The sequence below is a fragment of the Micromonospora sp. NBC_00898 genome (genome assembly GCF_045207895.1).
In the GTDB taxonomy this organism is placed as follows: Bacteria; Actinomycetota; Actinomycetes; order Mycobacteriales; family Micromonosporaceae; genus Micromonospora.
Genome location: NZ_CP108775.1, coordinates 681700 through 738140, shown reverse-complemented (window position 1 = coordinate 738140; position 56441 = coordinate 681700). Strand labels below are relative to the sequence as shown.

At 72.2% G+C, this 56441-nt stretch carries 53 protein-coding genes (2 of these 53 only partly in view); 19 read left to right on the top strand and 34 right to left on the bottom strand.

The annotated features are described in order from the left end of the window. Positions 1-1034 carry the 5' portion of an asparagine synthase (glutamine-hydrolyzing) gene (asnB, locus tag OG799_RS03480; protein WP_406043010.1) on the bottom strand. Its footprint begins 928 nt before the window's first position, so 1034 of the gene's 1962 nt are visible here — the first part of the coding sequence; it begins with the start codon at positions 1032-1034; its stop codon lies off the left edge, out of view. Positions 1035-1145: 111 nt separating this feature from the next. Between asnB and OG799_RS03475 the strand changes: the two genes are divergently transcribed. The 3 genes from OG799_RS03475 (at position 1146) to OG799_RS03465 (ending at position 7014) form a co-directional block, all read left to right on the top strand. Continuing rightward, on the top strand, positions 1146-2630 hold the full coding sequence (locus OG799_RS03475) for an aminopeptidase P family protein (protein ID WP_406043008.1): 1485 nt from the start codon (positions 1146-1148) through the stop codon (positions 2628-2630). 338 nt (positions 2631-2968) lie between these two features. Then, positions 2969-4762 carry a hypothetical protein gene (locus tag OG799_RS03470; protein ID WP_406043006.1) on the top strand — a complete coding sequence of 598 codons (1794 nt, stop codon included), beginning with the start codon at positions 2969-2971 and terminating at the stop codon, positions 4760-4762. 359 nt (positions 4763-5121) lie between these two features. Further along, positions 5122-7014, top strand: coding sequence for a hypothetical protein (locus OG799_RS03465; protein ID WP_406043004.1), 1893 nt, complete (start codon positions 5122-5124; stop codon positions 7012-7014). Positions 7015-7092: 78 nt separating this feature from the next. Here the strand turns inward: OG799_RS03465 and pulA are convergent, their stop codons facing one another. The 3 genes from pulA to OG799_RS03450 all read right to left on the bottom strand — a co-directional run bounded on the left by pulA (position 7093) and on the right by OG799_RS03450 (position 13679). Further along, positions 7093-12594 (bottom strand): pullulanase-type alpha-1,6-glucosidase, encoded by a 5502-nt coding sequence (pulA, locus tag OG799_RS03460; RefSeq protein ID WP_406043002.1) that lies wholly within the window; start codon positions 12592-12594, stop codon positions 7093-7095. A 177-nt stretch (positions 12595-12771) separates the two neighbouring features. Then, positions 12772-12972, bottom strand: coding sequence for a hypothetical protein (locus OG799_RS03455; protein ID WP_406043000.1), 201 nt, complete (start codon positions 12970-12972; stop codon positions 12772-12774). 32 nt (positions 12973-13004) lie between these two features. Further along, complete coding sequence (locus OG799_RS03450; protein WP_406042998.1) at positions 13005-13679, bottom strand: hypothetical protein; 675 nt, start codon at positions 13677-13679, stop codon at positions 13005-13007. A gap of 145 nt (positions 13680-13824) precedes the next feature. Between OG799_RS03450 and OG799_RS03445 the strand changes: the two genes are divergently transcribed. Next, entirely contained in the window at positions 13825-14370 is a 546-nt protein-coding gene (locus OG799_RS03445) for a GNAT family N-acetyltransferase (protein ID WP_406042996.1), read from the top strand. Between the two features lie 21 nt (positions 14371-14391). Here the strand turns inward: OG799_RS03445 and OG799_RS03440 are convergent, their stop codons facing one another. Then, positions 14392-14781 carry a hypothetical protein gene (locus OG799_RS03440; RefSeq protein WP_406042994.1) on the bottom strand — a complete coding sequence of 130 codons (390 nt, stop codon included), beginning with the start codon at positions 14779-14781 and terminating at the stop codon, positions 14392-14394. 40 nt (positions 14782-14821) lie between these two features. After that, on the bottom strand, positions 14822-15484 hold the full coding sequence (locus OG799_RS03435) for a hypothetical protein (protein ID WP_406042992.1): 663 nt from the start codon (positions 15482-15484) through the stop codon (positions 14822-14824). Between OG799_RS03435 and OG799_RS03430 the strand changes: the two genes are divergently transcribed. Beyond that, positions 15483-15695 (top strand): hypothetical protein, encoded by a 213-nt coding sequence (locus tag OG799_RS03430; RefSeq protein ID WP_406042990.1) that lies wholly within the window; start codon positions 15483-15485, stop codon positions 15693-15695. The genes OG799_RS03435 and OG799_RS03430 overlap by 2 nt on opposite strands. A gap of 16 nt (positions 15696-15711) precedes the next feature. Here OG799_RS03430 and OG799_RS03425 read toward each other — a convergent pair whose 3' ends face one another. Continuing rightward, entirely contained in the window at positions 15712-16089 is a 378-nt protein-coding gene (locus tag OG799_RS03425; protein ID WP_406042988.1) for an ArsC/Spx/MgsR family protein, read from the bottom strand. 563 nt (positions 16090-16652) lie between these two features. On the opposite strand from OG799_RS03425, the gene OG799_RS03420 reads away from it, so the two are divergent. Continuing rightward, the gene (locus OG799_RS03420; protein WP_406042986.1) at positions 16653-17309 is read left to right on the top strand and encodes a C39 family peptidase; all 657 of its coding nucleotides are present in this window, start codon (positions 16653-16655) and stop codon (positions 17307-17309) included. Between the two features lie 79 nt (positions 17310-17388). Here OG799_RS03420 and OG799_RS03415 read toward each other — a convergent pair whose 3' ends face one another. Next, entirely contained in the window at positions 17389-18045 is a 657-nt protein-coding gene (locus tag OG799_RS03415; protein WP_406042984.1) for a DedA family protein, read from the bottom strand. Positions 18046-18265: 220 nt separating this feature from the next. After that, positions 18266-18625 (bottom strand): VOC family protein, encoded by a 360-nt coding sequence (locus tag OG799_RS03410; protein WP_406042982.1) that lies wholly within the window; start codon positions 18623-18625, stop codon positions 18266-18268. A 161-nt stretch (positions 18626-18786) separates the two neighbouring features. Between OG799_RS03410 and OG799_RS03405 the strand changes: the two genes are divergently transcribed. After that, positions 18787-21639, top strand: a complete 2853-nt coding sequence (locus tag OG799_RS03405; RefSeq protein WP_406042980.1) for an aconitate hydratase — start codon at positions 18787-18789, stop codon at positions 21637-21639. Between the two features lie 62 nt (positions 21640-21701). Here the strand turns inward: OG799_RS03405 and OG799_RS03400 are convergent, their stop codons facing one another. From OG799_RS03400 to OG799_RS03365, 8 genes are all read right to left on the bottom strand, one after another. Then, positions 21702-22307 carry a GTP-binding protein gene (locus tag OG799_RS03400; protein ID WP_406042978.1) on the bottom strand — a complete coding sequence of 202 codons (606 nt, stop codon included), beginning with the start codon at positions 22305-22307 and terminating at the stop codon, positions 21702-21704. Next, positions 22288-22677 carry a DUF742 domain-containing protein gene (locus OG799_RS03395; RefSeq protein ID WP_406042976.1) on the bottom strand — a complete coding sequence of 130 codons (390 nt, stop codon included), beginning with the start codon at positions 22675-22677 and terminating at the stop codon, positions 22288-22290. The genes OG799_RS03400 and OG799_RS03395 overlap by 20 nt, the downstream gene beginning before the upstream one ends. Beyond that, a complete protein-coding gene (locus OG799_RS03390; protein ID WP_406042974.1) occupies positions 22674-23105 on the bottom strand; it encodes a roadblock/LC7 domain-containing protein in 432 nt (143 codons plus the stop codon). The genes OG799_RS03395 and OG799_RS03390 overlap by 4 nt, the downstream gene beginning before the upstream one ends. A gap of 85 nt (positions 23106-23190) precedes the next feature. After that, a complete protein-coding gene (locus tag OG799_RS03385; protein ID WP_406042972.1) occupies positions 23191-25761 on the bottom strand; it encodes a nitrate- and nitrite sensing domain-containing protein in 2571 nt (856 codons plus the stop codon). Positions 25762-25873: 112 nt separating this feature from the next. Further along, on the bottom strand, positions 25874-27514 hold the full coding sequence (locus OG799_RS03380; RefSeq protein WP_406042970.1) for a prenyltransferase/squalene oxidase repeat-containing protein: 1641 nt from the start codon (positions 27512-27514) through the stop codon (positions 25874-25876). Next, a complete protein-coding gene (locus OG799_RS03375) occupies positions 27511-28431 on the bottom strand; it encodes a terpene synthase family protein (RefSeq protein WP_406042968.1) in 921 nt (306 codons plus the stop codon). Before OG799_RS03375 ends, OG799_RS03380 begins: the two co-directional genes overlap by 4 nt. Beyond that, complete coding sequence (locus OG799_RS03370) at positions 28428-29765, bottom strand: cytochrome P450 (protein WP_406046191.1); 1338 nt, start codon at positions 29763-29765, stop codon at positions 28428-28430. Before OG799_RS03370 ends, OG799_RS03375 begins: the two co-directional genes overlap by 4 nt. A gap of 204 nt (positions 29766-29969) precedes the next feature. Beyond that, the gene (locus OG799_RS03365) at positions 29970-30887 is read right to left on the bottom strand and encodes a GNAT family N-acetyltransferase (RefSeq protein ID WP_406042966.1); all 918 of its coding nucleotides are present in this window, start codon (positions 30885-30887) and stop codon (positions 29970-29972) included. A 136-nt stretch (positions 30888-31023) separates the two neighbouring features. Between OG799_RS03365 and OG799_RS03360 the strand changes: the two genes are divergently transcribed. Then, positions 31024-31278 (top strand): DUF2630 family protein, encoded by a 255-nt coding sequence (locus OG799_RS03360; protein ID WP_406042964.1) that lies wholly within the window; start codon positions 31024-31026, stop codon positions 31276-31278. 43 nt (positions 31279-31321) lie between these two features. On the opposite strand, the gene OG799_RS03355 is transcribed toward OG799_RS03360, so the two are convergent. The 3 genes from OG799_RS03355 to OG799_RS03345 all read right to left on the bottom strand — a co-directional run bounded on the left by OG799_RS03355 (position 31322) and on the right by OG799_RS03345 (position 34000). Beyond that, the gene (locus OG799_RS03355) at positions 31322-32251 is read right to left on the bottom strand and encodes a serine protein kinase RIO (RefSeq protein ID WP_406042962.1); all 930 of its coding nucleotides are present in this window, start codon (positions 32249-32251) and stop codon (positions 31322-31324) included. Between the two features lie 188 nt (positions 32252-32439). Next, entirely contained in the window at positions 32440-33084 is a 645-nt protein-coding gene (locus OG799_RS03350; protein ID WP_406042960.1) for an HAD family hydrolase, read from the bottom strand. Positions 33085-33145: 61 nt separating this feature from the next. Continuing rightward, on the bottom strand, positions 33146-34000 hold the full coding sequence (locus tag OG799_RS03345) for a carbon-nitrogen hydrolase family protein (RefSeq protein WP_406042958.1): 855 nt from the start codon (positions 33998-34000) through the stop codon (positions 33146-33148). Positions 34001-34105: 105 nt separating this feature from the next. Between OG799_RS03345 and OG799_RS03340 the strand changes: the two genes are divergently transcribed. The 3 genes from OG799_RS03340 (at position 34106) to tnpB (ending at position 36781) form a co-directional block, all read left to right on the top strand. Then, a complete protein-coding gene (locus OG799_RS03340) occupies positions 34106-34678 on the top strand; it encodes a TetR/AcrR family transcriptional regulator (protein WP_406042956.1) in 573 nt (190 codons plus the stop codon). Between the two features lie 145 nt (positions 34679-34823). Then, positions 34824-35405 carry an IS607 family transposase gene (locus tag OG799_RS03335; protein ID WP_406042954.1) on the top strand — a complete coding sequence of 194 codons (582 nt, stop codon included), beginning with the start codon at positions 34824-34826 and terminating at the stop codon, positions 35403-35405. Then, positions 35402-36781 carry an IS607 family element RNA-guided endonuclease TnpB gene (gene tnpB / locus OG799_RS03330; protein ID WP_406042952.1) on the top strand — a complete coding sequence of 460 codons (1380 nt, stop codon included), beginning with the start codon at positions 35402-35404 and terminating at the stop codon, positions 36779-36781. The genes OG799_RS03335 and tnpB overlap by 4 nt, the downstream gene beginning before the upstream one ends. 23 nt (positions 36782-36804) lie before the next feature. On the opposite strand, the gene OG799_RS03325 is transcribed toward tnpB, so the two are convergent. Beyond that, the gene (locus OG799_RS03325) at positions 36805-38043 is read right to left on the bottom strand and encodes an IS110 family transposase (protein ID WP_406046190.1); all 1239 of its coding nucleotides are present in this window, start codon (positions 38041-38043) and stop codon (positions 36805-36807) included. A gap of 287 nt (positions 38044-38330) precedes the next feature. Here OG799_RS03325 and OG799_RS03320 point away from each other — a divergent pair, with 287 nt between their 5' ends. From OG799_RS03320 to mug, 5 genes are all read left to right on the top strand, one after another. Then, positions 38331-39257: a TIGR04222 domain-containing membrane protein gene (locus OG799_RS03320; RefSeq protein WP_406042950.1), complete on the top strand. Its 927-nt coding sequence runs from the start codon at positions 38331-38333 to the stop codon at positions 39255-39257. After that, positions 39254-40096 (top strand): DUF692 domain-containing protein, encoded by an 843-nt coding sequence (locus OG799_RS03315; RefSeq protein WP_406042948.1) that lies wholly within the window; start codon positions 39254-39256, stop codon positions 40094-40096. The genes OG799_RS03320 and OG799_RS03315 overlap by 4 nt, the downstream gene beginning before the upstream one ends. 128 nt (positions 40097-40224) lie before the next feature. Then, positions 40225-40659 carry a hypothetical protein gene (locus tag OG799_RS03310; protein ID WP_406046189.1) on the top strand — a complete coding sequence of 145 codons (435 nt, stop codon included), beginning with the start codon at positions 40225-40227 and terminating at the stop codon, positions 40657-40659. Between the two features lie 41 nt (positions 40660-40700). Next, the gene (locus OG799_RS03305; RefSeq protein WP_406042946.1) at positions 40701-41462 is read left to right on the top strand and encodes an SDR family oxidoreductase; all 762 of its coding nucleotides are present in this window, start codon (positions 40701-40703) and stop codon (positions 41460-41462) included. Positions 41463-41472: 10 nt separating this feature from the next. Further along, on the top strand, positions 41473-42057 hold the full coding sequence (gene mug, locus OG799_RS03300) for a G/U mismatch-specific DNA glycosylase (RefSeq protein ID WP_406042944.1): 585 nt from the start codon (positions 41473-41475) through the stop codon (positions 42055-42057). Between the two features lie 23 nt (positions 42058-42080). On the opposite strand, the gene OG799_RS03295 is transcribed toward mug, so the two are convergent. The 3 genes from OG799_RS03295 to OG799_RS03285 all read right to left on the bottom strand — a co-directional run bounded on the left by OG799_RS03295 (position 42081) and on the right by OG799_RS03285 (position 45214). Beyond that, positions 42081-44060, bottom strand: a complete 1980-nt coding sequence (locus OG799_RS03295) for an ABC transporter ATP-binding protein (protein ID WP_406046188.1) — start codon at positions 44058-44060, stop codon at positions 42081-42083. A 112-nt stretch (positions 44061-44172) separates the two neighbouring features. Then, positions 44173-44940 (bottom strand): enoyl-CoA hydratase/isomerase family protein, encoded by a 768-nt coding sequence (locus OG799_RS03290; RefSeq protein ID WP_406042942.1) that lies wholly within the window; start codon positions 44938-44940, stop codon positions 44173-44175. A 46-nt stretch (positions 44941-44986) separates the two neighbouring features. Continuing rightward, positions 44987-45214 carry a helix-turn-helix domain-containing protein gene (locus OG799_RS03285; RefSeq protein ID WP_302763103.1) on the bottom strand — a complete coding sequence of 76 codons (228 nt, stop codon included), beginning with the start codon at positions 45212-45214 and terminating at the stop codon, positions 44987-44989. A gap of 242 nt (positions 45215-45456) precedes the next feature. On the opposite strand from OG799_RS03285, the gene OG799_RS03280 reads away from it, so the two are divergent. Then, positions 45457-46059 (top strand): cadmium resistance transporter, encoded by a 603-nt coding sequence (locus tag OG799_RS03280; protein ID WP_406042939.1) that lies wholly within the window; start codon positions 45457-45459, stop codon positions 46057-46059. 35 nt (positions 46060-46094) lie between these two features. On the opposite strand, the gene OG799_RS03275 is transcribed toward OG799_RS03280, so the two are convergent. After that, positions 46095-47699, bottom strand: coding sequence for an ABC-F family ATP-binding cassette domain-containing protein (locus OG799_RS03275; protein ID WP_406042937.1), 1605 nt, complete (start codon positions 47697-47699; stop codon positions 46095-46097). Between the two features lie 247 nt (positions 47700-47946). On the opposite strand from OG799_RS03275, the gene OG799_RS03270 reads away from it, so the two are divergent. Then, a complete protein-coding gene (locus OG799_RS03270) occupies positions 47947-48861 on the top strand; it encodes a neutral zinc metallopeptidase (RefSeq protein ID WP_406046187.1) in 915 nt (304 codons plus the stop codon). 149 nt (positions 48862-49010) lie between these two features. Beyond that, positions 49011-49466 carry an NUDIX domain-containing protein gene (locus OG799_RS03265; RefSeq protein ID WP_406042935.1) on the top strand — a complete coding sequence of 152 codons (456 nt, stop codon included), beginning with the start codon at positions 49011-49013 and terminating at the stop codon, positions 49464-49466. Positions 49467-49672: 206 nt separating this feature from the next. Here the strand turns inward: OG799_RS03265 and OG799_RS03260 are convergent, their stop codons facing one another. The 9 genes from OG799_RS03260 to sufD form a co-directional block, all read right to left on the bottom strand. Next, complete coding sequence (locus OG799_RS03260) at positions 49673-50335, bottom strand: acVLRF1 family peptidyl-tRNA hydrolase (RefSeq protein WP_406042933.1); 663 nt, start codon at positions 50333-50335, stop codon at positions 49673-49675. 78 nt (positions 50336-50413) lie between these two features. Next, on the bottom strand, positions 50414-51049 hold the full coding sequence (locus OG799_RS03255) for a LysE family transporter (RefSeq protein ID WP_406042931.1): 636 nt from the start codon (positions 51047-51049) through the stop codon (positions 50414-50416). Positions 51050-51412: 363 nt separating this feature from the next. Continuing rightward, on the bottom strand, positions 51413-52012 hold the full coding sequence (locus OG799_RS03250) for a TIGR03086 family metal-binding protein (RefSeq protein ID WP_406042929.1): 600 nt from the start codon (positions 52010-52012) through the stop codon (positions 51413-51415). Positions 52013-52174: 162 nt separating this feature from the next. Continuing rightward, positions 52175-52576: a metal-sulfur cluster assembly factor gene (locus OG799_RS03245; RefSeq protein WP_406042927.1), complete on the bottom strand. Its 402-nt coding sequence runs from the start codon at positions 52574-52576 to the stop codon at positions 52175-52177. After that, entirely contained in the window at positions 52573-53049 is a 477-nt protein-coding gene (gene sufU / locus OG799_RS03240; RefSeq protein ID WP_406042925.1) for a Fe-S cluster assembly sulfur transfer protein SufU, read from the bottom strand. The genes OG799_RS03245 and sufU overlap by 4 nt, the downstream gene beginning before the upstream one ends. After that, on the bottom strand, positions 53049-54353 hold the full coding sequence (locus OG799_RS03235; RefSeq protein WP_406042923.1) for a cysteine desulfurase: 1305 nt from the start codon (positions 54351-54353) through the stop codon (positions 53049-53051). The genes sufU and OG799_RS03235 overlap by 1 nt, the downstream gene beginning before the upstream one ends. A 23-nt stretch (positions 54354-54376) precedes the next feature. After that, positions 54377-55150: a Fe-S cluster assembly ATPase SufC gene (sufC, locus tag OG799_RS03230; RefSeq protein WP_406042921.1), complete on the bottom strand. Its 774-nt coding sequence runs from the start codon at positions 55148-55150 to the stop codon at positions 54377-54379. Further along, on the bottom strand, positions 55150-55476 hold the full coding sequence (locus OG799_RS03225; RefSeq protein ID WP_406042919.1) for a non-heme iron oxygenase ferredoxin subunit: 327 nt from the start codon (positions 55474-55476) through the stop codon (positions 55150-55152). The genes sufC and OG799_RS03225 overlap by 1 nt, the downstream gene beginning before the upstream one ends. Continuing rightward, positions 55476-56441, bottom strand: partial view of a Fe-S cluster assembly protein SufD gene (gene sufD, locus OG799_RS03220; RefSeq protein ID WP_406042917.1) — the 3' portion only. Its footprint extends 177 nt past the window's final position; 966 of the gene's 1143 nt are visible here — the last part of the coding sequence; its start codon lies beyond the right edge, outside the window; its stop codon occupies positions 55476-55478. The genes OG799_RS03225 and sufD overlap by 1 nt, the downstream gene beginning before the upstream one ends.

The window sequence follows — 56441 nt, the reverse complement described above, 5'->3', positions numbered from 1 at the left end:
AGGTGCCAGACGATCTTCGGCAGCGCGTCGATCATGTCCTGCGGCCCGATCTTGGTCGGGATGGTGGTCACGTCGAGGTGCCGGGCCGAGTCCTGGGCGACGTCGATCTCCGAGTAGCCCGGGACGTCGTAGCCGACGGTGAAGGTGAGGATGTTCGGGTTGAACTCGCGGGCCAGCGCGACCACCGCGGTGGAGTCGATGCCGCTGGAGAGGAACGAGCCGACCGGCACGTCGGAGCGCATGTGCATCCGGACGCTCTCCCGCAGCGTCTCCCGGATCTCGTGGTACAGCTTCTGCTCGTCGGAGACCGGCGCCGGCCGGAACACCGGCCGGTACCACCGGCGCACCTCGATCCGGCCGCCCGGCGTCCAGGTGAGGTACTCCCCCGACCCGATCCGGTTGATCCCCTGGTGCAGGGTGCCCGGCTCGGGGACGTACTGCAGGGTCAGGTAGTGGCTCAGGTTGGCCGCGTCGATCCCGGCGTCCCCGGCGTACGCCGACTGCGCGAACGGCAGCAGCGCCTTCTTCTCGGAGGCCAGGTAGAGGCCGTCGGCGGTCTCCAGGTAGTGCAGCGGCTTGATGCCGAAGTAGTCCCGGGCGCCGAACGCCCGCCGCTCCTGCCGGTCCCAGATCACGAAGGCGAACATGCCGCGCAGCTTGGTGAGCACCTGCTCGCCCCAGTAGTGGTACCCGGCGACGATCACCTCACCGTCGCCGTTCGTGGCGAACTGGGCGCCGAAGTCCCGGATCAGCTCGTCCCGCAGCTCGATGTAGTTGTAGATCTCGCCGTTGAAGGTGAGCAGGTAGCGGCCGCCCGCGTAGGGCAGCGGCTCGTGGCTGAGTGCCACGTCGATGATCGCCAGGCGCTTGTGCGCGAACACCCCGTCCGCGTACCGGCCGGAGGCGTCGCCGACCACCTCGACCCCGGTCTCGTCCGGGCCGCGGTGGTGCAGGCACTCCAGTGCTCCGGCGATGTTGTCGCGGTGGGCGGCGGCGTCGCCGCGCGCGCTGAAGAAGGCCAGGAGTCCGCACATGGTGGTCATCTTCCCACGCGGCCGGAGCGGACGTCGCGGCACCGCAGGCTCTCCCCACGACGGTCCGCGCGGTACCGTCTGGACCAGCGACGAGGCGCAAGGAGGCGGATCATGGCCGAGGAGCGGGCGCAGCAGGGCAAGCCGGCGGACGGTACGGAGTCACACGACCCGGACTTCCCCGAGGCGTTCCTGGCGTTCATGCGGCAGGGCTGGCGGGACAGCGAGCTGCCGGTGGGTCCCCGGCCGGAGGTGCCCAACTACGCGAAGCGGCGGGCCGCGCTCTCCGCGGCGTTCCCCGGCGAGACGCTGGTCATCCCCACCGGCGGGGAGAAGGTACGCGCCAACGACACCGACCACCCGTTCCGGCCGGGCAGCGACTTCGCGTACCTGACCGGCGACCACGATCCGGACAGCGCGCTGGTGCTCCGCCCGAACGGTTCCGGGCACGACGCCACGCTGTTCATGCGGCCCCGGTCGTCGCGCCGGACCGACGAGTTCTTCCGCAGCCGGCACGGCGAGCTCTGGGTGGGCCGGCGACACACCCTCGGCGAGAAGTCGACCGAGCTGGGGCTGCCGACCGCCGACCTGACCGAGCTGGACGCGGCGCTGGCCGGCTGCGCGCCGGGGCGTACCCGGGTGTTGCGTGGTTTCGACGCCCGGGTGGACGCGGCCGTGCGCCCGTACGACGGCGCCCGCGCGGAGGGCCAGCCGGCCCGCGACCGGGAGCTGGCCATCGCCATCTCCGAGCTGAAGCTGGTCAAGGACGAGTGGGAGATCGCCCAGCTCCAGGAGGCGTGCGACGCCACCGTCCGCGGCTTCGAGGACGTGGCACGGGCGCTGCCGGCGGACCGTGGCGTCTCGGAGCGGCTGCTGGAGGGGATCTTCGCGCTGCGCGCCCGGCACGACGGCAACGAGGTCGGCTACAACTCGATCGTCGGCGCCGGCGAGCACGCCACGATCCTGCACTGGGTGCACAACAACGGCGCCACCCGCCCGGGTGAACTGCTGCTGATGGACATGGGTGTGGAGAACCGCAACCTCTACACGGCCGACGTGACCCGGGTGCTGCCGGTCGACGGCCGGTTCACCCCGCTCCAGCGCCAGGTCTACGACGCGGTGTACGCCGCCCAGCAGGCCGGGATCGACGTCATCAAGCCGGGCGTGGCGTTCCGGGACGTGCACCTGACCGCGATGCGGGTGCTCGCCGAGGCACTGAAGGACCTGGGCCTGCTGCCGGTGAGCGTGGACGAGGCGATGGACCCGGCCTCGACGGTCTACCGGCGGTGGACCCTGCACGGCACCAGCCACATGCTCGGCATCGACGTGCACGACTGCGCCAACGCCCGCAAGGAGGCGTACCGGGACGGTCCGCTCGGTGAGGGCTACGTGCTGACCGTGGAGCCAGGGCTCTACTTCCAGCCCGAGGACGAGCTGGTCCCGGAGGAGCTGCGCGGCATCGGCGTGCGGATCGAGGACGACATCCTGGTCACCGCGACCGGGTCGGTGAACCTGTCGGCCGGCCTGCCGCGCCGCTCCGACGAGGTGGAGACCTGGCTGGCCGAGCAGCGCGAGGCGGGTCCGCGCCTGCCCGGCTGACACCCGAGGTACGACAGCGGCGGGCCCGCCGCCGGCGTCTGCGACGTTTCCCGTCGTTCTGGCGCCGGTGGCGGGCCCGTCGCCGTTTGCGCTACTAGCGGATCGTTTCCGGCCACTCGGCATCGGTCAGGCCGCTCGACCGGATATGAGAGCAATGCGTGATTTTTTCGGATAAGCGCATCTCGCGAGGATCCTTCTCATACGGTGCGTATCAGAGGCTACAAGGCGATTTGTAGCTGGTCGCCCCGGCTCGTGCCGTGCGACCGCTCTGATGAAAACCGAAAGGGCGGAAGGCTCTGATGTCCAACGACGTAACGACTTCCGACGGCGGGGCCCCGATGACCCCACCGACGAGCAGGCGGCGGGCGCTCTGGGTCGCCACCGGCGTGGCCGGGCTGACCGGCGTCGTCGGTCTGGCGGCGCTGGGTGGCCTCGCCACCCGTGACAACAAGCCCGATGACGCGCAGCGCGTATCGAAGAACCACGCGGCCGCGCCGCAGAACATGAGCGACGCGAGCAAGAGCGACGGCCAGGACGCCGGCGCATCCGACCGGGACAACAAGGACCAGGACAACAAGGACAAGGACAAGGACCGGGACAAGGGCGACGAGGTTCGGGAGGTGGCCTGTGACGACGATGATCTGATCGAGGCCCTCGACCATGCCAACCGGGATGAGGGTGGCACGCTGAAGCTGGCTCCTGACTGCCAGTACGAGCTGGACCAGTTCGACAAGAAGTCCGAGGCGGGCCTGCCGACGATCAAGCAGGAGATCACGATCGAGGGCAACGGCGCGACGATCAAGCGGGAAGCCGAGGACGGGTTCCGGATCTTCCGGGTCGCCGACGGCGGTGACCTGACCCTGAAGGACGTCACCGTCAAGAACGGCGCCGCCGGCGAGCGCGAGCGCAAGCCGGTCAAGAAGGCGTCGGCGCCGGCGCAGAAGCGCACCGGCGACGCGACCGGGACCGCCGACGCCGAGGCCCCGGCCGCGAAGCGGCCGACGCTCACGGCGCCGCCCCGGTCGAGCATGGACGGCAGGCACGGCGACGAGCACGAGGGCGACGGCGGTGGTCTGCTGGTCGAGCGGGGCGGCAAGGCCCACGTGGTGAACAGCAAGTTCGTCCTCAACAGCGCCGAGGACAACGGCGGCGCGATCGCCAACTTCGGCCGGACCGAGGTCGAGAACAGCACCCTCGACAACAACCACGCCGGCGAGAACGGCGGCGCCATCTTCAACGCCGGTGTCCTCGAGGTCGAGGGCGCCCGCGACGGCAAGGGCGCCGAGTCCCGCATCACCAACAACACCGCCGGCGAGAACGGCGGCGGCATCGCCAACGGTGAGGGCGAGGACAAGCACAAGCGCCCCATGGGAGACCTCGTCGAGGGCAGCCGCGACGGCCACGACGACGGCAAGGCCGGCACCGTGGAGATCGAGAAGACCCTCATCGAGGGCAACACCGCCAAGAAGAACGGCGGCGGCCTGTTCAGCAACGACGGCTTCGTCGACGTCAGCTGGACCTTCGTCAGGAACAACACCGCCGAGAACGGCGGCGGCATCTACGCCGTCGACACCGTCCTGACGGTCAAGAACAGCACCGTCGAGAAGAACAAGGCCCACAACGACGGCGGCGGCATCTACAACGTCAACAGCGACGAGAAGCACGACAGCACGCAGTACAGCAAGGACAAGGACGAGAAGAAGCGCGGCACGGCCACCGTCACCGACAGCGAGATCCTCGAAAACAGCGCGGGCCGCTTCGGCGGTGGCATCTTCAACGGCGAACCCTTCGAAGAGTACTGGGCTGGCAACACGGCCGCCCCGACCGCCCGGCCCAACCACAAGGACCACGACGACGACTTCGAGGCCACCCTGGTCCTGCGCGACACCAAGATCAAGGAGAACTTCGCCGGTTGGAACGGCGGCGGCATCTACAACAACGAAGGCAAGGTGACCCTGACCAACACCAAGGTCACCAAGAACAAGGCCAACAACGGCAACGACAAGGACCACCACGGGATCGCCGGCGGCATCTTCAACAACGATGGCAAGGTCAAGCTCGACGACGACTCCACCATCACCGACAACGACCCCACCAACTGCGCCAACACCGTCGAGGACTGCTTCGACTGAACCACCACATAACGCCGGAGGTCCCTCTCCCCCACGCGGAGAGGGACCTCCGGCCATCTGTCGAGTGGTACGGGCGGTGGCGGTCCCGACCGTCACCGTTGACCCTCCTCGGCCACCACCGCGAGCTTTCCGCCGCCGGCCACGTCCTCGACACCCCTCGTACCGGCCCGGCAGGCACGTCCACACTCCTGCCGGTCGCGCTGCCCGCATACCGAATGCGGGGCTTTTTCGCATACGCCCACATGGTGAAGAAGATTCCCATACGGTGTTGTTCAGCAGCTACAACCGATTTGTAGCGAAGGCCGCCTCGCCAGGGCGAAGCGACCTTGTCTGGTACGAGGAGAGGGCAGAGACCTCCAATGTCCAACTACCTTCGCGATAACGATGACGCCACCCGCAAGACGAACTCCCCGTTCCGCCGGCGCCGGCTCTGGCTCGTCACCGGCGTTGCGGGCCTCACGGGAGCGGTCAGCCTCGCGGGCGTTGCCTACGCCACCACAGGGGCAACCGGCGGGCACCGGCTGACCGACGTCAAGTGGTCGACCGCCCAACTGGTCAGCGACGACGGCAAGGACCAGGACAACAAGGACCGGGACAAGGACAAGGACCAGGACAACAAGGACCGGGACAACAAGGACCAGGACAACAAGGACCGGGACAAGGACAAGGACCGGGACAACAAGGACCAGGACAACAAGGACAAGGACAAGGACCGGGACAAGGGCGACGAGGTTCGGGAGGTGGCCTGTGACGACGATGATCTGATCGAGGCCCTCGACCATGCCAACCGGGATGAGGGTGGCACGCTGAAGCTGGCTCCTGACTGCCAGTACGAGCTGGACCAGTTCGACAAGAAGTCCGAGGCGGGCCTGCCGACGATCAAGCAGGAGATCACGATCGAGGGCAACGGCGCGACGATCAAGCGGGAAGCCGAGGACGGGTTCCGGATCTTCCGGGTCGCCGACGGCGGTGACCTGACCCTGAAGGACGTCACCGTCAAGAACGGCGCCGCCGGCGAGCGCGAGCGCAAGCCGGTCAAGAAGGCGTCGGCGCCGGCGCAGAAGCGCACCGGCGACGCGACCGGGACCGCCGACGCCGAGGCCCCGGCCGCGAAGCGGCCGACGCTCACGGCGCCGCCCCGGTCGAGCATGGACGGCAGGCACGGCGACGAGCACGAGGGCGACGGCGGTGGTCTGCTGGTCGAGCGGGGCGGCAAGGCCCACGTGGTGAACAGCAAGTTCGTCCTCAACAGCGCCGAGGACAACGGCGGCGCGATCGCCAACTTCGGCCGGACCGAGGTCGAGAACAGCACCCTCGACAACAACCACGCCGGCGAGAACGGCGGCGCCATCTTCAACGCCGGTGTCCTCGAGGTCGAGGGCGCCCGCGACGGCAAGGGCGCCGAGTCCCGCATCACCAACAACACCGCCGGCGAGAACGGCGGCGGCATCGCCAACGGTGAGGGCGAGGACAAGCACAAGCGCCCCATGGGAGACCTCGTCGAGGGCAGCCGCGACGGCCACGACGACGGCAAGGCCGGCACCGTGGAGATCGAGAAGACCCTCATCGAGGGCAACACCGCCAAGAAGAACGGCGGCGGCCTGTTCAGCAACGACGGCTTCGTCGACGTCAGCTGGACCTTCGTCAGGAACAACACCGCCGAGAACGGCGGCGGCATCTACGCCGTCGACACCGTCCTGACGGTCAAGAACAGCACCGTCGAGAAGAACAAGGCCCACAACGACGGCGGCGGCATCTACAACGTCAACAGCGACGAGAAGCACGACAGCACGCAGTACAGCAAGGACAAGGACGAGAAGAAGCGCGGCACGGCCACCGTCACCGACAGCGAGATCCTCGAAAACAGCGCGGGCCGCTTCGGCGGTGGCATCTTCAACGGCGAACCCTTCGAAGAGTACTGGGCTGGCAACACGGCCGCCCCGACCGCCCGGCCCAACCACAAGGACCACGACGACGACTTCGAGGCCACCCTGGTCCTGCGCGACACCAAGATCAAGGAGAACTTCGCCGGTTGGAACGGCGGCGGCATCTACAACAACGAAGGCAAGGTGACCCTGACCAACACCAAGGTCACCAAGAACAAGGCCAACAACGGCAACGACAAGGACCACCACGGGATCGCCGGCGGCATCTTCAACAACGATGGCAAGGTCAAGCTCGACGACGACTCCACCATCACCGACAACGACCCCACCAACTGCGCCAACACCGTCGAGGACTGCTTCGACTGAGCAACTGGACAGCGAACAGCCGGATGGAAAAGGTCGGCCCCCTGCCACCGAAGGTGGCAGGGGGCCGACCCGCGCGAACTACTCCTGGACGAAGACCGCCACGCTGCGGGCCGGCACGGTGAACGTGCCGCTCGCCTTGTCGAACGACGCCGTCCGGAGCACCGGGTCGGCCGAGTTCGCCAGCACCGGGTGCAGCGCCACGTCCGCCCCGCGCAGGTCGGTCACCGTCTGCTCCGCCGCCTCCGGGGTGGCGTTGAAGACCACGGTCACCGACTTCCACTTCCCGTCCAGCCCACGGCCGTCCAGGGTCATGGTGAGCACGCCCGGGGTCTCCTTTTCGCCCGAGAGCGGGAAGGCGACCCGCTTCTGCACCTGGTCGGCGGTGGTCAGCCCGAACACCGGCGAGGACCCGCGGACCTTCAGCAGCTCCGCGTACCGGGCGTCGGCCAGGTTGATCGCCGCGCAGTCCGGGACCAGCTTCTCATCGGCCAGCAGCGGCTTCGCGTACGACCACTTGCTCTCGTTGTCCTGCGCCGGCGGGAGACCGGCGCCGAAGCCGTTGCCCTGCGCGCAGTCCCAGCGGATCTGGTTGAACCAGTCACCGGAGTTGAACGAGTTGCGGTCCAGCGACTTGGAGCGCAGCCGCTCCGAGCCGGCCGTCACGAAGCCCGTCCCCTGCCCGAGGGCGGTGGTCGCCAGAGCGAGCACCTGCATCCGGGCCCGGTCCTGCGCCGAGGTCCCCTGCGGCAGCTTGTACGCCAGCGCGTCGTACAGGATCTCGTTGTCGTGCGCGTCGACGTAGGTGATCGCCTCGCCCGGCGCAGCGGTGTAGCCGGCCGGCGCGCCGTTGTAGTCCACCTGCGCGCCGGTGACCGGGTCACCCGACGAGTTGGTGAACCGGTAGCCGCGCAGGTTGCCGGTCAGCCCGACCTTGATCAGGTCCTGGGAGTGCAGCAGCCGGGCCTTCTGCTCGGCCGCCGACCCGTTCACCGGGTCGCCGTTCGGATCGGTGTACAGGCCGGAGGCAAAGCCCTGGATCCGCGGATTCCCGTCGAACGGGCCGCCGCCGCGCACCGCGTCGCGGAGCCGGTCGTTGAAGGTGCCGATCCCGGTGCCGGCCATGTTGGCCTGGGTGGCCTGCACGAACCGGGCGTCGTTGGCGACCTCGCCGAAGTTCCAGCCCTCGCCGTACAGCAGGATCTTCTTCCCGTCCACGCCGTCGCGCGTGACGGTGAGCTTGTCCAGCGCGGCCCGGACGGCCAGGATGTTCGCCTTCGGGTGGTGGCCCATCAGGTCGAACCGGAAGCCGTCCACCTTGTACTCCTTGGCCCAGGTGACCAGGGAGTCCACCACCAGCATGCCCATCATGGCGTGCTCGGGGGCGGTGTTGGCGCAGCAGGTCGAGGTGGCGACGCTACCGTCCTCCAGCAGCCGGTGGTAGTAGCCCGGCACCACCTGGTCGAGCACCGACTTCGGGTCGGTGCCGGCGGCCGAGGTGTGGTTGTAGACGACGTCCATCACCACGCGCAGGCCGGCCTGGTTCACCCCGGCGACCATCTGCCGGAACTCGGTGGTCCGTTTCGCCCCGGCCGGGTCGACGGCGTAGCCGCCCTCCGGCACGGTGTAGTGCAGCGGGTCGTACCCCCAGTTGAAGCCGTCCTTTTCCGCCACCGCGGCGACGCACTTCTGCTGCTGGTCGGAGTCCGGCGGCAGCGCGGCCAGGTCACAGGCCGGCTGCTGCTGGTCGGCCCGCTTCTCGGGGATGGTGGCGAAGTCGAACGCCGGCAGCAGGTGCAGGTAGTTGACCCCCGCGTCGCCGAGCGCCTTCAGGTGCTTCATGCCAACCGTGTCCGGGTCGGTGAAGGCGAGGTAGGTGCCCCGCCGCTCGGCCGGCACGCTCGCGTCGGCGCTGGAGAAGTCGCGCACCGACAGCTCCTGGATCTGCGCCTTCGACGACGGCGCCGCCGCCGGCTTGCGCAGCTTCGCCCAGCCGGCCGGCGCGAGGGCCGGATCGTCGAGGTCGACGATCTGGCTGTGCGTCGAGTCCGGCGCCAGCGCCACCGAGTAGGGGTCGGTCACCGAGGCGGTGACCACCTTCTGCGCCGCCGGCTGCCAGGCCTCCACCTGGTACCGGTAGTACTTGCCGTGCCACGCCTTCGTGCCGCGCACCGACCAGACGCCGGTGCGGTCGTTGCGGCTCATCGACACGGTCCTGGTCGGCTCGGCCGTCGGCGAGTCGAAGAGCTGCAGCGACACCGTGCGCGCGGTGGGCGCCCAGACCGCGAGGGTGGGCACCTTGCCGGCGAACGTCGGGCCGAGCTTCGCCGTGGTGGCGGCTCGGTAGACGTCGTCGAGCACGCCCGGGATCTGCACCCCGGTCGCGCCGAGCAGCGTGCCCTCGGCGTCCCGCTCGGTCACCACGAGCTGCCCGCGCAGCGCCGCCGGCACCTTGGCCAGGTCGGCCTGGTCGAGGGCGAAGGCGTGGTACGCCCACAGCTGGGGGTACGCCTGCCGCTGCGCCTCGGTCAGCCCGTTGCGCTGCGCCCGCAGCGGCAGGGTGGTGTACGTCCCGGCCAGCTCGCCGTCGGTGATGCTCAGCCCGCCGGTCGGGGCGGCCACCAGGGCGTACCGCTTGCCGTCGGTCGGCCCGGTCTGCCAGGCGACGGTGGACCGGTCGATCCACTGCGCCTTCTGCTTGGTGATGTCGACGTCCTTGGCCATGCCCGAGGAGGTGGACGGCAGCAGCCGGCCCTTGACCCCGGCGAGCAGCCACACCTCGTGCCCGGCGGTGGCGAAGTCCAACCGCTGGTCGTCGGGCTGATCCTTGGTGTCGCCGTTGTGGATGATGTAGTTCAGCCCGGTGGCGCCGGCCGCGAGCGGCACCCGGAAGACCGCGCCGAAGGAGTCGACCTTCTCCGGCTTGAGCGGGCTGCCCCAGTCGGTCGGGTTGGCGGCGCCGTCCCAGAGGTGCAGGCCCCAACCGTCGTAGTTGTTGTCGGCCTTGCGCCAGTGGATGACCGCGGTGCCCTGGTCGACCGCCGGGTCCGGCTCGCCGGTGGCGGCCTGCCGGGTCGGGTAGAGCGCGCCGTCGCCCTGCTTGACCCAGACCTCGCCGGTCTGGGTCACGTCGATGGTGCGGTCGTTGCCGACGTCCTTGTTTCCGTTGGCGTCGACGACGAGGAAGCCGACGGACTTGGCGCCCGGCTTCAGCTTGACCCAGGCGAACCGGCCGAACGAGTCCTCACCGGCGAACGGCTGCCCTTTGGGCCACTCGGTGGCGTACGCCGGGTCGATGTCGCCCCAGGTGTAGAGGCCCCAGTCGGCGTATCCGCCGGCCGGGCGCTGGTAGTGCACCACCGCCCAGTCCCGGGAGGCGCTCTGCGCCGGGGTGCCGACCACGCCGGTGGCGCTGGCGCTGGCGACCCGGCCCTTACCGTCGCGGACCACGGCCTTGTACTCCACCTTCGTGCCGCCGGCCAGGCCCGTGAGGTCGTGGTAGACGGTGTACGGTGCCTTGTGCGCGCTGCCCAGCAGGGTCCACTTGCCATCGGGGACCCGGGCGGCGAACGTGACGGTGGCCAGTGGGTCGCCGGTCACCTGGGCGGTGACGGCGGCCTTGGTGGCGACCGGGGCGTCGCCCGGCTCGGTGATGGTGATGCCCGGGGCGGCGCCGGCCTGCGGGATGGCTCGGTCGGCCTTGAGCACCACGGCCGACATCGCCGGCACGGTCACGCTCAGCTTGCCGTCGGCGCCAGCCGTGGAGCCGGCCGAACCGCCGTAGATGCCGGCAAAGGTGGCGCCGGCCGACCAGGTGGCCACGGAGACAGTCTGCGCGGTGGCGGCGTTGTTGACCGCCACGACGTATTCGGTGCGGTCGGACGGCAGGATCCGGGAGAAGGCGAAGACGCCCTGGCCGTCGGCCGCGTACCGGGTGACCTGGACGCCGTCCCGCAGCGCCGGGTGCGCCTGCCGCAGCTCGCCCAGCTCGGCGATGGTGCGGTACAGCGGGTGGCTCTTGTCGTACTGGTCGCCGGCGTGGGTACGGGTGGTACCGATCAGGTCGTCGTCGAGGTAGTCCGCCGTCTTCGTGGCGAACATGTCCTGCCGGGCGTCCTTGTCCCCGCCGGGGCCGGTGAAGCCCTGCTCGTCGCCGGAGTAGACGACGGGCTGGCCGCGGGTGAGGAACATCAGCTGGTGGGCGAGCTGGTCGCGCTTGAGCTGGCTGGCGTCGTCACCGCCGGTCGCGGCGATGAACGAGCCGATCCGGCCCATGTCGTGGTTGCCGAGGAAGGTGGTCAGCCGGTTCGCGTCGGTGTCCCGGGCGGCGTACAGGTCGTCGCGGGCGTACATGTCGGCGAGCGCCTTCGCGGAGCCGTCGGCGGCGGTGTAGCCGCGGGCCGCCTCCTGGAAGGAGAAGTCGAGGGTGGCGGGCAGGCCGCCCTGCCGGACGTACGTCGACTCGATCTCCTGGTCGGCGCTGTAGACCTCGCCGAACATGAAGAAGTCCTTCTTGCCGGCGGACTCCGCGGCCCGCTTGATGCCCTGGCTGAACTGCGGCCAGAAGTCGAGGTTGGCGTGCTTGACGGTGTCCAGCCGGAAGCCGTCGACGCCGGTGGAGCCGATCCAGTCGCCGTAGACCTTGGTCAGCCCGCGGACCACCTCGGGACGCTCGGTCCACAGGTCGTCCAGACCGAAGAAGTCGCCGTACTCGCTGTTCTCGCCGGCGAAGGTCGAGTCACCGCGATTGTGGTACATGGTCGGGTCGTTCAGCCACGCCGGGACCTTGACCTTCGCGTCGGCGGCGGTGGCGAAGGTCGGCGTGTAGGGGAACGACGTCAGGTTCACCTTCGGGAAGTCCCGGGTACCGTCGGCGTAGTTGCGGTCCTCGAAGGCCCGCCCCTGGCTGTCCTTGTACGGCGCGGTCTTCTTGTCGACGTAGGCGTACTTGTTCTCGGCGTACTTGATGACGTCGGCGGTGTGGTTGACGATGACGTCGAGGTAGACCTTGATGCCCCGCTGGTGTGCGAGGGTGACCAGCTTCTTCAGCTCCTCGTTCGTGCCGAAGTGCGGGTCGACCTGGGTGAAGTCGGTGATCCAGTAGCCGTGGTAGCCGGCGGAGACGTCCGCGCCGGCGCCCTGCACGGGCCGGTTCTTGAAGATCGGGGCGAGCCAGATGGCGGTCGTCCCGAGGCCCTGGATGTAGTCGAGCTGGTTGATGACGCCCTTGAGGTCGCCGCCGTGGTAGAAGCCCTTGTCGGTCGGGTCGTAGCCGGTGCTCAACCGGTCGCCGGTCAGGCTGCCCTTGTCGTTGCTCCTGTCGCCGTTGGCGAAGCGGTCCGGCAGGACGAAGTAGAACTGGTCGGCCTTCGCGGTGTTGGCGCTGGCCTTGAGCAGGGCCTCGGCGGACGGCTCCTGGCGCCACTGCGCCGCGCCGGCGGCCGCGAGGAGGTCGGTGCGCGGGGCGCGATCGGTGGCGTCGGCGCCCAGCTGGTGAACGGCGACCGGCGTGCCGACGAGGGCGAGGGTGAGGGTGGAGACCAAGGCGAGCAGCGCCTTGCGGGATATCGGCGGGGGTTTCATCGACGGCCTTCCTCTGGTCGCTGATTCGCCCGCACGCTAGCCCTTGCCGAAACATTCTGCAATACCTTGCAAACCGAGTCGCAACAAAGCAGTCGTCTTGCGAAACATGACAGCCTGTCGGCGCAGCGCGACGGTCGCGGATGGTGAACGTCGGCCGGCCCGCCCTGCGGCGGCGGCTCATAGACCGGCGCAGCCGACGGTGCAGCTGGCCGGTCGCGTCGTACCGGTGTCCTCGAAGTGGAAGCGCAGCGGCACCGACGCGCCGGCCGCCAGGTCCACCCCGCTGCCGTACGTGAGGACACCGTCGGAGAAGCCACCACCGCCCTGCTCCGCCCCGTCCACCCAGGACGTGACGAGCCGTCCGCGCGGGAAGACCAACCGGACCGTCCAGCCCCGGGGCGGGGGTGCGGTCAGCCGATGACGCAGGGCGCGCCGTTGACGGTGCACTGACCCGGCTGGTCACCGCTGCCCGTCCGGCTGAACCGCATCTGCACGACGGCGTTCTGCCCGGCCCCGAGCGGGCCCGTGCCGCGCAGCACGAACGAGCCGCTGCCCTGGGAGGTCACCGACAGTCCCGAGCCGGAGGACGCCTGCATGCTCTTCACGTTGCCCGGGAAGAGCAGCTCCGCCCGCCAGTCCTGACCCCGGGCGGAACCGTTGCTGACCGTCAGCCGGGCCTCGAAGTAGTCCCGCCCACTCGCCGTGGCCTGGTAGCGCGCGGTCAGCGTGCCCGTCCGCGGCGCGGCGAGGGTGGCCGACGCCGACGCGGACGGCCTCGCCGAGCTGGCCCGCGGCGACGGGGTCACGCTCGGCGAGTCGGTCGGCGAGGCGGTGGCGTCGACGGCGACCGGCGGAATGTCGGTCGGCGCCGCGGACGCCGTCTCGGCAGCCATGGTGGGCAGGTAGATCGGCGGCGCCGGCGCCGGCGCCGTCGACTGCCGCTCCGGCCCGCGCAGGGCGAACAGGGTCACGAGCAGCAGGACGGTCAGCAGGCTGACGCCCAGCAGCACCACGATCCAGGGCACCGACGTCAGCACTCTCGCCGCGGACGACGACCCCGCCCGCTCGTCATGCCCGATGCTCATCAGATCCCCCCTCGTCGGAGCCGACGCGCCAGCGTAGCCAGCTTGATACGGCTGCCGCAGCGCGCCCACCCCGATCCGACCGTCCGGTCGGTGGGCCACGGAAAACGGTTGGCTACCCGGCGGCGGTTCGGGTCTACTCACGACCATGTCCGCGCTGATCCCGCCCACCGAACGGGTGCACGCCAGCTTCCTCGCCGCGATGGCCGAGTTCCAGGCCGAGGGACGCGGCGACCGCCAGGACCACACCGCGGTCGGCAGCGAGATCCGGGAACACCGCGCCACGTGGCACACCGTGCCGGGGTTCGCCCGGTACATCGCCGAGCTGCGCGCACAGGAGCGGGAGGAGACGCCCCGCCCGCCGGGCCGGGTGCCCGCCACGACCCTCTGGTGGACCGACGGCGACGAGTACCTCGGACGGATCGCCATCCGGCACCGCCTCACCCCGTCCCTGCTCGAAGTGGGCGGCCACATCGGCTACGACGTCCGCGCCGGCGCGCGGCGACAGGGCCACGCCACCGCCATGCTGCGCGCGGCGCTGCCGGTGGCCCACGCGCTCGGCGTCGACCCGGCGCTGGTCACCTGCGACGTGGACAACATGGCCTCGCGGCGGGTCATCGAACGCAACGGCGGCGTGCTGGAGGACGAGCGGGCGGGCAAGCTCCGGTTCTGGGTGCCGACCGCACGGTCCTGACCACGGCCCGTCACCCACCGGTCAGGCCGTCCGGATGACGGTGCAGATGGCCGGGCCGTCCTCGGTGGCCCGCAGCAGGTAGCGGTAGCGCTCGCCCGGCACCGCCCGGCCCTGACTGTCCAGGAACTCCCACCGCACCGCCACCTCGGTGAGCAGCGCGGAGATCTGCTGCACGTCCTCGAACTGGGCGTTCGCCGCGACCAGTTCACGCTCCTGGTAGTCGGGGGCAGCGCCGACGAAGGAGAGCGCCACCGCGGCCGGCGAGGTGAACGAGAAGCTGTAGGTGTCCGCGACCACCAGCCCGGGCAGGGCGTAGCAGCCGGCGATGGCGGGCACGTCGCCGGCGGTCAACGCCACGCCGTACCGGTCGAAGAAGTCGGTGAGCGCGTCCAGATCCGTCGAGGCCTTCACGCCGGTCTCAATTGCCGCGCACGCGGCCCGCCAAACCTGGTCAGCGCGGCGGGATGCGGACCTCGATCTCGGCGCCGAGCTGGGCGTCGCCGGTGAGGTCGAGGTCGTCGCCGCTCCAGAACCGGCCCGGGTCGTACCAGTTCGGACGGCGGCCGGCGGGCAGCAGCCCCATCGCCTCGTACGTCACCGCCACCACTTCGGCGCAGTACGCCGTCTCCAACGCCCGGTCGCGTACCGGCACTCCCGGGGCGTCCGGTGTGGCCGGTGTCGGACGGCGCACAGTGGGCACCCTGCCCCGCGCCCAGCGCCAGGCGAGCTGGGCGGTGGACGGGAACGGGGTGCCGTCGAGCCGGGCGACGGTCCGCAGCACCGCCTCCTCCATCGCGGCGTCGGCCGACGGTTCGAGCTGGCGCAGCCAGGCGCGCTGCCCGTACCGGTTCGCCCAGACGCAGACCGCGTCCCGGAGGTCGTGCAGCTGCACGCCGCGCTGGTGGCTGCCGGTCCACATGTCGGGCAGGGAGCGGCCCAGCTCGGCGTGCCACATCAGCGGCGGCATGTCGTCGAGCACCACCGCCATCCCGACGTGGTTCACCGGGCTGTTGGTGGTGATCTGGATCGCGCGGTCGGGGACGCTGCGGCCGCGGAACACCCACACGTCACCGGTCCGGGTCAGCTCCACGGCCTCGTCCAGGCTGATGCTCATGGACGACTACCCTAAGCGGATGCGGCAACGGATGCGTTGGTGGAAGGTGCTCGGACTGGCCGGCCTGGCCGGCGTGGCGGCGTCCGGGGTGGTCATCGCCCGGGCCGAACGGCGCCGGCGGGCGTACACCCCGGAGGAGATCCGGGACCGGCTGCGCGAGCGGCACGCGAAGGCCGCGGGGGGCACCACCCCGGCCGACGACCGGGCCTGACCCGGCGCCGCGCCGCTCACCCGCCGTCGCGGGCCGCGCGGCGCACCGCCTCGTCGAGCGCCTCCCCGGTACGCCCGACCAGCGCGCCACCGTCGTCGAGCAGCAGGATCGGGCGCTGGATCAGCTCCGGGTGGGCCACCATGGCCTCGATCCACCGGGGCTCGTCGGCGTCGTCGCGTGGCCAGTCCGCCATGCCGAGGGCGACCGCGGCCGGCTCCCCGGTGCGGCAGATGTCCCACGCCCGGGCGCCGAGCCGGCGCAGCACCTCGGTCAGCTCGGCCGCGCCCGGCGGCTGCTCCAGATACGCGCGCAGCCGGTACGGCACCCGCGCCTCGTCGAGGGTCGCCCGCGCGCCGGCGCACTTCGAACAGGCCGGGTTGTGCCAGATCTCCATGACCGACATGGTGGCAGATCCCGCGTCCCGTCCCCACCGGACGTCGTGCGGGGCAGCCGAGGCCGTACTTTCCCCAGGTTGTGCGGGTCCGGGCCGGTCGAGACCCGACGGGCGCGGGGCGGTCTGTGGGCGCTCGCGGGCGACCTGGGCGGGCTGTCCGGTTCCGGTGGGACCGGCCTGTGCCTGGTGTCCGGTTCATGGCCCGACGTCCGGTGGGTGGGGTCCCCCGGCGGTGGAATGGGGGGCGGGGTCGGGGCGTTGTACATGGCATACCACCGCGGGTCTCGCCCGGTGGTGGGGCCCGGAGCCCTGGCCGTGGGAACACCCGACCGGCCGGCCCGGTTACATCCCCCGGAACCCTGGCCCCCAGCCGGAACCCCGGGAACCCTCGGGAGCCTGGTGGAATGTGCCGCCGGCCCGGGTCGTTACACCCCCTGGACGCCCGAGCAGGTCCCCCCTGATCGCCGGGCCGATCCCCCTCAAGACTTTCCCCCCTTCGCGCGGCGCGACCGCACCCCCGTGCGGGTGTCGTGCACACCCCCAGAGCAGAGGAGCACGCCATCATGCGTACCGATCTGATCCGCGCCACCGTCCTGACCGCCGCTGGTATCGCCGCCACCGCCGGTGGCATCGCCGGCCCCGCCGTCGCCGCCCACGCCGCCCCCGCCGCCAAGGCCACGGCGCAGGTGCAGACCGACCGCAAGCACGGCGGTGAGCGGGAACTCAACGTCCGCTACCAGGCCCAGCCGAACTTCTACTACTGCGGCCCCGCCGCCACCCGCAACGCCCTGTCAGTGCAGGGCAAGGCCATCGACGTCGACGCCATGGCCAAGGAAATGGGCACCACCGAGAACGGCACCAACAGCGTCAACGACATCACCCCGGTCCTGAACAAGGAAACCGGTAGCAACGTCTACCACAGCGTCGAAATCCGCAGCCCCAAGGCCGACGACACCCAGACCGACAAGCTGCGCGCCGACATCGTCCACACCGTCGACAACGGCCGGGCCGTGGTCGCCAACATCGCCGGCACCACCACCGACACCGACGGCAACACCCACTCCTTCGAAGGCGGCCACTACATCAGCGTCGTCGGCTACCGCGACGACGGCCACACCGTCACCATCGCCGACTCCGCCGACCCCAACATGGCCTCCTACCGCATCAGCGTCGACAACCTCGCCGACTGGATCGCCACCCGCGGCTACACCGCCTCCTGACCCAACACACACCAACCAACGAAAGGGCCGACCCCCACACGGGGGCCGGCCCTTTCGTCATGTCCGGGTAGGCGTCGGGTCAGCGCTCGCTGCCGGCACGGACCGGCTCGGCCTCGTCGGCCGCTCCCGTCGTGTCGAGCCGATGGGCCCGGCGGCGCAGCCACCAGGTGCTGCCGAGCCCGGCGAGGATCGCGACGACCAGGCCCGCCCAGGAGATGTCCTTGAGCCAGTGCTCGGCCGCCCGACCCACGCTGAAGAGCAGGTAGGTGGTGCCGAAGGCCCAGACCAGGCCGCCGGCCGCGTTCGCCAGCAGGAACCGGCGGTACGGCACGTGCAGCGCGCCTGCCAGCGGGCCGGCGAGGATCCGCAGCAGCGCCACGAAGCGACCGAAGAAGACCGCCCAGACGCCGTGCCGGGCGAAGCTCTGCTCGGCGCGGGCGAGCTGCGCGGGGCCGAGATGTCGGGGGAAGCGCCGGCCCAGCCGGGCCAGCAGCGGACGCCCGCCCCGGCGGCCCACCGCGTACCCGATCGAGTCGCCGACGATGGCGCCGGCCGCCGCGGCGGTGGCGACCCACTCCGGCTCGACCACGCCGGCCGCGGCGAGCAGAGCGGAGCTGACCAGGACGATCTCGCCGGGCAGCGGCACACCCATGCTCTCCACGCCGATCACCGCGGCGACGATCAGGTAGACCACGCCCGGCGGCAGCGCGGAGAGCCAGTGTTGTACGTCGACCACCGCCACCCCTTCCGATCCGACCTCGAACCCTACCTCCGGTCCCATGGCACGGCCGCCCGCTCAGCCAGCCACCACCCGTCCGGACCCGCCCCGACGCGTCACCGTTCCGGACGTCGTCGTCCACCGGCCCGCAAGGCCGGGTGATCTGTCGTTCCGGGCACCCGGCGGCCAGGACGCACGGTGCCGGCGGGCGGCAAGGGCGCCGAGCGGATGCGGGCGGTCAGGCCGGGAGCGGGGTGAGGAATTCGAGGCGGTTGCCGTGCGGGTCGTGGGTGTGGAAGCGGCGCATGCCGGGGATCTCGTCGTCACCCCAGGTGACCGGGTGGCCGGCGGCGGCCAGCCGGGCGGCGAGGTCGTCGAGGTCGGGGCGGAGCAGCGCCGGGTGGGCCTTGCGGGCCGGCCGGAAGTCCGCTTCGACGCCGAGGTGCAGTTCGGCGTCGTACCCGGTGAACCAGCAACCACCACGGGCGGCGAGGGCCGGTGGTTTGGGCTTCTCGGTCAGGCCGAGCAGGCCGGTGTAGAACGCCCGGGACGCGGCCTCGGAGCCGGGTGGGCAGGCGAGCAGGACGTGATGGATCATGGTGGGCACCTCCTCGTCCCGAACCCTGGCACGAGGTTGCGTCAATAGCAAGACGGACGTACGGTTTTGTTGGAAGCGAGAATCGGCGGTAAGTGCCACCTAACCTGGGCGGCGCTCCGGCCGGTGCGACAGACTGCTCAGGACTACTCACGGTCGCTGGTGTGAAGGAGTACGACGTGGCGAGCCTCGACACCTTCGGTGCGAAGACCCAGCTACGCGTCGGAGACGCGAGCTACGAGATTTTCAAGATCAGCAAGGTGGAGGGCCACGACCGGCTGCCCTACAGCTTGAAGATCCTCCTGGAGAACCTGCTGCGGACCGAGGACGGCGCGAACATCACCGCCGACCACATCCGCGAGCTCGGCGGCTGGGACCCGACCGCCGACCCGAGCGTGGAGATCCAGTTCACCCCGGCGCGGGTGCTCATGCAGGACTTCACCGGCGTGCCCTGCGTCGTGGACCTGGCCACCATGCGGGAGGCCGTCCGCGACCTCGGCGGCGACGCCACCAAGGTCAACCCGCTCGCGCCGGCCGAGCTTGTCATCGATCACTCCGTCATCGCCGACCTGTTCGGCCGCGAGGACGCCTTCGCCCGCAACGTCGAGCTGGAGTACGAGCGCAACAAGGAGCGCTACCAGTTCCTGCGCTGGGGTCAGACCGCGTTCAACGAGTTCAAGGTCGTTCCGCCCGGCACCGGCATCGTGCACCAGGTCAACATCGAGTACCTGGCCCGCACGATCATGGAGCGCAACGGCCAGGCGTACCCGGACACCGTGGTCGGCACCGACTCGCACACCACCATGGTCAACGGCCTGGGCGTGCTCGGCTGGGGCGTCGGCGGCATCGAGGCCGAGGCCGCGATGCTCGGCCAGCCGGTCAGCATGCTGATCCCCCGGGTCGTCGGCTTCAAGCTGCACGGCGAGATGCCGGCCGGCACCACCGCCACCGACCTGGTGCTCACCATCACCGAGATGCTGCGCAAGCACGGCGTGGTCGGCAAGTTCGTCGAGTTCTACGGCCCCGGCGTGAGCGCCGTGCCGCTGGCCAACCGGGCCACCATCGGCAACATGTCCCCGGAGTACGGCTCCACCGTCGCGATCTTCCCGATCGACGCCGAGACCGTCCGCTACCTGGAGCTGACCGGCCGCGACCCGCAGCAGGTCGCCCTCGTCGAGGCGTACGCCAAGGAGCAGGGCCTCTGGCACGACCCGAACCACGAGCCGGCGTACTCGGAGCGCCTGGAGCTCGACCTGAGCACCATCGAGCCGTCCCTGGCCGGCCCGAAGCGCCCGCAGGACCGGGTGCCGCTGGGCAGCGCCAAGACCCTGTTCCGCTCGGCGCTGACCGACTACGTGGCCGACGACTCCGCCGGCGAGCGCGAGCTCAAGCCGGGCGTCGCCCGCGAGCAGCTCCCGCGCGGCGCCAACGGCCCGGCCGACGAGGCCAGCGCCGAGTCGTTCCCGGCCAGCGACCCGCCGGCCAACGAGTTCAGCGACCCGGCCGACGAGCCGCGCGACCTGGAGACCGCGGCGGCGGGCGCCGGCGGGCGCGCCACCAACCCGGTCCGGGTCACCAGCGCCGACGGCGTCGAGTACGAGCTGGACCACGGCGCCGTGGTGATCGCCGCGATCACCTCCTGCACCAACACCTCCAACCCGCAGGTGATGATCGGCGCCGCGCTGCTCGCCCGCAACGCCGTCGACAAGGGCCTGGCCCGCAAGCCGTGGGTGAAGACCACCCTGGCGCCGGGCTCCAAGGTCGTCATGGACTACTACGACCGCGCCGGCCTCACCCCGTACCTGGAGAAGCTCGGCTTCAACCTGGTCGGCTACGGCTGCACCACCTGCATCGGCAACTCCGGCCCGCTGCCGGAGGAGGTCTCCGCCGCGGTCAACGAGGGCGACCTGGCCGTCGTCTCGGTGCTGTCGGGCAACCGGAACTTCGAGGGCCGGATCAACCCGGACGTGAAGATGAACTACCTGGCGTCCCCGCCGCTGGTGGTGGCGTACGCGCTGGCCGGCACGATGGACATCGACCTGGCCAACGAGCCGCTCGGCGAGGACAGCCAGGGCAACCCGGTCTTCCTGCGCGACATCTGGCCGAACAGCGCCGAGATCCAGGACGTCATCGCCCAGGCGATCGGCGCCACCGGGTTCAGCGCCGCCTACGCGGACGTGTTCGCCGGTGACGAGCGCTGGCAGTCCCTGCCCACCCCGACCGGCGACACCTTCGCCTGGGCGGGTGACAGCACCTACGTGCGCAAGCCCCCGTACTTCGAGGGCATGGGGCGCCTGCCGGCGCCCGTTTCCGACATCGGTCCGGGGCGGGTGCTGGCCAAGCTGGGCGACTCGGTGACCACCGACCACATCTCGCCGGCCGGCTCGATCAAGGCCGACTCCCCCGCCGGGAAGTACCTCGCCGAGCACGGCGTGCCGCGCCACGAGTTCAACTCGTACGGCTCGCGCCGGGGCAACCACGAGGTGATGATCCGGGGCACCTTCGCCAACATCCGGCTGCGCAACCAACTCGTCCCGGGTGTGGAGGGTGGCTTCACGGTCAACCACCTGACCGGCGAGCAGACCTCGATCTACGACGCCTCCATGGCGTACCAGGAGGCGGGCATCCCGCTGGTCATCCTGGCCGGCAAGGAGTACGGCTCCGGCTCGTCCCGCGACTGGGCGGCCAAGGGCACCATGCTGCTCGGCGTCAGGGCGGTCATCGCCGAGTCGTACGAGCGGATCCACCGCTCGAACCTGATCGGCATGGGCGTCCTGCCGCTGCAGTTCCCGGTGGACACCACCGCGGAGTCGCTCGGCCTCACCGGCACGGAGACCTTCTCCATCACCGGCGTGACCGCGCTGAACGACGGCGAGACCCCGCGCACGGTGAAGGTCACCACCGACACCGGCGTGGAGTTCGACGCGGTGGTCCGGATCGACACCCCCGGTGAGGCGGACTACTACCGGCACGGCGGCATCCTGCAGTACGTGCTGCGCCGCATGATCGCCAGCTGACGTACCAGCGAAGAGGGCCCCTTCCCGCGACCGCGGGGAGGGGCCCTTCGGCGTCCGGAGGGTCAGTCGCCGGCGCGGCGGCGGGCCTCGCGGGTCTTCATGGCGTGCTCCAGCAGGGTGATGAGCACTTCCTTGCTGGACTCCCGCCGCCGGGCGTCGCAGAGCACCACCGGCACCCCGGGGTCGAGGTTCAGCGCCGCCTGCACCTCGTCCAGCCGGTGATGCTTGGAGCCCTCGAAGCAGTTCACCGCCACCACGAACGGCGTGCCCCGGCCCTCGAAGTAGTCGATGGAGGGGAAGCAGTCGGCCAGCCGGCGGGTGTCGGCGAGCACCACCGCGCCGATGGCCCCCAGCGCCAGCTCGTCCCAGACGAACCAGAACCGGTCTTGGCCGGGCGTGCCGAAGACGTAGAGCACCAGGTCGTCGCTGATGGTGATCCGGCCGAAGTCCATCGCGACGGTGGTGGTGCCCTTTTCCTCCACCCCGGAGAGGTCGTCGATCCCCACCCCGGTCTCGGTCAGCACCTCCTCCGTCCGCAGCGGCCGGGTCTCGCTGACCGCGCCGACCATGGTGGTCTTGCCCACGCCGAACCCACCGGCGATGAGGATCTTGATGGCGGTGGGCAGCTGGGCCGCTCCCGCCGGCCGCTCAGAGGGCCCGAAGTCCATTGATAACCGCCTCGAAAACGCTGTCGTCGGGAAGGCCGGCGGTGGTGGCGCGCGGCTCACGGACCTGGACCAGGTGGCGGGCCACCAGGTCGCCGAGGAGGACCCGGACGGTGCCGACCGGCAGGTCGAGGTGGGCGGCGATCTCCGCCACGGACTGTATCCGCTGGCAGAGGCCGACGATGGCGACGTGCTCGGGGCCCAGCCCCGACTCCGACGCCACCTCGGCCCGGGTCGCCGTCACCAGGGAGATCAGGTCGAACGTGCCGGTGACCGGGCGGGCCCGGCCACGGGTGACCGCGTACGGGCGCACCACCGGGCCCGCGTGGTCGTCCACCCACTCGTGCTCCGCGGCGTCCCCCTGCACGGTCATCGCGCCGGCGCCTCGCCACTCGGCTGTTCCGGTGCCCGGGTCGGCGAGGCGACGAACCTCCCGACCCGGGTGACCAGCATCGCCATCTCGTACGCGATCAGTCCGACGTCGGCATCCTCGGAGGCCAGCACCGCCAGACAGGCGTTGCGTCCGGCCGCCGTGACGAACAGGAACGACGACTGCATCTCGATGATGGTCTGCTGCACCTGACCACCGCCGAACCGCTTGCCGGCGCCCCGGGCCAGGCTCTGGATCCCGGCCGCCATCGCCGCCAGGTGCTCACCGTCGTCCCGGCTCAGCCCCTGTGAGGAGGCCATCAGCAGGCCGTCGGTGGAGAGCGCCACGGCGTGTTCCGCCTGCTTCACCCGACCGACCAGATCATCCAACAGCCACGTCAGGTCCGCGCTCGAAGCCGTCTTCTGCGCCACTCGTCGTCCTCTTCTCCCCGGCTGGTGTCGCCGTTTTCGCTCCGCCGTACCGGCCGCATCGGGTGCCGCCGTTCCGACGTCGTCCTCAGGTCGCCTGCTGGTCCCCGGTGTCAGGCCCGCCGTCGGGCCCGGTGTCGGGCCCGCCGTCGGGCTCGCGCGAAACCCCGCCGAGCAGCCGCGCCGCATCGGTCCGGCCGCGTCGGGTGCCGCTCTGGTAGGAGCTCATCATCCGACGCACCTGCTCGGGTGGCCGTACCGTGTCGTCCTCCGACTCAGCGTCCGCACTGGACGGTTCGTCACGCAGTGCCGGCACGATGCTCGCCTGCCGGACGCGTACCGGCAGCCTGGAGTCGGTGTGTGCCGGTTCCTCCGGGGCGTCGGTCCCGCCCGGCGTGGGGTCGGCCACCGCCGGAGCGGCGTCGTCCCAGCTGGACCGGGCGGTCGTCACCGGCAGGCCGGTCGGGAAGGTCGGGTCGTCCAGCCCGGGCTGCCCGGCCCGCCGCCGGGTCCGCGTCGGCAGCCCCGCCTCCGTCACCGGCGACTGGTCCGGGCCGGCGGTCGCGACACGAGCGGGTGCCGGGTCCGCCCCCATCGGTACGTCCTCCGCGGCGTCCTCCCGGCGGCCGGTATCCGGCGTCGTCGCCGGGGCCGGTTCGACCAGCGCCACCGAGCTGGTGGACGGCTCACCGGCCGACTCCGACCGGCCCGCCCCGGCGCCGGCCGGGACCGGCCGGCGGAAGCCCGCACCGGCCCGGAACCCGCCGGACGTGGCCGGGTCGGGGCCGTCGTCGGTGACCAGCTCGAGCGGGATCAGCACCACCGCCGTCGTACCGCCGTACGCGGACTCCTTGAGCTGCACCCGCACGCCGTGCCGTTCGGTGAGCCGGCTGACCACGTAGAGGCCGAGCCGGGCGGCGTTGGCCAGGTTCAGTTCGGACCTGTCGACGATCCGGTGGTTGGCGGCGGCGAGGTCCTCCCCGGTCATGCCGAGGCCCCGGTCCTCGATCTCGATGGCGAACCCGTTGGCCACCAGCTGGCCGCGCACCTCGACCGTGGTGTGCGGCGGCGAGAACGACAGTCCGTTCTCGATCAGCTCGGCCAGCAGGTGGATGACGTCACCGACGGCCCGGCCGGCGAGCGACACCGGGCCCAGCGGCAGCACGTTCACCCGGGTGTAGTCCTCGACCTCGGCCACCGCGCCGCGGACGACGTCGACCATCGGCACGTTCCGCCGCCAGGACCGGCCCGGGGTGGAGCCGGAGAGCACGATCAGGTTCTCGGCGTTGCGCCGCATCCGGGTGGCCAGGTGATCGACCCGGAACAGGTCCTCCAGCTCCTCAGCGTCGTGCTCGCGGCGCTCCATCGCGTCGAGCAGGGTGAGCTGGCGGTGCACCAGGGCCTGGGTGCGCCGGGCCAGGCTGAGGAACACGTCGCGGACGCCGCGGCGCAGCTCGGCCTGCTCGACGGCGGTCCGGATCGCGGTCTCCTGCACGGCGTTGAAGGCCTTGCCCACCTGGCCGATCTCGTCGTCGCCGAACTGCAACGGGGGCGCCTCCCGGGCGACGTCGACCTCCTCGCCCAGGCCCAGCCGCTCCACCACGCCGGGCAGCCGCTCGTTGGCCAGCCGGAACGCGGCCTCGCGGAGCCGTTCGAGCTGCTGGACCAACGCCCGGGCGGTGGTGATGGACACCACGATGGACGCGATGACGGCGAGCAGGCCGAGGCCGGTGGCCAGCACCAGTCGTACGATGACGCCGATCGCGACCGGCGTGGCCCGCTGTACCACGTCGTCGCCGCCGGCGAGCACCACCTGACCGATCTCGCTGAGCGCGGACCCGGTCGTGCCCTCCCAGGCGGCGGTGGTCACCGGCACCCTGTTGTCGGTGCCCTGCATGACCCGGCTCTCCAGGTCGGCGAGCCGGACGTAGGTCGGATCGGCCAGCATCCCCGCGTAGCGGTTCTGGTCGGCTGCCGGAAGCCGGACGATGGCCTGACCAGCGGTGAACCGTCGGGCACCCACCACCTGGGCGAATTGCGCCTGCTCGGCGGGAGTGATCCGGCCAGCCGCCAGCACGCCGGCGAGCAGCGCGTCCTCCTGGGACAGCAACTCACGGGCCCGGTTCAGGCCGATCAGCGCCGCGGTGTCCTCGGCCACCTGCTCATCGTCGAGGTTTCCCAGCGCGTCGTAGACCCGGTAGATCTCCTCGATCAGGCCGGTGAAGGCGGCACCGGCGCCCGCCCGGTCGATCTTCTTGTTGTCGACGGCGACCCGGGTCGCAGGCAGCTCACCCAGCCCGGTGATCAGCTCCTCGATCCGCTGGTCCAGCTTGTCCGCGCCGAAGACACCGACCTGCCAGCTCCGCGTGGACTCCGCGAACTCCGTGGTCAACTGGTCGGTGCGCTGCCGGACCTGCGCTAGCTCGGAACGCCGTTCGTCGTCGGAGCGGCCGAGGTAGCTCAGCGACGTCCGGCGCTCCAGCTGCAACTGGAGCAGCAGCGGCTCGGTGGGGTCGAAGACCTTGCCGTCCAGCGCCTGCACCCCGAGCAGGTTGATCCCGTCCCGCACGGTCACCCACGCGGTGAAGGACCAGAGCGCGACCAGGGAAGCGAGCAGGGCGACAACCTTGGTACGCAGGTTTGAGCTGCGGAAACGCATTACACCGTCCCTGGCGTGGCCCGTGCGGATCGAGAGTCGGCGTGCCGCGACCTACACGCATCGACCCCGGCGCACGCTAGCAGTGTCGAGGATGCCACTCAAGCGTTCCTGATCATGAAGTTGATGTTCCGCGTCCGCCGGTCGGCGCCAGCCCGCTCAGCTCGGGCCGGGCTGCGGCGAGATGCAGGGCGGCAGCGACGGCCGACCGGACGATGAGGACCGGAGCGTAGAGGTCCTTGTCATGCCACAGTGGTGGGTCGTCCTGCTGGCCGACCGTCGCGGACAGATAGGCCACACCCCGCCGTACCGAGTCGGCCACCCCGGGGCGCCTCGTCCGGCCCACACCCAGCAGCACGTGCAGCGCGTACGCCGTCTCCTCCCGGCTGCCCGACCAGCGGCCCCACGACCCGTCGGCGCGCTGGGTGCCGACCACCCAGTCGACGGCCTGGTCCACCGACTCCGCCGCGACTGCGGCTGGGGCATACCGGTCCAGCGCCATGACCACACACGAGGTGGCGTAGTACGGCGAAGCGTGCCAGCGGTCGCACCAGCGGCCGTCAGCGTGCTGCTGCTCCCGCAGCCAGCCGGCGAGGCGGAGCAGCCGCCGGGCTGCGGGATCACCCTTCGCGGTGTTCCGGCCAGCGTGCCAGCCGAGCGCCTCGAACACGTGCGCGTTGGTGGTGACCGACCAGCCGTCCTCGCCCGGCCACGTGCAGAAGTGACCGTCCCGCTCGTACCGGGCCAGGCTGGCCGGGTGCACCGGGTGGCCGGCCCGAGCGAGCGCGTACAGCGTCACGGAAGTGGTGTCGGCGTCGGCCGGCAGCCCGGGGCCGGTCGGCGTGCCCTCCGGCCCGAGCGCCGCGGTCAGCTCGGCGACCAGGCTGGGCGCCGGGCGGGCACGCAGGCCCGCTCGGGCCAGGTTGGCCAGCACCCAGGACCGCTCGAAGACGGAGATCGGAGTGCAGCAGGGCACTGGCCCGTCGTGCCGCCGGACCGCGTCCTCCAGGTAGGCCAGGGTCGCGCCGCCCGGCTCCCCCACCCAGGCGGCGGTGGCCGCGGGCGATGCGCCGACCGCGCCCGCGACCGGTACGACGTCCGCGCGGCACCGCGCGGCGGGACCCAGCACCTCCAGGGCGTGCAGCAACTTCTGCGGCACGGGTCGACCGTGGGCGAGCAATCCCCGCAGGGCGTCCAACCGCCGGCGGTCCATGCCGGCGGGCAGCGCCAGGGGCGTCGTCGCGGGCAGCCATCGGAAGTCCGGCTGGTCGTCGAGGCTGTGCAACTGCCCGTTCACCGCGTCGACGAGGGTCGGCACGATCAGGTCGGCGGCGGGGGTGTCCGGCACTGAAATCCGCAGGGTGGTACCGAGCCAACCGGAGAGCGCGGCCACACCGCGCCGGGCGGCGGCGCGCAGCTCGTCCCGGGGCACCCCGGCCGGTCGACCGGCGGCGAGGGTGCCCAGCAGGGCCTCGACCGCGCTGAGCGTGGGCACCAGAGCGTACCCCTCCGGCGCGCCCCAGCCGCCGTCGGCGCGCTGGCGGTCGAGCAGGTAGCGCAACCGCCGGTCGTGGCCGGACAGCCGGGGCGCGAGGGTGACCAGCCGCCCGGTCTCGTACACCGAGGGAGTGAGCTGCCCGGCGGGCTGCCGGAGCAGGGCGGCGAGCAGGCCGTCCACCTCGGTACTGTCCGGCGGGTCAGCAGGGGCGGGGCGGCTGTCGTCCTGGCGTGCGTCGACCCACGGGGTGCTGGTCACAGTGCTCCCCAGAAGTCGGCGGAGCGGTAGAACCCGCTGCTGAACCCGATCTGCCGGGCCAGGTAGCGGGCCTGCTCGGGGCAGCTGCGCTCCAGCGGGGCCAGCAGCTCCCCCGCCCGCGCGACCAGCTCGTCGATGCGGCGTTCCACCAGGCTCCGGTCGTCGACCAGCAGCAGGGCGTTGAGGTCCCCCCATCGCAGGTCCCGCTCGTACGTGCCCAGATCGTTGACGAGGCGCAGGATGCGCTGGACCTCGCCGCTGGCCTCGATGAGCGGGTCGAGGTGGGCGAGCGTGGCGGGGTCGCCGGAGTAGATCCAATGGGTGACGTTGACCACGGTGCAGGCCAGGTTGTCGGCGTTGTCCAGGTAGTCGTCGAGGCTCGGCAGCGCGGCCGGTACGCCGTCCATCCCGGAGGCCCGCTTCCAGTCCCACTCCCGGGCCATGGCGTCGAGCACCTTACGCAGCTCGGCACACCACAAGGGACGGAGGTCGGGGAATGCGGCGACGGTGGCCAGTTCGTCGCGCAACTCCGCCAGGAAGCGGCCGAGCGGGTCGTCCTGGGCGGGTGCGCCGCCGTCGGCCACCGCCAGGCAGCGGGCCGCGATCCGGTCGATCTCCGTACGGGAGGTGGCGACGTAGTCGACGAGCCAGTCCAGCGCGAAGCCCCAGAGCACGGCGCGGTTCGTGACCCGCAGCCGCGCGGCATCGCACCAGGGCGCGCCGAAGGCGATCGCCGCGGCGATGTTGGCGAACAGCGCCGCGTCGAACGGCCGGGCCGGGAAAAGCTCCGGGTACCCGGCCGCCAGCTCGGCGAGGTCGCGTTGCCCCCGCGCCGCCAGGGCCGAGATCCGGCCCTGCTCGGCCGCGACCCGCATCTGTTCCGAGACCACGTCGGTCAGCTGGCCGGACGGGGTCATCCGGTCCTGCCCGGGGCCGGCTCGAGCGTCACCTCCACCCGCTGCCTGGGGCGCAGCGCTGCGGCGACCTTGATCCCGGGCAGCTCCGGCCGGCGCAGCCGGAAGCGGTAGCGGCGCAGCACGGTGGCCACGATCAGCAGCGCCTCCAGGTAGAACAGGTGCATACCGAGGCACTGGTGCGGGCCCCCGCCGAACGGGAAGTGCGCGTACCGGTGCCGACCGCGAACCCGCTCCGGGGCGAACCGGTCGGGGTCGAAGACCTCCGGCCGGTCCCAGAACATCGACATCCGGTGGGTGATCAGCGGACTGACCACGATGGTCGACCCGGCGGGGATGCGGACGCCGCCCACCACGTCCTCCTCGACCGCCCGCCGGGGGAAGAGCCAGCCGATCGGATAGAGCCGCAGCAACTCGTCCAGGACCTGCCGGGTGTACCGCAGCTCCTTGAGGTGGGCGCCGCGGATCGGCCCGTCGCCGACCACGCGGTCGATCTCCTCGTTCAGCTGAGCGGCGACCTGCGGGGCCGCCTCGAGGTGCGGCCAGAGCCAGGTGAGGACGCTGATGGTGGTCTCGGTGGTGGTGGCGACCATGGCCACGGTGTCGTTGCGGACCTGCCACTCGTCGAGCCGGCGGCCATCTGGCGTATGGCCGCGCCAAAGCGTCGCGATGACGTCGTCGCCGTCCGCGTCGGCGGTCTCACGGGAGGCCCGGACGATGGGCAGCAGCAGGTCGTCGATGGTCTGGACGGCCCGACGGAAGCTCCGGTCGCCGGGCATCGGCACGGCCAGCGGGGCCCACGGTACGGCGATGCGGGGCATCACCGACCATGCGATGACGTCCTGCGCCTCCATGATCCGCATGGCGTCAGGCACCGAGATCTTGTCGGCGAAGAAGACCCGCATGATGGCCTGGCAGACGATCCGGGCCTGCTCGACGCCCATGTCGACTGGGCTTCCAGAGCGGGCCGGCGCGTCCAGCTCGCCGACCGCGCCGTCGATCACCTCAGCCAGGGTGTCCACCAGGGAGTCGATCCGCCGGGCGGTGAAGAGGGGCTGCAGGACGTGACGGCTGTCCGTCCAGTGCTGACCGTCGCTGAGGATCCCCTCGCCGAACAGCCGCTTGAGCGGCCGCCACTGGAGCCCGTCCCCGGCGCGCACGTAGTTGTCGGACCGCTCACGCAGCACCCGCTGCAGGTGCTCGGGGTGAGTGACCAGAAAGGGCCGGAAGGAGCCGAGGTTGAGTCGGACGACCTCCCCCCGGGACCGCTCGCCGCAGTTCACGAGCGCCCGGGCCGGATCCCGGATCAGGCCGGGCAGGATCCGACGTAACGGCATCGAGTCCGCTCGCCGGGTACCGGCCTGCGTGGCTGCTGCTTCCACCTGCTGCGGGCTCCCTCAGGCAAGGCTTGTCGTAGGACGACTGTGCCGAGTCATGGACCCGGGAAGCATGACACCGTCCGAGCAACTTCTCTAGATGGTGAAAGAAGAATTTTCGCAGTGGAAAGTTTCATAGTCCATAAAGGATCCCGACGGGACAGCTCAACGGCGCAACTCCCGCCGGTACTGCCACTCGCCGCCGACCACCCGGTAGCCCAGTCGGCGGTTGACGGCAAGCATCGCCTCGTTGTCGGCGTCGTTGCTGGTCACCGCGTGCCGGTAGCCGGCATGCCGCGCCCGACGCAGGGCGGCCAGCTTGACCGGCCGCGCGAGGCCCATGCCGCGATACGCGCGCCGGGTGCCGGTCATCCCCGACTGGTAACGGTCCCGCCCGTCGGTCAGCGCGAAGCTGAACGCCACCACCACGTCATCCACCAGCGCCACCGAGGCCAGCGAGCGGTCCAGATCCGGCCGGTCCCAGTAGGCGGCCCGCCAGTCGTGGTAGGAGATCTCGTCCATCCCCACCTCGCCGGGCTCGTCCCGCGAGACGTCGAGGTCCGCCTCGTAGAGAGCCCTCGGGTCGGCCAGGTCCGCCGCCGAGGCGAGCCGGACCCCGGACGGCGCCGGGACCTGCGGCAGCTCGGCCGCGGCCAGGTCGAGGTGGAGCAGCCGGGCCAGCCGGCCGCGCCGGTAGCCGCGCCGCTCGGCCAGGGCGATCGCCGCCGGATCGTCGGCCACCTTGGCGTACGCGGTCAGCACGCCCAGCCCGGCGAGCCGCTCCTCGGCGGCGGCCAGCAGCGCAGCGCCGGCGCCCCGGCCGCGGCGGTCCGGGTGCACGGTGATGTTGGCGAAGCCCAGCCCCGGCTCCGCGCTCTCGTGAAGCAGCCCGGTCCGCGCCACCCCCAGCAGCTCCCCGGCCGACTCGGCGACGAGCAGGGCATGGTGCTCGGCCACCGGCGCCGAGGTGGCCTGCCAGCCGAGCAGCTCCGGCGTGACCACCTGGTACGGCGCGCCGGCCCGGAGCACCTCCGCGGCGGCGCGGGCGTCGGCGGATCGGAAGGCACGGATGACGACGGTCATTGCCGGCAACCTACCCTTCCGCCACCACGGCCGAGCACCCCACCGGACACCGCGGTCGGGCGTCGGTGCCGCCCGGTTCGGGGGCGTGCCCGCGGGGGGAGAACGTGGGCGTGTCCGGGCGGCCTGTGCCAGGCTCATGGGCATGGACGACAAGACCATCCTGAACCGGATCTCCGAACTGGTCGACGAGGAGCACCGGCTCCGCTCGGCCGCGCAGGAGCACGAGTCCGGCACCGACGACGAGGCCAAGGAACGGCTGCGGGCGCTGGAGGAATCCCTCGACCAGTGCTGGGACCTGCTGCGCCGCCGCCGGGCGGCCCGCCAGGCGCACGGCGACCCGGACGCCCAGGGCGAGCGCCCGGTGCCGGAGGTGGAGCGCTACCTCCAGTGAACCCAGGTCCCGGGCGGGTCGGCCCGCCCGGGACCCGGACCGTTCAGCGGATGCCCGCCTCCCGCAGCAGCAGCCCGGTCAGCGCCTCCGGCTCGACGTCCAGGGCGGGCAGCCCCCGCGCGGCGAACCACGCGCCGACCACCCGGACGTCCCGGACGAGGAACTCCGGCCCCTGCGGGTTGGCCACCACGTCGACCACCTGCGGCAGGTCGATCATCACCAGCCGCCCCCGGTGCACGAGCAGGTTGTACGGGGACAGGTCGCCGTGCGCGTACCCGGCGCGGGCGAGCACGACCAGCGCGTCGACCAGTTGCTCCCACAGGTCGCGCAGCTCGGCCGGTTCGGGCCGGAGCTGGGCCAGCCGCGGCGCGGCCTGTCCCCCGTCGGCGTCCCCGACGAACTCCAGCATCAGCTCGGTGCCGAGCAGCTGCACCGGGTACGGCACGGCGATCCGCCCGGATTCGGCGCCGATCTCCCAGAGCCGGGCCAGCGCCGAGAACTCGGCCGCCGCCCACTGCCCGGCGATCATCTGCCGGCCGAAGGCGGTCCGCCCGGCCATCGCCCGGTTCTCCCGGGACCGGCGGACCCGCCGTCCCTCGAGGTAGCCGGCGTCCCGATGGAAGAGCCGGTGCTGGGCGTCCCGGTAGCGTTTCGCCGCCAACAGGCAGGACCGGCCGGTCTCCGGCACGGCCCGGCGGACCAGGTGGACGTCCGCCTCCTTGCCGGTCTTGAGCACGCCGAGTTCGGTGTCCCGCGCGGCCAACTCGGTGACCAGCCACTCGGGGTGCGGTTCGGGCCCGTGCACGGCCGCGTCCCAGGAGGACCAGGGGTCCTCGAGGTCGGACTCGTCGTCGGGCTCGGTCAGGGCCGGCTCGGCGGGCCGGCCCTGCTTCAGGAAATACGGTTCGTCGTCGTCGAAGCGGCTCTTGCCGCGGCCACGGCGCTCGCGCGCCGGGAGCTCGTGTTCACGCACGGGTTCGGTGATCCCTTGGTCGAGGCTGGTGGAGGCAGGTGGAACGAACCTGCAAAGACGGCCATGACCGACCTCCTCTCCTCGACCGGGCGCCGCCCGGCTGCGCCTGCGCGCGGGGACCATGCTCACCGGGGGCGATCGCCGGGTCAACCGAATAACGCGGGTCCCGGCGGGGACGGGGCGCCGGCTCAGCCGGCGAGCACGGTGGCCACCGCGGCGATCAGCCCGTCCACCGTACGGGTGGGCGCGAACCGGGTATCCGACCAGGTCCGGCCGCGATGCAGCCAGACGCTCGGCAGGCCGACCGCGGCGGCCCCGCCGATGTCCGCCTCCGGGCCGTCCCCGATCACCCAGGCGCCGCGCAGCGGCATCCGGGCACGCTGGGCGGCGAGCGCGAAGATCCTCGGGTTGGGCTTGCTGACCCCGGCCTCCTCGGAGATCACCCAGTCGGCCACGTACCGGTCCAGGCCGGTTCGGCGGATCTTCGCGTCCTGTTGGCGCACCGCGCCGTTGCTGACCACCACCGGCACCCAGCCCGCGTCGTCGGCGATCCGCAGCGCGCACGCCACCAGCGGATCCAGCCGGGTGTTCGCCACCACCCCGTCGTGCAGTTCGTCGACCAGGTCGATGGAGGGGATGCGCAGCCCGTACCGGTCCCGGATGGCGTCCGCGACGTCCCACCGGTCGGTCAGCCCGTCGGCGTCGATGGAGAGCAGCCAGTCGATGTCGGTGGCCGGCGCGCCGACGCCGTCCAGAAAGCGCTCTCCCCACGCGCGGAACGGCCCGGTGCGGTCGAGCAGCGTGTTGTCCAGGTCCAGCAGGAGCAGCGGCACTCGCGCACCCTACGGGACCGAGGTGTCCGCCCGACAGGCCCCGGCGACCCTGCGGCGTCGGTCAGCCGGCCAGCACCGAACGGGTGAGCCCCTCGTCGGCCGGCCGGTCGACGAGCATGGTGTGCGCCGCCCGGGTGGCTGCCAGCGCCCCCGGGTCGAAGGTCGCGACCAGCACGTCCTCCCCCGCGTCGGTGCCGCGGGCGAGCGGCCGGCCCTCCGGGTCGTACACCGCCGCGCCGCCGTTGAACCGCCACGGGTCGGCGCCGCCGACGGCGTTGGCAAACACCACGTACATGGTGTTGTCCAGGGCGCGGGCGGCGTAGTAGAGGTCACGGCGGTGCGCCGAGCCGGCCAGGTAACCGCTGGGGCACAGGTAGCCGTGCGCGCCGTCGGCCGCGGCGGCCCGGCCGTGCTCGGGGAAGCACCCGTCGTAGCAGATGCCCAGGCCGAGCCGCCAGCCGTCGACCAGCAGGGTGGCACCGCGCCGGCCCGCGTCGAACAGGTCCCGCTCGCCGCCCCAGAGCTGCTGCTTGTCATACGCCGCCCGGGCGATGCCGGCGGTGTCCACGACCAGCGAGGAGATGGTCCGCCGGCCGTCGGGGTGCCGGACGGCCGCGCCCACCACCACGGTGGCGCCACCGTCCCGGGCGGCCGCCCGCAGCGGGTCGAGCCGAGGATCGTCGACCTGCCCGTCGGCGCCGGCGGCCACGTCGGTGCCGGTCGGGTCGGCGGCCAGGGTCGGCGGGTGGTACGCCGGCAGGAACAGCTCCGGCAGCACGACGACCCGGGCGCCAGCGGCCCGGCCGACCAGCCGGGCGGCGGTGGCGGCGTTCCCGGCGACGTCGCCGGGGACCGGCTCGGCCTGGACGGCCGCCACGGTCAGCGGGTGCGCGGCGAGGGCGATGGCCGGCGTCATCGGGCGATCGTAACCGGATCGCCGGGGTGGGCGGTGTCGGCGAAACCCGATCCCAAGCCGTACGTACGGTTTGCATCGGCCCGGGGCACCTGACACGATCGTCCCGTGCCCAGAGTAAGTCAGGACCAGCTCGACGCGCGCCGGCAGGAGATCCTCGCCGCCGCGCGGGCGTGTTTCGCCCGGCACGGTTACGAGGGCGCCACCGTACGCCGCCTGGAGGAGGCCACCGGGCTCTCCCGGGGCGCCATCTTCCACCACTTCCGCGACAAGGACTCGCTCTTCCTCGCGGTCGCCGAGGACGACGCCGCGGTCATGGTGGAGACGGTGGCCCGCAACGGCCTGGTCCAGGTCATGCGGGACCTGCTCGCCCGGGCCGTCTCCCCGGACACCACCGGCTGGCTGGGCAGCCAGCTGGAGGTCTCCCGGCGACTGCGCACCGACCCGGCCTTCGCCCGGCGCTGGGCGCAACGGTCGGCGGCCATTGCCGAGGCCACCCGGGAACGCCTGGTCCGCCAGCGGGAGGCGGGGGTGCTCCGCGAGGACGTGCCGATCGACGTGCTGGCCCAGTTCCTGGAACTGGCCTATGACGGGCTGGTGCTGCACCTGGCCATGGGCCGCCCGGCCGGGGACCTCGGGCCGGTGCTCGACCTGGTCGAGGAGGCGGTCCGCCGCCGCTGACCGCCCGGTCCCCGCGCGCCGGATCTCGGTCCGGTAACTCGGCCCGCGGGCCGGATCGCCCGTGGCGGGTCTGCTCCACAATGGGGTTCCTAGCTGCTGGCGTCTCGACGCGCTTTAGCGTCCTTTAAGGAGCTACGGTGGTTGTGTGAACCTGAAGGAGTGGGCGGCGTCCCAGGGCATCGCGTATGTGACCGCGCGGCGGCAGTACGCGGCCGGGGCGCTGCCTGTTCCCACCTACCGGCTCGGGCGGCTCATCATGGTCGGCGAGCCGCTGGCTGCCGCGATGCCGGACGCCGGTCAGGTTGTGGTGTACGCCCGCGTGTCGTCGGCCGACCAGCGCGTCGACTTGGACCGGCAGGTCGCCCGGGTCACCGTCTGGGCCACCGGCCGGCACCTCGCCGTGTCGCGGGTGGTGACCGAGGTCGGCTCCGCGTTCAGCAGCGACCGCAAGAAGTTCCTCGCGCTGCTGCGCGACCCGGCCGTGACCACGATCGTGGTGGAGCACCGCGACCGGTTCGCCCGCTTCGGCGCCGAGTACGTCGAAGCCGCGCTGGCTGCGCAGGGCCGCCGCCTGCTCGTGGTGGACCCGGCCGAGGTCGACGACGACCTGGTGGGTGACGTCACCGAGATCCTGACCTCGCTGTGCGCCCGCCTCTACGGCCGCCGCGCGGCGGCCAACCGCGCATGCCGTGGCGTCGAAGCCGCCACCTGGGACGGCCCGGCGTGAAGACGATCCAGGCATACCGGTTCGCCCTCGACCTGACCCCAGCACAGGAACGGGCCGTGCTTGCCCATGCGGGCGCGGCCCGGGTGGCGCACAACTGGGCGCTGGCCCGCGTGAAGGCCGTCATGGACCAGCGCGCCGCCGAACGCACCTACGGCGTGCCCGACGATCAGCTCACCCCGTCGCTCGGCTGGACACTGCCCGCGCTGCGCAAGGCGTGGAACAGCGCCAAGCGCGAGGTCGCGCCGTGGTGGCCGGAATGCTCCAAGGAAGCGTTCAACACCGGCCTGGACGCGCTCGCCCGGGCGCTGAAGAACTGGTCGGACTCCCGTGCGGGGAAACGGGCCGGCCGGCCAGTCGGGTTCCCCCGGTTCACCTCCCGCCGCCGCACGACACCGTCCGTGCGGTTCACCACCGGCACCATCCGCGTCGAGCCCGACCGCACACACGTCACGCTGCCGAGGCTGGGCCGATTGAAGTTACACGAGTCCGCCCGTAAACTCGCCCGCCGACTCGACGCGGGCACCGCCCGTATCCTGTCCGCGACGGTGCGCCGCGACGGCGGCCGCTGGCATGTCGCGTTCTGCGCCGAGGTCGAGCGCGCCGAGCGCCACCCGACCCGCCCGCACGCGACCGTGGGCGTGGACGTTGGCATCACGCACCTGGCCGTGCTGTCCACCGGCGAACTCGTACCCAACCCGCGCCACCTGGACACCGCCTCCCGGCGGATGCGCCGGCTCGCCCGGCGGTGGTCCCGCCGGGTCGGTCCCGACCGGCGCACCGGGCAGCAGCCGTCGAACCGGTGGCGGCACGCCCAGACCCAGCTCGCCCGGGCGCACGCCAGGGTCGCGAACCTGCGCCGCGACGGTCTGCACCAACTCACCACCCGCCTCACGGCCGCCTACGGCACGGTCGTGGTCGAAGACCTCAACGTGGCCGGGATGCTGCGCAACCGGCGCCTGGCCCGCCACATCGCCGACGCCGGGCTCGCCGAACTACACCGCCAACTCGGCTACAAAACCGGCTGGAACGGCGGGCGGCTGCTCACCGCCGACCGCTGGTACCCGTCCTCGAAGACCTGCTCAGGCTGCGGCACGGTGAAAGCCAAGCTGGCCCTGTCCGAGCGCGAATACCAGTGCGAAGCCTGCAGCCTGACCCTGGACCGCGACCTCAACGCCGCACGCAACCTCGCCGCACTCGCAGCGCAGATCGACACCGCCGGGAGTGGCCCGGCGGCAGGACGTGGAGCCGACCGTCAGACCCGCCCCGGCGGGCAGGTGGCTGTGAAGCGTCAACCCGGCACAGCCACCGCTGATCAGACCGGGACCGTCCCACCGCAAGGCGGGACTACCGATCACACGCTCGCTAGAGCGCACTGAAAGACATCCCAGGAGTTTGAATGTCAAGCAGCAGCCTCGGTGAGGTGATGATGCGACCAGGCGGCCGCCTCGTCATAGACGGTGCCGGTTTTCAGGCATCCGTGCAGGATGCCGACGAGCCGGTTGGCGAGCTGGCGCAGCGCGGCGTTGTAGGAAGCGCCGCGGGCGCGTTGTCGGTCGTAGTAGGAGCGGGCGCCCGGCGAGGCCTTCAACGCGGAGAACGCCTGGGTCATCAGCGCGTCGATGAGCCGGTCGTTGTGTACGAACCGGGCGGCGACGGTCTTCTTCTTCCCGGAGGCGCGGGTGATCGGGCTGGTAGCGGCGTAGTTCTTGCGGGCCTTGGCCGAGGCGTAGCGGGCGTGGTCGTCACCGAACTCGGCGAGCACCCGGGCGCCGAGGACGGCACCCAGTCCGGGCTGGGACAGGATGATCTCAGCGTCCGGGTGCCGGCCAAAATAGGCCTCCACCTGCCCTTGCAAGGCCTTGACCTGCTCGTTGAGAGTGACCAGCAGCGCGACCAGAGCCCGCACCGACGCGGCGTAGGCGGCGGTGACCACGGCGGCCTGGCCGAGGTACTCGGCGCGCAGCGTGGTCTGGATCGCGGCCGCCTTCGCCGGGACATCGCGGCGGCGGGCACGTTTGAGGGCCGCGCTGATCTGCGCCAGGCTCAACCTGGCGGCGCTCGCCGGGTCCGGGGCCTTGACCAGCAGCTCGAGGGTGTCGCCGGCGTCGAGGTCCTCGAACGCGGCCAACGCGGCGGGGAAGTACTCCCGCAACGCGTGCCGCAGCCGCTGAACAGCGCGGGTCCGTTCCCAGACCAGTGTCTTGTGCATCCGGGTAACGACCTTGACCGCCTCGGCCTCGACGCTGTCTGCGGCGACCGGGCGCAGCTGGTGCGAGTCGGTGCGCACCATGTCGGCGAGCATGTGCGCGTCGGCGGCGTCGCTCTTGGCCCCGGACAACACGAGGCGTTCCCGATAACGGGCCGCCTGCAACGGATTGACCGCGTACACCGTGTACCCGGCGGCGACCAGCGCCTGGACCCACGGGCCCCGATCGGTCTCGATACCGATCTTCACCCGCGCAGCGACGTCCTCGGTGTCGTTGGCGTCGTCGCCGAGCCATTGGCCGATCATCGCGTGCAACCGCGTCATACCCGCGACGCCCTCGGGCAGGCGAGCCTTGGCCAGCCGACGGCCGGAAGCGTCCATCACCTCGACGTCGTGATGGTCCTCCGCCCAGTCATCTCCCACGAACAGCAACACGTCTCCCGTATATCGAGTCGATCACCTTCGGTAGCCAGGAGGAGAACCATCAGCGACCTAATGAAGCAGTGCTCACGCCACAACCGGGCGGGCACGACATCCCATCAGCGATCAACTCTCCACACCGACCGGCAGCGGCACGATCTTTCAGTAGGACTCAACGTCCAGGAAACGCGAGTGCTCGTCTGTCGGCGGCTACCTACCCACCAGGAGTCTGCCGGACGGCTTACTCCCAGAACTCATTAGGTAACGGCCGCGATCCCCTCGCGCGACAGGAGCAGAGCATGACCGTCCTCGCCGCACCGGGCGACACCTGGGGCATCCCCGGCCCGGTCTTCCTGCGCTGGTACCTCCTGGCCGTGGCCGTGGCGCTCGTCGGCACCCTGGTCCACCGCTTCCGCGCCCTGGCCGGCACGGCCACCGGCGACGCCGGGCCGATCGGACCGCAGCAGGTCGCGTACCTCAACGGGGGCGACCAACTCGCGATCTGGACGGCACTCGGAGGCCTGCGCCGCATCGGCGTGGTGGGCGTACGCCCCGACCGGCGGCTCACCACCGGCGCCCAGATGCCCGCCGGCGTCACCCCGCTGGACCAGGCGATCTACAACGCCGCCGCCCAGCACGTCCACTCCCGCGAGCTGCGCCGGGACGAGTGGGTCGCCCGGGCGCTCGAACAGCTGCGCGACGGCCTCCAGCAGCGCGGACTGGCGCTCTCCCCGGCCCAGCGGGCCGCCGTCCGGCGGGGTCCGACGCTGATCGGCGCCCTCCTGCTGCTCGGCGGCCTCCGCCTCTTCGAGGGTCTCTCCCACGGCCGCCCGGCCGGCTACCTGATGCTCACCCTGGTGCCGCTGCTCATCGCGCTCCTGCTGCTCGCCCGGGTGCCCTGGCGCACCCGCGCCGCCAACCGCGAGCTGCGCGAGCTGCGCCGACGGCACACCTGGCTGCGGCCCTCCGCCGCACCGGCCTACGCCACCTACGGGCCGTCCGACGCGGCGATGGGCGTCGCGCTGTTCGGCACCGCCACCCTCTGGGCCATGGATCCCGGCTTCGCCGAACAGGCCGAGATCCAGCGCGAGGCGATCAGCAGCACCGGTGGCTCGTCGAGCGGCTGCGGCGGCGGCAGCTCGTGCGGGGGCGGCAGCTCCTGCGGGGGCGGCAGCTCCTGCGGGGGCGGCAGCTCCTGCGGGGGCGGAGGCGGGTGCGGCGGATGACCGGCCCGGCGACCGGAACGCCGGCCGGCCCGCACGGCGTCGGCATCGGCTGGCGGCCGGAGATCGCCGGCTTCGTGGCCCGCCTGCCCGGGCTGCGCTTCGTCGAGGTGGTGGCGGAGACGGTCACCCCGACCGGCCCGCTCCCACCCGAGCTGTCCGAGCTGCGCGAGCGCGGCGTCACCGTCGTACCGCACGGGGTGAAGCTGTCGCTCGGCGGCGCGGAGCCGGTGGACCCGGCCCGGGTGGCCCACCTGGCCGGGGTGGCCGCGGCGGTCGACGCGCCGCTCGTCAGCGAGCACATCGCGTTCGTCCGGGCCGGCGGGCTGGAGGCCGGCCACCTGCTGCCGCTGCCCCGCAGCCGGGAGGCGGTCGCCGCGGTGGTGGCGAACGTCCGGCGGGCGCAGGCCGAGCTGCCGGTGCCGATCGCGTTGGAGCCGATCGCCGCGCTCTTCGACTGGCCCGACGACGAACTGGACGAGGCGGAGTTCCTGACCGAGATCCTGGACGCCACCGGGGCGCTGCTGCTGCTGGACGTCGCCAACGTGCACGCCAACGCCCGCAACCGGGGCACGGACCCGCTCGCACTGCTCGACCTGCTACCGCTGGACCGGGTCGCCTACGTGCACGTGGCGGGCGGGGCCGACCAGGGCGGCTTCTACCACGACACGCACACCGACCCGATGCCCGCGGCGGTCCTCGACCTGGTCGGCGAGCTCTGCGCCCGGCACCGGCCACCCGCACTGCTGCTGGAGCGGGACGGACACTACCCGCCGGCGGCGGAACTACGCGGCGAGCTGGACGCGCTCGCCGCCGCCGCCGGATTCCCGGTGGTCACGTGACCGGCCCCGACCCCGCGCCCGGCGCGGCGGTCACCCCGGCGCCGTCGGCCACCGGCGGCCACCGCCCCGGGCCTGTCCCCGCGCCGGCCGGGCGCCCACCGAGCGGCGGTCCCGGCCCGCGCGGCGACCTGGCCACCCGGCAGGCGGAGCTTGTCGCCGCGCTGGTCGCCGGCGGTCCGCTGCCGTCCGGATTCGCCCCGGCGCCGGTGGACGCCGCGCGTCGTGCGCTGCTGCGCAAGCGCGGCGGCGAGGTGGCCCGGCACTGGCCGCTGCTCGCCGCCGGCCTCGGCGCCGCCTGGCCGGCCGCCTTCACCGACTGGGTGGCGGGCCGCCCCACGAAGGGGTCGCTGCGCGACGGCTGGGACCTGGCCCGGGAGCTGCGCGCCCGCGGCACGCTGCCGCCGCTCGGCGCGGAGGAGCTCGCCACCCGCGAGGCCACCACCCGATACGACGGCCGCCACGCACCCCGGCCGCGTCGCCTCCCGGCCGTGGCCCGGGCCGGCGGCGCCGTCGCGGTGCAGCTCGCCGGTCGGGTACGCCAGCTGCGCCCCGCCCGACGCTGAGCGGCTGGCGCGGCGCTGCGGCGTACGGCAGGATCGGCCCCATGGATCTCGGACTGACCGGCCGGGTGTACGTGCTGACCGGCGCCTCCGGCGGCCTCGGTTTCGCCACCGCCGAGCAGCTCGTGGCGGACGGCGCGCGGGTGGTGATCTCGGCGCGCGCCCCGGAGCGGGTGGTCGCGGCGGTCGAGGCCCTCGGCGGCCCGGAACGGGCGAGCGGGCTGACCGCCGACCTGAGCGACCCGGAGACGCCGCAGCGGCTGGTCGCCGCCGCCCGGGAACAGTTCGGCCGCCTCGACGGGGCGCTGGTCTCGGTGGGCGGGCCGCCTCGGGGCACCGCCGCCCAGGTGACCGACGAGCAGTGGCGGGAGTCCTTCGAGACGGTCTTCCTGGGCAGCGTCCGCGCCGCCCGGACGGTCGCCGCCGCGCTCACCGACGGCGGCGCGATCGGCCTGGTGCTCTCCACCTCGGCCCGCGGGCCGGTGCCCGGTCTGGGCATCTCCAACGGGCTGCGCCCCGGCCTGGCCGGGGTGGCCAAGGACATCGCCGACGAGTACGGTCCGCGCGGCGTACGCGTGGTCGGTCTGCTGCCGGGTCGGATCATGACGGACCGGAACCGGGAGCTCCTCGCCGCCACCGGGGACGCCGAGCGGGCCCGGGCCGAGGCGGAGGCCGGCATCCCGCTGCGTCGGATCGGCGAGCCGGCGGAGTTCGGCCGGCTCGCCGCATTCCTGCTCTCCCCCGCCGCCAGCTACGTCACCGGAATCACCGTGCCCGTCGACGGCGGCGCGCTGCGCGGCCTGTGACGGCGGCCCGGTGACGGGCGGACACCGGCCGGCCGCTGCCCGGCGCGGCCCGCGGCCGACGCGGGAGGAGCTGACGGCCGCCGCCGACCGCACGATCCCGGACCTGATCGCATCGGGGCTGGACGTGCTCTTCGTCGGAATCAACCCGGGTCTCTGGTCGGCCGCCACCGGCTGGCACTTCGCCCGGCCGGGCAACCGGTTCTGGCCGGCGCTGCACCGCGGCGGCTTCACCCCGCGCCAGCTGCACCCCAGCGAGCAGGGCGAGCTGCTGGACTGGGGCCTGGGCATCACCAACATGGTGGCCCGGGCCAGCGCCCGGGCCGACGAGCTGACCCCCGCGGAGCTGCTGGCCGGCGCGGACATCCTCACCGGGAAGGTCGCGCGGTACCGGCCGCGGTGGGTGGCGGTGGTCGGGGTGACCGCGTACCGGATCGGTTTCGCCCGGCCGAAGGCGACCTTCGGCCCGCAGCCCGAGCTGCTCGGCGCGACCCGGCTCTGGGTGCTGCCCAACCCGAGCGGTTTGAACGCGCACTTCACCCCGGAGACGCTCGGTGCCGCCTTCGCGGAGCTGCGCGCGGCGACGACCGCCGGCTGATCCCCGGTGGCCGCCGCCGCGGGTCAGTTCGCGGCGGCCGGCGGCATCGCCTCGTCGGCCACGTACGTCGCCATCGGCATGGTGATCACCGGTTCGGTGCCGGTGGCGTCAACGAACGGGGTGGGCGAGTCGGCGACCGCGAACTGGGTGCGGTACAGCTCGGCGTAGAGGCCGCCGACCGCGACCAGCTCGTCGTGCCGGCCCCGTTCGACGATCCGGCCCTCGTCGAGGACGAGGATCTGGTCGGCGTCCCGGACGGTGGAGAGCCGGTGCGCGATGACCAGCGCGGTCCGCCCGGTCAGGGCCACCGACAGCGCCCGCTGCACGGCCGCCTCGCTCTCCGAGTCCAGGTGGGCGGTGGCCTCGTCGAGGATCACGATGGACGGTGCCTTCAGCAGCACCCGGGCGATGGCGATGCGCTGCTTCTCGCCGCCGGAGAAGCGGTAGCCCCGCTCGCCGACCGTGGTCTCCAGCCCGTCGGGCAGGGACCGGACCAGATCGGCGACCTGCGCGCCGGCCAGGGCGGCCCAGATCTCGTCGTCGGTGGCGTCCGGCTTGGCGTAGCGCAGGTTCTCCGCGATGGTCTCGTGGAACAGGTGCGAGTCCTGGGTGACCACGCCGATCTCGTCGCGCAGCGAGGCGAGAGTGGCGTCCCGGACGTCGACCCCGCCGACCAGCACCTGGCCGTCGCTCACGTCGTAGATCCGGGAGATGAGCATGGACAGCGTCGACTTGCCGGCGCCGGAGGGGCCGACCAGGGCGATCATCTGCCCGGGCTCCACGGTGAACGAGACGCCCTTGAGCACCGGCTCGTTGATGGTCCGGTCCAGGGTGGCGACCTCCTCCAGGGAGGCGAGCGACACCTCGGCCGCGCTGGGGTAGCGGAACCGCACGTCGCGGAACTCGACCCGGCCGTTGCCCCGGGGCACCGGGACGGCGTCCGGCTTCTCCTCGATGCCGGGGCGCAGGTCGAGGACCTCGAAGACCCGGTCGAAGGAGACCAGCGCGCTCATCACGTCGACCCGGACGTTGGACAGCGCGGTCAGCGGCCCGTAGAGGCGGGTGAGCAGCAGCGCGAGGGTGACCACGGTGCCGGCGCTGACCGCGCCGGTGACCGCGAGCCAGCCGCCCAGACCGTAGGTGAGCGCCTGGGCCAGCGACGCCACCAGCAGCATCGCGACGAAGAAGGTCCGCGAGTACATGGCCGACTGGATGCCGATGTCACGCACCCGCTCGGCCCGGCCGGCGAAGCGGCGCGCCTCGAGCTCGGGCGAGCCGAAGAGCTTGACCAGCAGCGCCCCGGCCACCCCGAACCGCTCGGTCATCGTCGCGTTCATCTTGGCGTCGAGGTTGTACGACTCGCGGGTGATCTCGGCCAGCCGCTTGCCCACCCGGCGGGCCGGGATGATGAAGATCGGCAGCAGGATCAGCGAGAGCGTGGTGATCTGCCAGGAGAGGGTGAACATCACGCCGGCGGTGAGCACCAGCTGGATGACGTTGCTGACCACGCCGGACAGGGTCGAGGTGAAGGCCCGCTGGGCCCCCAGCACGTCGTTGTTGAGCCGGCTGACCAGCGCGCCGGTCTGGGTCCGGGTGAAGAACTGCAGCGGCATCCGCTGGACGTGGTCGTACACCCGGGTGCGCAGGTTGAGGATGATGCCCTCGCCGATCCGGGCGGAGTACCAGCGCTGGGCCAGGGAGAAGAGCGCGTCGGCGACCGCCAGTACGCCGATGACCACGGCGAGCCGGACGACCACGGAACCCGCCTCGGGGCCACCGCGGTTGATCGCGTTGATCACGTTTCCGGCCAGGACCGGGGTCGCGACTCCGATGACCGCGGCGATCACCACGGTGACCAGGAAGACCACGATGTCGCGCCGGTACGGCCGGGCGAAGGCGACGATCCGCTTGGCGGTGCCGCGCTTGAGCTGGTGGCTGGAGACCTCGTCCTGGCTGCGCATCGACCGGAGCATGCTCCAGCCCGCCATGCCCCCGCCGTGCATCGGACTGGACATTCGTCACCTCCGGGTCGTGGGCAGCGTGGACCGTCGGGTCAATTCTCCCGACGACTACGACAACCTCGCGAGTAACCCGGATCTTCCCGACGGGTCCTTACTATTCTCCTCGCCCGGCGAGGTCCCGCAGCCGGCGGGTCTGCGCCTCCCGCTCGGCGCGCTGCTGCTCGGCGTGGGTACGACCACCGGCGCCGGCGAGCAGCGCCTTGATCTCGACCACCGCGTCCCGGTTGCCGGCCAGCAGGCCGGCGGTCAGGTCCCGCACCGCGCCGTCCAGCTCGGCGGTCGGCACGACGAGGTTGGCCAGGCCGATCCGGTCGGCCTCGGCGGCGTCCATCCGGCGGCCGGTGGCGCAGATCTCCAGCGCGCGGGCGTAGCCGACGAGCTCCACGAGGCGCTTCGTGCCGGCCAGGTCGGGGACGAGACCGAGGGTCACCTCGGCCATGGACAGCTTGGCGTCCTCGGCGAGCACCCGCAGGTCGCAGGCGAGGGCGAGCTGGAAGCCGGCGCCGATCGCGTGGCCCTGCACGGCCGCCACCGAGATCACGTCGGGGCGGTGGAGCCAGGTGAAGCCGCCCTGGTACTCGGCGATCCGGTCGGCGCACTCCTGCTCGGGCAGGGTGGACAGCTCGGCGAAGGAGTTGGGGCCGGAGGCGCCGGCCACCGACAGGTCGAGGCCGGCGGAGAAGGCCCGCCCTTCGCCGCGTACGACGACGACGCGGACGTCGCCGGGCAGATCCCGGGAGAAGTCGCTCATCGCGCGCCATATCGCCGGGGTCTGGGCGTTGAGCACGTCGGGCCGGCACAACGTCACCGTCGCGACCGGCCCGTCGCAGTCGAGTCGTACCCCGGTCGTCTCGGCGGTCACCGGACCGCCCGGGGCAGGGTGGTGATGGACGACGCTGGCGGGCGGGTCACGCCTTCTTGCGGCGCCGGGCGCCGCCGCGCTGCCGCAGCTGCACCCCGGACTCGGTGAGCACCCGGTGGATGAACCCGTAGGAACGGCCGGTCGAGGCCGCGAGCGAACGGATGCTCTCCCCAGCGGTGTACCGCTTTACCAGGTCCTTGGCGAGCGTCTGACGCTCGGCCCCGACGATCCGGCGACCCTTCTCAGTGCTGGTGGCTGTGCCAGTGGCTGCCATGCTGATTCCTCACGTCCCAGACTGTGCGGTTCGGATACGGTCCCACCTATTAGACCGCCTCGAACGATCATGCGCCAGATATCAACTCTTCGCCAACCGACACGCTATGCGATGTCAGCTTCCCGATAGAGTGATCCTTCCGACCGGCTGACACGCCGCCCGCCGGACCGCCACGACCGGCCGGCCACCCGGTCGATCATGGCTCGTCGTAGCGCCGGCCGACGCCCCGTACGCTGCCTCGGGTGACCGACCTGCCGGCCGCCGCGGGCGGTGCCGCCCTGGTGTTTGCCGCGACCAACATCGACGACATCGTCGTGCTGACCGTGCTCTTCGTGGCCGCCCGCGCCGCCGGTCGACCGCGCCCCTGGCACATCGTCGCCGGGCAGTACCTGGGCATCGGCGCGCTGGTCGCCGCGGCGGTGGTCGTCGCGGCCGGACTGCTGGTGGTCCCCGACCCGTGGACCGGCCTGCTCGGCCTGCTGCCGATCGGGCTCGGCGTTCGGACGCTGCTCGCCCACGCCGACTCCGACGAGCCGCCGGCCGTGGTCGGCGGCCTGCTCGGCGTGGCCGGGGTGACGATCGCCAACGGGTCGGACAACATCGCGGTCTACGTGCCGGTGTTCCGTTCCCTGGACCCGGCGACCGGGCTGGTCTGGCTGCTGGTCTTCGCCGCGCTGGTGGCGCTCTGGTGCGCGACCGCCGCCCTGCTGGGCGGCCACCCCCGGGTGGTCCGGCTGGTCGGCCGCGCCGGCCATTGGCTGGTCCCGACGGTCTTCATCGGCATCGGCGTGGTGATCCTGGTCAGCTCCGGCGTGCTGACCCAGCTCGCCGACCTCGCCGGCTGACCCGCCCGGCCCGGCCGGCGGGCCCTTGGTCGGGGTCAGGCCAGTTCGACGAGTTCGAGGAGGTCGTCGCTCCAGGCGTCCTCGTCGCCGTCCGGGAGCAGGATCGCCCGGTCGGGTTTGAGCGCCAGGACCGCGCCGGGGTCGTGGGTGACCAGCACGATCGCGCCGGGGTAGCGGGCGATCGCGTCGAGCACCTGCTCGCGGCTGACCGGGTCGAGGTTGTTGGTCGGCTCGTCGAGCAGCAGCACGTTCGCTCCGGAGCAGACCAGGGTGGCCAGCGCCAGCCGGGTCTTCTCCCCGCCGGAGAGGACTCCGGCCGGCTTGTCGACGTCCTCGCCGGAGAAGAGGAACGCACCGAGGATCTTGCGCAGGTCGGTGTCGGTCTGGTCGCTGGCTGCGCTGCGCATGTGCTCCAGGATCGTGCGGTCCACGTCGAGGGTCTCGTGCTCCTGGGCGTAGTACCCCAGCCGTAGCCCGTGCCCGGCGTGCACCTCGCCGGTGTCCGGCTCCAGCAGTCCGCCGAGCATCCGCAGCAGGGTGGTCTTGCCGGCGCCGTTGAGGCCGAGGATGGCCACCCGGGAGCCACGGTCCACCGCCACGTTGACGTCGGTGAAGATCTCCAACGACCCGTACGACTTGGACAGGCCGGTCGCGGTGAGCGGGGTCTTGCCGCACGGGGCCGGGGTCGGGAAGCGCACCTTGGCCACCTTGTCGGCGTGGCGCACCTCCTCCAGGCCGGAGATCAGCTTCTCCGCGCGGCGGGCCATGTTCTGCGCGGCGACCGTCTTGGTGGCCTTGGCCCGCATCTTGTCGGCCTGGGCCATCAGCGCGCCGGCCTTCTTCTCGGCGTTGGCCCGCTCCCGGCGGCGGCGCCGCTCGTCGGTCTCCCGCGCCTCCAGGTACGCCTTCCAGCCCAGGTTGTAGGCGTCGACCACCGAGCGGGTGGCGTCGAGGAACCAGACCTTGTTGACCACCGACTCCAGCAGCGAGCCGTCGTGGGAGATCACGATGAGGCCGCCCTTGTGGTTGGCGAGAAAGCCGCGCAGCCAGGTGATCGAGTCGGCGTCGAGGTGGTTGGTGGGCTCGTCGAGGAGCAGGATGCCGCCGCCGTTCTCACCGGCGTCGCGGAACAGGATCCGGGCCAGCTCGATGCGGCGGCGCTGACCGCCGGAGAGGGTGCCGATGGTCTGCGCGAGGGCCCGGTCGGGCAGCCCGAGGTTGGCGCAGATCCGGGCCGCCTCGGCCTCGGCGGCGTACCCGCCCAGGGCGGCGAACTGGTCCTCCAGCGCGCCGTAGCGGCGGACCAGCTTCTCGTCGGTGTCCTCGGCGAGCTTCGCCTCCAGCTCCTTCATCTGCGCCATCAGCACGTCGAGGCCGCGGGCGGAGAGCACCCGGTCCCGCCCGGTGACCTCCAGGTCACCGGTGCGCGGGTCCTGCGGCAGGTAGCCGATCGCGCTGCGCCGGTCGATCTGCCCGCCGTACGGCTGGCCCTCGCCGGCCAGCACCTTCAGCGTGGTGGTCTTGCCGGCGCCGTTGCGGCCGACCAGACCGATCCGGTCGCCCGGCTGCACCCGCAGGGTGGTGTCGGACAGCAGGATCCGGGAACCGGCGCGCAGTTCCAGGCCGGTGGCAGTGATCATTTCGGGGTACTCGCTCTCGGGGTTCCGGAAGGGCTGACTCAGGGCACGCGAAAGCGCCGGCGGGTTGGGTGTTCCCGTCGGCGCGGGGCCGTTCAGCCTTCGCAGCGCAGCACCCGCCAAGTGTACCGGGCTGCCCGCGGCACCCCGCCCGGATTACCAGGCAAGATCATCGGGTACCGAAAGTGCCGTCCGGACCCGGTCCGGTACCGCAACCACCAAAACGGATAATTCGGTGATCGGGGTCAACATGGAGCTGAACGAGAACGCGCAGATCGACACCAGCCAGGTGGACGATCGGCGAGGGTCCGGCGGAGGCGGCGGGATGGGCATTCCGATCCCGATCGGCGGCGGACGCGGTGGCATCGTCGGCATCATCATCGCCGTCCTCGTCGCGCTGGTCGGCGGCGGCTTCGGGCTGAACGCGATGAACGACGGCGGCGGCTCGCAGCAGGGCGACAACACCTCGCTGCAGCAGAAGTGCTCCGCGCAGGACGCGCTGGAGCAGCTCGACTGCCGCAACACCCTGTACGTCAACTCGATCCAGGCGTACTGGACCAAGGCCCTGCCGGAGGTCTTCGGCGAACAGTACAAGACGTCCAAGACCGTCTTCTTCAGCCAGGGCGTCAACACCGGCTGCGGCCAGGCCGACTCCGGCGTCGGCCCGTTCTACTGCCCGGCCGACGACCTGGTCTACATCGACCTCACCTTCTACAAGCTGCTCGCCGACCAGCTCGGCGCCGAGGGTGAGTTCGCCCAGCCGTACGTGCTGGCCCATGAGTACGGCCACCACGTGCAGGACCTGCTCGGCACCGAGGCGCAGATGCGCCGCCAGCAGCAGCGCGACCCGAACAACGCCAACGCGCTGTCGGTGAAGCTGGAACTGCAGGCCGACTGCTACGCCGGCGCCTGGGCCAAGAACGCCACCGGCACCTCGGACGCGCAGGGCCAGAAGATCTTCAAGAGCATCACGGATCAGGACATCCAGCAGGCGATCGACACCGCCGAGAAGATCGGTGACGACGCGATCCAGAAGCGCTCCGGCCGGCCGGTGAACCCGGACGAGTTCACCCACGGCACCTCCGAGCAGCGCCAGCAGTGGTTCACCAAGGGCTACTCCACCGGCGACCCGAAGGCCTGCGACACCTTCGGCGGCACCCTGTAGGACGCGCCCCCGGCCGCGTTCGGCGGCACGACGACGAGGACCCCGGCGACCGGGTGGCGAGCCCACCCCGCCGGGGTCCCTCGTCGCCGGGCGGCGTCATGGGGTGCCACGGGCGGCGCGCTGGGGCCCGCGCCGCAGAGAATCGACCGGTGACCGTTTCCCCGCCGCGCCTCCGGGTCGCCGCCTATGTGATCCGGTGGAGAGCGGCCGGGCCCGAGCTGCTCGTCTTCGACCACGTCGACTTTCCCGAGGCCGGCACCCAGGTGCCGGCGGGTGGGCTGGAGCCGGGCGAGACACCGGCCGACGCGGCGGTCCGGGAGGTCGCCGAGGAGACCGGGCTGACCGCCGCCCGGCCGGTCGCCGAGCTGGGGGTCAGCGACCACCCGCATCCGGTGACCGGGCAGCCGCGCCGCACCACCTACATCCAGCTCGACGTGCCGGACCGCCCGGTCGGGCCGTGGACACACCGGGTCGCCGGCGACGGCAAGGACGGCGGGCTGCGCTTCGCCTGCCGCTTCATCCCGCTCCCCCTTGCCGCCCGCCTCGCCGACCAACAGGACGAGTTCCTGGACCGGCTCCACCTCGACCGGAATTTGACCGCCTGACCGGCCGCCGCCCCGCCCGACCCGACGGGTCCGTCCGCCAGGGCACGTCCGACGAGGCGGCACCGCCCTCGACCGGGGTGGACCCGGCCCACAGCGCGGCCTCGCCGATCCGCCGTCCCGACGGGTGTGCTCGCGCTGGTCGGGGCCGTGACGTTGGTGGTACCGGGGCCGGCCCGGCGGTCACGCTGCTCCGGCAGTCGGCCGGTTCAGCCGCCCACGGGTTCCGGGTCGCGGATCAGGATGTGCACCGCCCGGGCGGCGGCGACCGCCCCGACCAGCACCGCGTGCCGGGGCTCCGGGACGTCGAGGAGCCGCTCGGCGCGCAGCGCGGCCAGCGGCGCGAGCCGTCGCTCGGAGAGCACGATGTCCACCGCCCGACGGTCCCCGCCGCAGACCAGGGCGCTCAGCGTCGCCGCCGCCGGCAGCAGCAGCCGGCCGGCGAGCTCCACCGCATCGGCCAGCGCCGCCTTCGCCTGGTTGTCCCGGCGCCGGGCGAAGCGCTGCTGGGACCATCCGCCCGCGGCGGTCCGCCCCTGTACGTACCGGGTGTCCACCTTGGATACCACCAGCTCCTCCCCCGCGGCGACGCCGACCGCCACGGCGCCCTTGCGGGCCAGCAGCAGGCCGAGCCGGCGCGGCGCGGCGGCCGCGGCCACGAAGCCGGGCACGTCGGCCGCGGCCGGCGCGCCGGGCGGCGTGTGCAGCTCGGCCGTCGCGCCGTCGGGGGCGGCGAGCAGCAGGCCGTACGCCTCGATGGTGGTGGTGGTGGGCGGGCCGTGCCGCTCGGCGAAGCCCTCGACCCAGCGGGCGACGCGGGCCGGGTCGACCTCGACCCACCGGCCGCCCCCTGCTGCGGGTCGGCTGCTCATGATCCGACCGTACGGCACGGCGGGACCCGCCGGGTCGCCCGGGCGGGCCGCCGCCCCGCCGGCCCAGGTGGTCCGGGCTCAGCCAGGTAGCAACGTGGCCACGGCCAGGGCGGCGATGAGCGCGCTGGAGACCAGCCCGGTGACCAGCCGGCCACGGGGTCCGGCCAGTGCCCGGCCGATCAGCGTGCCGCCACCCGCGACGAGCAGTTGCCAGCTCGCCGAGGCCAGGAAGGCGCCCGCGACGAAGAGCGCCGCGGTGGCGGCGTCCGGGTCGGCCGCGTCCCGCCGGCCGAGCACCAGCGCCGCGAAGTAGAGCACGGTGGTCGGATTCAGCAGGGTCAGTCCGAGTACGCCGACGAAGGCCCGGGCCGGGGTGGTGAGCCCGGCGCCGGCGCGCACCGGCGCGGGCCCGGCGTCCGGTCGGCGGGCGCGCCAGGCGGAGCGCAGCCCGTGGGCGGCGAGCCCGAGCAGCACCAGCGCGGCAGCGACCCGCAGTGGTCCGGCGACCGGGGCGATGACGCCTGCCAGTCCCGCGCCACCGATCGCCGCGACGGCCGCGTAGAGCCCGTCGGCGGTAGCCACCGCCAGCGCCGCGGCAGCCCCGACCCGGAACGAGGTATGGGCGCTGAGGCCGAGGATGAGGATCGCGATGGCGCCGACCGGGATGGCGACGCCGTAGCCGGCCACCAGGCCGGCGAGGAGGGCGTCACCCATGGCGGGCGGGCCCGGACCACCTCTCGACAATTGCCGGCTGCTGTCGCCCACCGCCGACGACGGCGTGGACGGGGACAACAGGGCGGGTGCGGAGATCGGTCACCGGGCCATTGTGGCCACGCCCGCCCGGCGACGGAAGCGGATTTCCGTCCCGGGCCCGGCCCGGTCCCGCCGGGAACCATGGCGTGCCGGACGCTGGCCGGCGGCCGGCCCGACAAGATCGTCTGATGTCCTCGGCCCTTCCACCCGGCGTGCCAGGCCCGCGAGCCGCAGATGATCACCGCGGCGGAGGGCGGGGCGGGGCCCGGCGGAAGGGCACGCGGGGCCGGGTCGCGGAGTCGGGCGCTCCGCGACCCGACACCGTCAGGCGGACCAGGTGGGCCGGCGGCCGAGGTAGGTCAGGAGGCGGGCCACGTCGTCGGCGTCGGCGGCGGGCTCGATCGCCGCGGCGTAGGCGCCGTAGGCGCGCAGCGGCTCGACGATCTGGCAGGCGACCGCCAGCAGCGGTCGGGCCAGCCCGTCGGTGAGCGGAGACGGCTGGCCGGTGGCCACCGCGATGTCCAAGGCGTGCACCGCGGCGTCGAGGGCGCACGCGCCGGCGCCGACGGGGGCCGGCAGTTTGCCCTGCGGCAGCGGGGTGGGCACCTCGGAGTCGTCGTCGGCGATCCCCGCGAAGGCCCCGGCCGACGCGTCGAGCGCGTCGCGCAGTCCGGCCGTCCTGTCTCCGTCGATCCGGCCGGAGGGCGAGAACGGATCCTCCGCCGGCCCCGGCCCACCGACGATCGCGGCCGCGTAGGCGATCTGGTCGCCGACCGCGTGCTGGAGCACCTGGGTGACCGTCCACCCGTCACATGGCGTGGGCCGCTCCCAGGCGTCGGCCGCGACCCCCTCGACCACCGTCCGCAGCGCGCCGTGCGCCTCGTCGAGCACGGTCCGCCACTGCCTGGTTGCGATCTCGCTCATCGTTCCGACCCTCCCTGCCGACGCCCTCGACGGGCCGGCGGCCCGCCGAGTGGAACGGAACACTTCGCTCCGCCCGAGATCGGCTTAGCAGAGCGGAACGCTCCGTTCCGCTAAAGTCTTTGGCGACGCCGGCCGGCCCGGAAACGCATCGAGCGCAGCCGATCAGACGTTGAAGCCGAGGGAACGGAGCTGATCCCGACCCTCGTCGGTGATCTTGTCCGGCCCCCATGGCGGCAGCCAGACCCAGTTGATCCGGATGTCGCTGACCAGTCCCCCGCCGGGGCCGGTGGTCAGCGCCTGCCGGGCCTGGTCCTCGATCACGTCGGTGAGCGGGCAGGCCGCCGAGGTGAGCGTCATGTCCAACGTGGCCACGTTCTCGTCGTCGACGTGCACGCCGTACACGAGGCCCAGGTCGACCACGTTGATGCCCAGCTCGGGGTCGACGACGTCCTTCATCGCCTCCTCGATGTCGGCGACGGCGGCCTTGCCGCCGGTCGCCGCCAGCGCCGCGCCGGCCTCCGCCACAGCGCCGGCCGACGTGCCGGTGGTCTCCTCAGAACTCATGCCTTCACCTCCGTAGGGCTCACGCCCACGCCGGCGCGTGCCGCGGCATCCTTGAACGCCATCCACGACAGCAGCGCGCACTTGACCCGGGCCGGGTAGCGCGCGACACCCGCGAACGCCACCCCGTCTCCGAGCACCTCTTCGTCCGGCGTGACCTGGCCACGCCCGGACATCAACTCGACGAACGCCTCGTGCACCGTGGCGGCGTCGTCCGTCGCCCGGCCGCGCAGCAGCTCGTGCAGCACGCTCGCCGACGCCTGGCTGATCGAGCAGCCCATCCCGTCGTACGAGATGTCGGTGAACACCTTGCCGTCGGTCGCCACCCGCACGGTGATCTCGTCACCGCAGGTCGGGTTGACGTGATGCGCCTCGCCGACCCGGGCGACCGCGTCCGCCGCGTCCCGCAGGCCACGGCCGTGCGGGTGCTTGTAGTGATCCAGGATGATCTCCTGGTAGAGCTGGTCGAGCTGCATCAGTCGAACACCTTCCGCACCTGCTCGAGACCGGCCACCAGCGCGTCGATCTCCTCGGTCGTGGTGTACAGGTAGAACGACGCCCGCGTCATGGCCGGAACGCCGAACCGGGTGCACACCGGCTTCGCGCAGTGGTGCCCCACCCGCACCTGCACGCCGAGCGAGTCGAGGACCTGCCCCACGTCGTGCGGATGGATGTCGCCGAGCGCGAAGGAGATCGTCCCGCCCCGCCCGACCGGCACGTTGGGACCGAAGATCCGCAGCCCGGGGACCGTGGCGAGGGCGTCCAGCGCGTACGCGGTCAGCTCCTTCTCGTGCCACTGGATGGCCCGCATGCCGATGCCGCTGAGGTAGTCCACCGCCGCGCCGAGCGCGACCGCCTCGGCGATCGGCGGGGTGCCCGCCTCGAACCGGGCCGGCGGCGCGGCGAAGGTGGACCGGGCCATGGTGACCGTCTCGATCATCGAGCCGCCACCCATCACCGGAGGCATCGCGGCGAGCAGCTCGCCACGGCCCCAGAGCACGCCGACACCGGTCGGGCCGCACATCTTGTGGCCGGTGAAGACGATGAAGTCGGCGTCGTAGTCGACCACGTCCATCGGCATGTGCGGCACCGACTGGGAGCAGTCGAGCAGTAACAGGGCGCCCACCTCGCGGACCCGCTGGGTGATCCGGGAGGTGGCGTTGACCGTGCCGAGGACGTTCGACGTGTGCACCAGCGAGACGATCTTCGTCCGCTCGGTGACCAGCTCCTCGAGCCCCGACTCGTCCAGCCGGCCGTTGTCGGTGACCGGGAACCAGCGCAGGGTCGCGCCGGTCCGCTCGGCCAGCAGCTGCCACGGGACGATGTTCGAGTGGTGCTCCATCTCGGAGATCACGATCTCGTCGCCCGGACCGAGCCGGAACCGCGGGTCCGCGTCGGGCCGCAGAGACGCGTTCGAGAACGCGTACGCCACAATGTTGATCGCCTCGGTGGAGTTCTTGGTGAACACCACCTCGTCCACGCTCGGCGCGTTGATGAACGCGGCGATCTTCGCCCGCGCGCCCTCGTACGCCTCGGTCGCCTCGGTGCCCAGGGTGTGCACCGAGCGCGACACGTTGGCGTTGTGCGTGGCGTAGTGCTCGGCGAGCACGTCGAGCACCTGCCGCGGCTTGTGCGCGGTGTTGGCGCTGTCGAGATAGACCAGCCGGTGCCCGTTGACCTCCCGGTCGAGGATCGGGAAGTCGGCGCGCACCGTGGCCACGTCGAAACGCGGCACGTCGTCGTACTGCGGCATCCCCTCGGGGATGGCGATGGTGGTCATCTCAGCGGCCCCTGTCGTTCGTGTCAGGCCCGCGCGGCGCCGGCTCCGGCGACGTACCGCTCGTAGCCCTCGTCCTCGAGCTTGTCGGCCAGCTCCGGGCCGCCCTGCTCGACGATCCGGCCGGCCACGAAGACGTGCACGAAGTCGGGCTTGATGTAGCGCAGGATCCGGGTGTAGTGGGTGATCAGCAGCAGGCCGGTGTCGCCGGTGTCGCGGACCCGGTTGACGCCCTCGCTGACCACGCGCAGCGCGTCCACGTCGAGGCCGGAGTCGGTCTCGTCGAGGATCGCGATCTTCGGCTTGAGCAGCTCCAGCTGCACGATCTCGTGCCGCTTCTTCTCGCCGCCGGAGAAGCCCTCGTTGACGTTGCGCTGGGCGAACGCCGGGTCCATCTGGAGCTTCTCCATGGCGCCGCGCAGTTCGCCGGCCCAGGTGCGCAGCTTCGGGGCCTCGCCGTCGATGGCGGTCTTGGCGGTGCGCAGGAAGTTGGCGACCGAGACGCCGGGGACCTCGACCGGGTACTGCATGGCCAGGAAGAGGCCGGCGCGGGCCCGCTCGTCGACGGACATGGCCAGCACGTCGGAGCCGTCGAGGGTCACCGAGCCGCCGGTGATCTCGTACTTCGGGTGACCGGCGATCGAGTACGCCAGGGTGGACTTGCCGGAGCCGTTCGGGCCCATGATCGCGTGGGTCTCCCCCGACTTCACGGTCAGGTCGACACCGGCCAGGATCGGCTTGAGCTCACCCTCGGGCAGCTTGACCGACACCTTCAGGTCGCGGATCTCCAGGGTGCTCATTATCGGGTCACTCCATTGCTCGGCGTCAGGCTGACGTAGATGTCGCCGTCGCGGACTTCGACGGGATAGACGGGAACAGGTTCGGTGGCGGGGAGCCCCGTGGGCTCACCCGTCCGTAGGTCGAAACGGGATCCGTGCAGCCAGCATTCCAGCGTGCACCCCTCGACCTCCCCCTCGGAGAGGGCGACGGCGGCGTGCGAGCACTCGTCGTACACGGCGTAGAACTGGTCGTCTTCGCCGTGCACGATGGCGAGCTGCGTGCCGTCGACGTCGGCGCTGATCACGGTGCCCTTCGGCACGTCCTCGGTCGAACAGATCTTGATCATCAGGCGCCGGCCTTGGTAAGCCGCGCCTCGATCGCGTCGCCCAGCCGCTCGCGCAGCTCCTCGACCGGGATCTTGTTGATCAGCTCGGCGAAGAAGCCGCGGACCACCAGGCGGCGCGCCTCACCCTCCGGGATGCCCCGGGCCATCAGGTAGAACAGCTGCTCGTCGTCGAAGCGGCCGGTCGCGCTCGCGTGGCCGGCGCCGGCGATCTCGCCGGTCTCGATCTCCAGATTGGGTACGGAGTCCGCCCGGGCGCCGTCGGTGAGCAGCAGGTTCCGGTTGATCTCGTACGTGTCGGTGCCGGTCGCCTCGGCCCGGATCAGCACGTCGCCCACCCAGACGGTGTGCGCGCTCTCCCCCTGCAGGGCGCCCCGGTAGCCGACGTAGCTGCGGCAGTCCGGCACGGTGTGGTCGACCAGCTGCCGGTGCTCCAGGTGCTGGCCGGAGTCGGCGAAGTAGACGCCGTACAGCTCGGCCTCGCCGCCGCGCCCGGTGTATTCCACGCTGGTGTACTGCCGGACCAGGTCGCCGCCCAGGCTGACCTGGACGTGGATCACCTTGGCGTCCCGGCCGAGCTTGACCTTCAGGTGCTGGGCCTGCACGGCGTCGTCGGCCCAGTCGGCGATGGTCACCAGGGTCAGCTTCGCCCCGTCGGCCACCGCCACCTCGACGTTGTCGGCGAGGGTCGTGGAGCCGGCGTGCTCCAGCACCAGGGTCACCTCGGCGAACCGGCCCACCTCGACGAAGGTGTGCCCGAACGCCACGCCCTCGGCGCCCTCGCCGACCACCCGCAGGCTCACCGGCGCCGCAACCACGGCCGAGGGATCCACCGACACCAGCAGCGCCTGCTCGGTGCCGCCGTAGGCCAGCGCGCTGACCCGGTCGACCGGGGTGAGCACGCTGCCCACCCGCGGGTCGTCCGTGCCGATCCGGGAGACGGTGACGCCGGCGGGCAGGTCGCCGTA

Excerpts from the sequence above, each read along its gene's own strand:
- OG799_RS03475 (WP_406043008.1), top strand. The coding sequence starts at position 1,146 with ATGGCCGAGGAGCGGGCGCAGCAGGGCAAGCCGGCGGACGGTACGGAG.
- OG799_RS03470 (WP_406043006.1), top strand. The coding sequence starts at position 2,969 with ATGACCCCACCGACGAGCAGGCGGCGGGCGCTCTGGGTCGCCACCGGC.
- OG799_RS03465 (WP_406043004.1), top strand. The coding sequence starts at position 5,122 with ATGTCCAACTACCTTCGCGATAACGATGACGCCACCCGCAAGACGAAC.
- pulA (WP_406043002.1), bottom strand. The coding sequence starts at position 12,594 with ATGAAACCCCCGCCGATATCCCGCAAGGCGCTGCTCGCCTTGGTCTCC.
- OG799_RS03450 (WP_406042998.1), bottom strand. The coding sequence starts at position 13,679 with ATGAGCATCGGGCATGACGAGCGGGCGGGGTCGTCGTCCGCGGCGAGA.
- OG799_RS03445 (WP_406042996.1), top strand. The coding sequence starts at position 13,825 with ATGTCCGCGCTGATCCCGCCCACCGAACGGGTGCACGCCAGCTTCCTC.
- OG799_RS03430 (WP_406042990.1), top strand. The coding sequence starts at position 15,483 with ATGGACGACTACCCTAAGCGGATGCGGCAACGGATGCGTTGGTGGAAG.
- OG799_RS03435 (WP_406042992.1), bottom strand. The coding sequence starts at position 15,484 with ATGAGCATCAGCCTGGACGAGGCCGTGGAGCTGACCCGGACCGGTGAC.
- OG799_RS03425 (WP_406042988.1), bottom strand. The coding sequence starts at position 16,089 with ATGGAGATCTGGCACAACCCGGCCTGTTCGAAGTGCGCCGGCGCGCGG.
- OG799_RS03420 (WP_406042986.1), top strand. The coding sequence starts at position 16,653 with ATGCGTACCGATCTGATCCGCGCCACCGTCCTGACCGCCGCTGGTATC.
- OG799_RS03410 (WP_406042982.1), bottom strand. The coding sequence starts at position 18,625 with ATGATCCATCACGTCCTGCTCGCCTGCCCACCCGGCTCCGAGGCCGCG.
- OG799_RS03400 (WP_406042978.1), bottom strand. The coding sequence starts at position 22,307 with ATGGACTTCGGGCCCTCTGAGCGGCCGGCGGGAGCGGCCCAGCTGCCC.
- OG799_RS03395 (WP_406042976.1), bottom strand. The coding sequence starts at position 22,677 with ATGACCGTGCAGGGGGACGCCGCGGAGCACGAGTGGGTGGACGACCAC.
- OG799_RS03385 (WP_406042972.1), bottom strand. The coding sequence starts at position 25,761 with ATGCGTTTCCGCAGCTCAAACCTGCGTACCAAGGTTGTCGCCCTGCTC.
- OG799_RS03375 (WP_406042968.1), bottom strand. The coding sequence starts at position 28,431 with ATGACCCCGTCCGGCCAGCTGACCGACGTGGTCTCGGAACAGATGCGG.
- OG799_RS03370 (WP_406046191.1), bottom strand. The coding sequence starts at position 29,765 with ATGCCGTTACGTCGGATCCTGCCCGGCCTGATCCGGGATCCGGCCCGG.
- OG799_RS03365 (WP_406042966.1), bottom strand. The coding sequence starts at position 30,887 with ATGACCGTCGTCATCCGTGCCTTCCGATCCGCCGACGCCCGCGCCGCC.
- OG799_RS03360 (WP_406042964.1), top strand. The coding sequence starts at position 31,024 with ATGGGCATGGACGACAAGACCATCCTGAACCGGATCTCCGAACTGGTC.
- OG799_RS03345 (WP_406042958.1), bottom strand. The coding sequence starts at position 34,000 with ATGACGCCGGCCATCGCCCTCGCCGCGCACCCGCTGACCGTGGCGGCC.
- OG799_RS03320 (WP_406042950.1), top strand. The coding sequence starts at position 38,331 with ATGACCGTCCTCGCCGCACCGGGCGACACCTGGGGCATCCCCGGCCCG.
- OG799_RS03315 (WP_406042948.1), top strand. The coding sequence starts at position 39,254 with ATGACCGGCCCGGCGACCGGAACGCCGGCCGGCCCGCACGGCGTCGGC.
- OG799_RS03305 (WP_406042946.1), top strand. The coding sequence starts at position 40,701 with ATGGATCTCGGACTGACCGGCCGGGTGTACGTGCTGACCGGCGCCTCC.
- OG799_RS03295 (WP_406046188.1), bottom strand. The coding sequence starts at position 44,060 with ATGCACGGCGGGGGCATGGCGGGCTGGAGCATGCTCCGGTCGATGCGC.
- OG799_RS03285 (WP_302763103.1), bottom strand. The coding sequence starts at position 45,214 with ATGGCAGCCACTGGCACAGCCACCAGCACTGAGAAGGGTCGCCGGATC.
- OG799_RS03275 (WP_406042937.1), bottom strand. The coding sequence starts at position 47,699 with ATGATCACTGCCACCGGCCTGGAACTGCGCGCCGGTTCCCGGATCCTG.
- OG799_RS03270 (WP_406046187.1), top strand. The coding sequence starts at position 47,947 with ATGGAGCTGAACGAGAACGCGCAGATCGACACCAGCCAGGTGGACGAT.
- OG799_RS03260 (WP_406042933.1), bottom strand. The coding sequence starts at position 50,335 with ATGAGCAGCCGACCCGCAGCAGGGGGCGGCCGGTGGGTCGAGGTCGAC.
- OG799_RS03255 (WP_406042931.1), bottom strand. The coding sequence starts at position 51,049 with ATGGGTGACGCCCTCCTCGCCGGCCTGGTGGCCGGCTACGGCGTCGCC.
- OG799_RS03250 (WP_406042929.1), bottom strand. The coding sequence starts at position 52,012 with ATGAGCGAGATCGCAACCAGGCAGTGGCGGACCGTGCTCGACGAGGCG.
- OG799_RS03245 (WP_406042927.1), bottom strand. The coding sequence starts at position 52,576 with ATGAGTTCTGAGGAGACCACCGGCACGTCGGCCGGCGCTGTGGCGGAG.
- sufU (WP_406042925.1), bottom strand. The coding sequence starts at position 53,049 with ATGCAGCTCGACCAGCTCTACCAGGAGATCATCCTGGATCACTACAAG.
- OG799_RS03235 (WP_406042923.1), bottom strand. The coding sequence starts at position 54,353 with ATGACCACCATCGCCATCCCCGAGGGGATGCCGCAGTACGACGACGTG.
- sufC (WP_406042921.1), bottom strand. The coding sequence starts at position 55,150 with ATGAGCACCCTGGAGATCCGCGACCTGAAGGTGTCGGTCAAGCTGCCC.
- OG799_RS03225 (WP_406042919.1), bottom strand. The coding sequence starts at position 55,476 with ATGATCAAGATCTGTTCGACCGAGGACGTGCCGAAGGGCACCGTGATC.